Genomic DNA, 57,671 nt, shown 5'->3' with positions numbered 1-57,671 from the left:
GGGCGCCGTCGCCCACCTCGGCGAGGGCCGCGAAGAAGCGCTCGCGCTCGGCGAGGTCCTCGAGGGCGGGGACGAGGGCGACGAGCTGTCCGAGACGCCCGCCGCGGAACTGCGTCGCCATCGGGGATGCGGCGATCCCGGGCATGTAGCGCTCCAGGATGCTGCGGGCGGCGGGGTCCTCGAGGGCCTCGCCGAAGGTCGTGGCGCGATCGAACATGGTGCTCCTCCGAAGGTCAGGCGGTCGTGGTGGCGCGGCGGATGGCCGTGTCGACGGCATCCTGCAGCGCGGGCGGGGTGAACATGAGGGCCGACGTCACCGGTCGGCCGGTGCCCCATCGCGTCTCGCTGCGGACGGCCTGCGCGCGGGCGGGGTCGGCTGCCGCGACGGTGTCGATGAGGGCGGCGTAGGCGCGCGGGTCGTCGAGGACGTCGGCGAGCGAGGCGCGCACGCCGTCCAGCGGCGGGCGGACGGCGGGGGCGCCGGGCGTGAAGCGCCAGGCGTGGGCGCCCGAGCCGACCTCGCCCTGCACGCCGGGGAGGGCGACCTCCGCGGTGGTGTTGGGCGGGACGACGGCGTGCACGACGACATCCTCCCCGTCGCGCCGCCACGACACCGACGCCTCGCCGTAGGGGGTGAGGTGCCGTGCGGAGGCGTGGGACAGGCCCTGCAGCGGCCGCGGTGCGATGCGCAGGCGCCGATAGCCCGGTGCCGCAGGGGCGAGGCCCGCGACCGTCCGGTGCAGCCAGTCGGCGACCGCGCCGAGGGCGTAGTGGTTGAACGAGGTCATCTCGCCGGGGTTCACGGACCCGTCGGGCAGGAGCGAGTCCCACCGCTCCCACACGGTCGTCGCGCCCTGCGTGACGGGGTAGAGCCAGGAGGGGCACTCGGTCTGCGTCAGCAGACGCTCCGCGGCATCCAGGTGGCCGCCGCCCGTGAGCGCGTCGGCGACGAGCGGCGTGCCGACGAAGCCGGTGCCGATGCGGTACCCGCCCTCGCGGACGAGCTCGGCCAGCCGGTCCGCGAGCGCCTGCCGGACGGCCGGGTCGACGACGAGGTCGAACTCCAGGGCGAGCGCGTACGCCGTCGGCGCGTCGCTCATCATGCGGCCCGCGGGCGTGACGTACTCGGCGACGAACGCCGCCCGGCTGTGCTCGGCGAGTGCCGCGTACGCGGTGGCGTCCTCGTCGAACCCGAGGAGTCGCGCGGCGTCGGCGACCTGGCGCAGCGAGCGCGCGAAGTACGCCGTCGCGACGATGTCGGAGTCGACCTTCGCGTGACCGGGCTTGTCCGGCGGCGCGGCGGGGTCGAGCCAGTCGCCGAGCTGCATGCGGCCGGCCCACAGGCCGCTGTCGCCCGCATCGGCGTGGACGGCGTCGACCCACGCGCGCATGCTCGGGTACTGCGCGGCGAGCACCCCGGCGTCGCCGTAGCGTGCGTGCAGCACGGTGGGGACGACGGTCGCGGCGTCGCCCCAGGCGGCGGGACTGGCCCCGCCGAACGAGGCGAAGCCGCCGAGCGCGGAGGGGACGACGACCGGCACGGAGCCGCCGTCGCGGGTCTGCTCGTGGGCGAGGTCGCGCAGCCACGAGGTGAGGAAGGCGGCGCTGTCGTAGAGGAACGCGGCGGTCGGCGCGAAGACCTGGATGTCGCCGGTCCAGCCGAGCCGCTCGTCGCGCTGCGGGCAGTCCGTCGGGATGGAGAGGAAGTTGCCGCGCATGCCCCAGACGACGTTCTCGTGCAGCCGATCGATGAGCGGGTCGGAGGTCTGGAACCAGCCGGTGCGCGTCATGTCGGTGTGCAGCACGACGGCCTCGACCGCCTCCGCGTCGACGTCGAGGCCGGTGACCTCGGCGTAGCGGAAGCCGTAGAAGCTGAAGCGGGACTCGAGCACGTCGTCGCCGCCGGAGAGGTCGAAGGATGCCGTGGCCGCGGCGTTGCGGAGCGGCCGCAGGGCGAGCTCGCCCTCGTCGAGGACCTCGGCATGCCGGACGACGACGCGCGTGCCCGCGTCGCCGCGCACCCGGAGGCGCACGCGGCCGACGAGGTTCTGGCCGAAGTCGAGGATGCGGCCGCCGGACGGGGTCGCGAGGACCTCGACGACGGGCAGGGCCTGGATGCGGCGGACCGGTGGCGCGATCCGCGCCTCCGGGACCGGCACGTTCTCGTAGCCCGCCTTCGCCGCGGCGCCCACGCGGGCGGGGCGGAACACCGTCGCGGTGCGGCGGAGGTCCTGGTGCTCGCCGGCGTAGATGCCGCTGTCGACGACGGGGCCGTCGCCGGCGGCCTCCCAGTCGTCGCCCGTCGCGGCGAGGGTCTCGGTCGCGCCGTCGGCGAACACCACCCGCAGCTGCGCGAGGAACGACGGCTGCGTGCCGTACAGGCGGTCCGCGAACGCGAAGAAGCCGTACTTCTCGGTGTACCAGGCGCCGGCGATGCTCGCCGAGAGCTCGTTGTCGCCCAGGTGCAGGAGGGCGGTCACGTCGACGGTCTCGTGGACGAGCCGGTCGCGGTAGGCGGTCCAGCCGGGGGAGAGCACGTCATCCGAGACGGGGGCGCCGTTCACGGCCGGCTCGGCGACCCCGAGCGCCGTCCAGAACAGCAGCGCACGGGCGACGGGGCGGTCGAGGCGGAAGCGGGTGCGCAGGACGGCGGGCTGGGCGTCGCGCTCGGCGTCCGCAAGACCGACCGGCTGCGCGACCCACTCGCCGGCGGCGAGGAAGCCGGCGTCGAGCTCGAGGGGCTCGCTCCAGGCGGTGCGGGTGCCCGACCGGGCGGTCGCGCGCACCCGGACGGCGCGTGTCGCGCCGGCGGCCAGCGGCGCGAAGGGCCACGCGACGAGCGCGCTGTCGGGTCCGTCGAGAATGACGACGCCCGTGCCGTCGTCGAGCTCGACGCCGGCCTGGATCCAGTCCGCCTCATCGGTCTCCACGGTCCAGGTGAGCCGCGGCGCGGGAGTCGCGACGAACCGGGTGTCGTCGCGCTGCTCCGCCCGAAGGGTCGCGATGCGCGCGGTCGTCATTCGTCGTCGCCTTCCGCGGTCCACGAGGTCACCGAGACCTCGCCCGAGACGGCGTAGACGCCGATCACACGGCCGGTGAACGACTCGGCCGTCTCGGACGCGAGGAACCGTCCGTCGATCTGCGCGAGCTCGAGGCGCTCCCCGTCGACGGTCGCGCCCAGGTGGAAGACGTCGCTCGTGCGCGCGAGGCCGGCGGAGTCGCCCGGAGGACGAGAGTCGATGTGCAGGTCGAGGGTCGCCGCCGCGATCTCCCGGGTCCACTCCTGCACGAGTCCCGCGACGACGGCCCGCGCGGTGACCCGGCCGCCGCCGGCCTCGACCTCGACGTGGAAGCGCTCGTCGTAGCGCACGGCGAGACCGCCGACGCCCGTCGAGACGTCCACAGCGACCGTCACGGCGTTGGTCAAATGCTCCTGGCGTCGGCCGACGAACATCGGGTGCGGGTCGTCGAGCGTGGCGCCCGTGCCGCGCAGGACGAGTCGGCCGTCCTCGACGGCCGACACCGCGGTGGGGAGCGCCCGGACCGCGATCCACTCGCCGTCCAGCGGGGCGTCGAAGGTCACGTCGATGCGCGTGCCGGGGCGCGGGTTCAGCAGGACGGGGTCGATCTCCGGCCAGCCGTTCTCAGCCCAGCGCACCGGTGTCGCGAACGTCTCACGGCCCAGCGCGGAGAACGCGCGGGTCATCGACCGGGGGCGCACGCCCAGCAGGATGCAGATCCACTCACCGTCCGGACCCTCGACGAGGTCGCCGTGGCCGGTGTTCTGCACGGGGCGGATCGTGGACCGCGCCGAGACGAGCGGGTTCTGCGGCGCGGTCTCGAACGGCCCCTCCGGTCCGTCGCCGCGGGCGATGGAGATGCCGTGCCCGCGCTCCGTGCCGCCCTCGGCGATCATGAGATACCAGCGGCCGCCGTGCGCGTACAGGTGCGGCGCCTCCGGGAACTGGCCGCCCGTGCCGGACCACACGGATCGCGGGTCCTCGAGCGCGCGGTGCCGGTCGAGGTCGACCTTGACCTGCTGGATGCCGAGGTGGGTGCCCTGCGCGGCGCCGCCCAGGGTGAGGCCCGAATAGGTGATGTACACGGTGCCGTCCTCGCCCCACGCGATGTCCGGGTCGATGCCGTCGATCGAACCGGAGCCGTCCTGCTTCAGGATGAGGTCGCCGTCGCTCCACGGGCCTGCGGCATCGGCCGCCGTGAAGTGCAGCATGCCCCGGCCCATGGCATCCGTGATGACGAGGTGGAAGACCCCATCGCGGTGCCGGATGGTAGGTGCCCACGCGCCGCCCGCCGTCGGGACGTCCTCGACGGCGAGCTGACCCGGCCGCGTCGCGACATGGCCGATGAGCTCCCACGTCTCGAAGTCGCGCGACCGGTGGATGGGGATGCCGGGGAGATATTCGAATGTGGAGGTCGCGAGGAACCACTCGTCGCCGACCCGGACGACCGACGGGTCGGGGTGGAAGCCGTTGAGGAGCGGGTTGTAGAGCGTGGTCATGGCGGGCCTGTTCGCGTCGGGTCGTCGGATGATGTCAGGTGAGGATGCGGCCGAGTTCGGCGGCGAGCCGGACCGCGCGGGGGTCCGCGCCGCCGGGCCAGGGACCGCGCGCGACGGTCCACGCGAAGGCGATGCCCGTGTCCGGGTCGACGCAGGCGAGGGCGCCGGCGGCGCCGTCGTGGCCGAACGCGCGCGGGCCGCCGAAGGCGAGCTGCTGCGACGGCTTCTGGAAGACGATCGCGTGCGCTCGGTCGTGCTGGTGGAGCACCTCGTCGTACCCGCGGATCTGCTGCTGGCCGATCCGGGCGACGGTGTCGGCGCCGAGGAACGGCGCGCCGCCGTCGACCCCTGTGACGGCCGCCGCGAAGAGGCGGGCGAGGCCGCGGGCGCTGCCGGTGCCGCTGCCGCCCGGGTGCCCGTAGCGCCAGCTGCGCGGGGAGTTGCCGAGGTCGACGTCGCCGCCCATCGACCCGAAGACGACGGGTCCGAGCGCCGAGTAGGTGCGTACGAGCGTGTCGGAGACCGGCTGGATCATCGCCAGGACGTCGACGCGGCGGTCCTCGAGCTCCGCCGGGAGACCCAGGTGGAAGTCGATGCCGTGCGGAGCCCGGATCTCCTGCTCGTAGAACTCGTGCAGCGTCCGCCCGGTGACCCGGTAGACCAGTTCGTCGCCCAGGTTGCCGATCGTGATGGCGTGGTAGCCGAAGGCGCTGCCGGGGTGCCAGAACGGCGTGGTGTCGGCGAGGCGCGCGGCCGCGGCGTGGTGGTCGAGCAGTTCGTCCCAGGTCAGGGGGGTCTCCGCCTGCGGGAGCCCCGCCTGGTGGGAGAGGAGCTGACGGACGGTGATGCGGTCCTTGCCCTTCGCGGCGAACTCCGGCCAGTAATGCGCGACCCGTTCGTCGAGGTCGAGCTCGCCCCGCTCGACGAGGAGGCCCACCGACAGGCCGATCGTGTTCTTGGTGACCGAGTAGGGGACGATGACGGAGTCACCGGACAGGTGCGGGCCGCCCCACGCGTCCAGCACGGACCTGCCGCGGTGGTACGCGGCCACCTGGAACGACAGATCCGGATCGGCTGAGAGCTGCTCTTCGAGCCGTGCGACGACCTCCCCCAGACGTGCGTCGGCGGTGCCATGGAGCGGACCGGTCAGTGCGGCGGTCATGTCTTCCTCTCGTCGGTGAGCGTGTCGTGCGTGCGTGCGGGCGGGGTCAGCGGGGGAGCGGCGCCTCGCGCCAGGCGGTGGGGGCGAGGCCCCGGACACCGGGCAGCCGGAGGGTCAGGAGCCGGCCGTCGCCGTCGGAGCGGGTCACGCCGACGTCGCCGTCGAGCCAGGGGAAGCCCGTCGTGATGACGAGGACGTCGAGGTCGGGACCGGCGAACTCGACGCTCGTCGGGTGCGCCGCGTCCAGGGCGATGGTCCGCTCCTCGAGTCGGCTGCCGTCAGGGGCGAAGCAGTCGATCCGGCCGAGGTCGAGCTGGGTCACCCAGAGGCGCCCGTCGGCGTCGACCGTCATCCCGTCCGGCAGGCCGTCGAGGCGCAGGAACGTGTCCCGGGGACCGGCGACGCCGCCGATGTAGGACCGTCGATAGACGAGCCGGTCATGCGACTCGGCGTAGTACAGCCACTCCCCGTCCGGTGACCAGCCCAGGCCGTTGGACATGTTCAGGGTGTCGTCGAGGACGGTGATCGACCCGTCGTGCTCGAGGCGCAGCAGGTGCTGCCGTCCGTCGACGCCGCCGAACCGGCGGATGCTGCCGACGACGAATCTGCCCTGCGGATCGATCTTGCCGTCGTTGAAGCGTCGGTTGGTCGGGATGAGCGCACGGCTCTTGTCGATGCTTCCGTCCGGATGGAGGATGCCGATCCACGCCTCCAGCGACACGAGGAAGCGTCCGCCGCCGGCGGGGATCGCGGCGCCCACCTGCCCGCCGACCTGCAGCGTCGTGACGTCGCCGAGCGACCCGTCCGCGTCGAGGATCGCCGACATGACGCGTCCGTCGTCGATGTCGACCCAGCTCAGTCGCCTGGTCGAGGGGTCCCACACGGGCCCCTCGGCCAGGACGTACGGAGCGGTCTCGAGGAGTCTCATTCCGCGACGGTCCACTCCAGGGCCAGCGGCAGGTCGTCGACGGAGGCACCCGCGCGCAGGGTGTACGCGCCGGGCTCGACGACCCAGCCGTCCGCCCAGTGCGCGAGCCGGCGGCCGGGGACGGGTACGGTCGCGGTGACCGTCTCGCCGGGTTCCGCGTGCACCGTGGCGAAGCCGACGAGCCAGCGGACCGGACGGTCCACCGACGAGTCGCCGCGCTCCGCGTAGACCTGCACGACCTGCTTTCCGGCGCGGTCGCCGGTGTTCCGCACGGTCACGTCGACGGCGTCGCCGTGGCGATGCGCGGCACCCCATGACCAGGTCGTGTAGCCGAGGCCGTGGCCGAACGGGAACGCCGGCGTCGCGGCATCCTTCAGCCAGGCGCGGTAGCCGACGTGGATGCCCTCGCCGTAGGTGAGGACGCCGTCCTGCGGCGTGACATCCTGCACGGGGACGTCGGCGAGCGTGGCGGGCCACGTGGTGGGGAGGCGCCCGCCGGGCTCGGCGGCGCCGGTCAGGACGTCCGCGAGCGCGTGGCCGAACTCCTGGCCGCCGAAGTAGCCCTGCACGATGGCGGACACCTCGTCGGCCCACGGCAGCACGACCGGCGAGCCCGCGTTGACGACGACGACGACCGGGGTCCCCGTCGCGGCCACGGCGCGGACGAGGTCGTCCTGGCGGCCGGGGAGGTCGAGGTCGATGCGGTCGTATCCCTCGGACTCGACCTTCGAGTTCGTGCCCACCACGACGACGGCGACGTCGGCGGCGGCGGCCGCCTCCACGGCCCGCGCGATGAGGGCTTCCGGGTCGGTCGCCTCGGGCGCGATGCCGACCGTCGCGCTGAGGGCGCCCGCGAGTGCACCCCCGCGGGCGAGCGTGAACTCGACGCGGACGCGGATCGGGGTGTCCTGCTCGACGGAAACGCCGGCCGTGAGCGACGGCGGGTTCAGGAACGCGGCGCCGAGGTCGGTGCCCTCGATGACGGGGGTGTCGTCGAGCACGAGCCGGTCGTCGACGTACAGCCGGCCGGGGTTCGCGCCGGCGAACCCGAGCTGGATCTCACCGGTCTCGGCGGGGGTGAAGACGGTCTCGAACACGACGCGCGAGCTCGCGGCGACGGGGGCGTCGCCGCCGAACCAGACGAGCGCGGTCGAGCGACGGTCCTCGCTGAAGAGCTCCGCGCCGTCCTCGTCGAGGAAGCGCACGCGCAGCCCGGGCTCGCCCGTCTCGGGGTTCCGCAGCTGTGCGACGGGGATCTCGGCGACGCCCTCCTGCACGACGGCGCCGATCTCGTAGCGCAGGTCCGCCTCCGGCAGGGCCTCGCGCAGGCCGTCCAGCGGGGACACCGTGCGCTCGGGCAGCACGGTCGCGGAGCCGCCGCCCTGCGTGCGCGCGTCGCGGGCGTTGTGGCCGATGACGGCGATCGAGCGGATGGCCGCGACGTCGAGGGGGAGCGCGCCGGTGTTGCGCAGCAGCACGGTGCCCTCGATGCCCGCTTCGCGGGCGAACGCCTCGGCATCGACGGGCGCCGGCTCCAGGGCCGTGGACCCCTCCAGTGCGCCGACGCGCTCGGCGAGGAGGAGCAGGCGCAGCACCTTGCGGTCGAGGTCGGCCTCCTGCACGCGGCCGTCGCGGACGGCGGCCAGGAGGTCGGCCCACGCCGGTGCCGGCCCCGGCATCGCGAGGTCCTGCGCGGCGGCGACGGCATCCAGCGAGCGGACGGCCGTCCAGTCGCTCACGACGACGCCGTCGAAGCCCCACTCGGAGTTCAGTGGCGTCTCGAGCAGGTCGTTCTCAGTCATCGTGACGCCGTCGACGGCGTTGTAGGCGCTCATGACCGACCACGCGCCGGCCTCGACGGCCCGCTCGAACGGCGCGAGGTACAGCTCGCGGAGGGCGCGGTCGTCGACGTCGACGTCGACCGTGAACCGGTCGGTCTCCGAGTCGTTCGCGACGTAGTGCTTCGGCGTCGCCGCGACGCCGTTGTCCTGCATGCCGCGCACGTAGGCGGCGGCGAGCTCCGCGGTGAGCTCCGGGTCCTCGGAGAAGCACTCGAAGTGGCGGCCGCCCAGGGGGGAACGGTGCAGGTTGATGGTCGGGCCGAGCACGACGTCGACGCCCTTGCGGCGCGCCTCGGAGGCGGCGGCCGCGCCGTAGCGGTACGCGAGGTCGACATCCCACGACGCGGCGAGAGCCGACCCGGAGGGCAGGTTCAGTGACGGCTCGCGTTCGTCCCAGCGCGGTCCGCGGACGCCCGACGGACCGTCGGAGAGCGTCATGGCGCGCAGCCCGATCTCGGGCAGCGGGACCGTCGTCCAGAAGTCCGCGCCCTGTACGAGCGCGGCCTTCTGCTCGAGGGTGAGCGCGTCCAGCAGCGGACGCAGATGGGCGACGGACTCGGTCACGAGGACTCCAATGGCTGGGGATGGGGCGCGCGGTGCGCGGGGGAGGGCGGGCCGCGCCGGTGCGCGGCCCCGGTGGGGCGAGGGGTCAGGCCGCGCCCTGGGCGGCCTCGGAGTCCAGGAGGGCGCGCCGCGCGATGCGACGCTCCTCCTGCTTGTCCGGATCGGGCACGGGCGCCGCCATGAAGAGGCGCTGCGTGTAGGGGTGCTCGGGCCGCGAGGTGACGCGCTCGCCGTCGCCGTACTCGACGATCTCGCCGCGGTACATGACCGCGACCCGGTGGCTGATGTGGCGGACGACGGCGAGGTCGTGCGTCACGAACAGGTAGGCGACGCCGGTGCGCTCCTGGATCTCGATGAAGAGGTCGAGGACCCGCGCCTGCGTGGAGAGGTCGAGCGCCGAGACGGGCTCGTCGCACACGATGAGCCGGGGTCGCAGGGCCAGGGCCCGGGCGATCGCGACGCGCTGCCGCTGTCCGCCGGAGAACTCGCGCGGCAGCCGGCTGCGCGCATCCGCGGGGAGTCCCACCTGGTCGAGCAGGTCGCGGACCCGCGACTTCGCCTCGGTGGAGCTGACCCCTGCGACCGTGAGCGGCTCGGCGAGGATCTGCTCGATCGTCATCGACGGGTTCAGCGAGGAGTACGGGTCCTGGAAGACAACCTGGATCTCGGAGCTCAGCGCGCGGCGCTGACGCCGGGCGAGGTGCGAGATGTCCTTGCCGTCGTAGTGGATCGTCCCCTCGGTGACGGGCGCGAGGCCGAGCGCGGCGCGCCCGAGCGTCGTCTTGCCCGAGCCGGACTCGCCGACGAGGCCCACGGTCTCGCCCGGCAGGATGTCGAGCGAGACGCCCTTCAGCGCGCGGAACGGCTCGGCCCGGAAGCCCTTGCCGGGGTACTCGACGACGAGATCCTTGACCTCGAGCAGTGGAGCGCTCATGCTCCCGCTCCCTTCGTGGACAGTGCCGGACGGGCGGGACCCTCGTCGAGGATCGCGTCCAGCAGGGCACGGGTGTACGGGTGCTGCGCGTCGTGGAAGATCGCGCGGACGGGGCCCTGCTCGACGAACAGGCCGTTCTGCATGACGGTCACGTGGTCGCACAGGTCGGCGACGACGCCGAAGTTGTGCGTGACGAGCAGCATCGCCATGTGACGCTCGGCCTGCAGCGAGCGCAGCAGGTCGAGCACCTCGGCCTGCACCGTCACATCCAGAGCCGTGGTCGGCTCGTCGGCGATGATGAGGTCGGGGTCGGTCGAGACGGCCCCGGCGATCAGGACGCGCTGCGCCATGCCGCCGGACACCTCGAACGGGTACGCGTCGAAGGTGCGCTTCGGGTTCGGGATCCCGACGCGGTCCAGGAGCTCCAGGGAGCGCTGCGTCGCCGCCTTCTTCGACAGGCCGAGGTTCTTGCGCAGCGGCTCGACGAGCTGGCTGCCGATCGTGAACGACGAGTCGAGGTTGCTCATCGGCTCCTGCGGGATGTAGCCGATGCGCTTGCCGCGCACCCGCCCGTAGACGGACTCGTCCGAGTCGGCCAGCTCGATCCCCTCGTACATGATCGACCCGCCCGTGACGTGTCCGCCGCGCGGCAGCAGGCCGAGCACGGCGAACGCCGTCTGGGTCTTGCCCGACCCGGACTCGCCGATGAGCCCGTGCACCTCGCCGCGGCGGATGTCGAGGGAGACGCCGTGGACGACCTCGATGTGCGAGCCGTTCGGCTGGTCGTAGCCGACGTGCAGGTCGCGCACCTCGAGGACCTTCTCGCTCGCCTTGCTGCGCGCGTCGTCCTTGTGGACGATGACCGCGCTGTTCTCGAACACGGGCGGTTCGTCCGTGTCGACGAGCGGCTCTCCGCCGCTCATGGACATCGAGGTGGTGACGGCCGCGATCGAGCCGGTCGCGGTGGTGACGACCCGGCGGCGCTTGCGTCGCACCGACACGGTCCGCTCCAGCTCGTCGCGCATGACGTTGGCGAGCAGCGTGAGGGCGATGCAGGTGAGGGCGATCGCGAGCGACGGCCAGATCATCAGGACGGGCGTCTTGTAGATGTTCTTGAAGCCGTCGGTGAGCATCGAGCCCCACGTGGGGACGTTGACGTCGCCCAGGCCGAGGAACTCGAGTCCCGACTGGATCGCGATCGCGATGCCGGCGATGATCGCAGCCTGGATGATGATCGGCGCCCGCACGACCGACAGGACGTGCCGCCCGATGATGCGGGTGTCGCTGAGCCCCGAGACGCGGGCCGCGTCGACGTACAGCTCGCCGCGGACCGCCGTGACTGCGGCGTAGACGAGGCGGTAGAACGCGGGGGCGAGCAGGACGCCGAAGATGAGCATCGAGATCCAGACCGATGGTCCGAGCACGGCGCGCGCCGCGAGCAGGACGACGATGCCCGGGAGCGCCATGTTCAGCTCGGTGACCCACGTCGCGACGGTGTTGAACCAGCCCTGGTAGTAGCCGGCGATCAGACCGCTGACGACGCCGAGCACGATCGCGACGACGACCGCGAGGAGCGCCGCGATGACGCTCGTCTGTGTGGCGGTCAGCAGCCGGGAGAGCACGTCGCGCCCGCTGCCGTCGGTGCCGAGGAGGTGCTCGCCGCTGGGGCCCGCGAGCACGTTGCGGATGTCGGCGTAGTTCGGGTCCTGCGGGGCGATCAGCGGCCCCACGATCGCCAGGAGGACCACGAGCGCGAGGAAGACGAACGACCCGATCCCGAGGGGGCGCTTGACGAGGCGGCGCCACAGGGCGACGCGCACCGGCGCGACGGGGACGGCGGGAGGAACGGCGATGGCGGTCATGACAGTCGCACCTTCGGGTTGAGAGCTGCTTGGGCGAGGTCGATCAGGAGGTTGACGACGATCACGATGATCGCGAACGCGATCACGAGGCCCATCACGACGGGGATGTCGCCGAGGCTGCCGGCGCGGACCGTGAGCTGGCCCATCCCGGGGATGGCGAAGATCTGCTCGACGACCACGGCGCCGCCGAGGAGCCCGACGAACTGGACCGCGAGGACGGCGAGCGCGGGGCCGCCGGCGTTGCGGAGGACGTGCTTGTAGATGACCGATCCGGCGCCGAGGCCGCGGGAGCGGAGCGTGCGGACGTAGTCGCGGGACATCGCGTCGATGACGGAGCCGCGCACCTGGGCGGCGACCGTCGCGATCGCGCCGATGGACAGCGCCACGATCGGAAGCGTCACGGAGGAGAGCCAGCCGGTGAAGGAGGTGCCTATCGGTATGTACCCGGTGGCCTTGAACCAGCCGAGGTTGATCGCGAAGATCAGCACGAGGAAGAGCGCGATGAGGAAGCCGGGGATGGCGAACCCGATGAGCGAGACGGTCTGGATCGTGCCGTCGACCGCGCCGCCCCGCCGCGCTGCGAGGACGCCCAGGATGACGGAGAGGATGGCTGAGATCACGGTGGTGCCGATGACGAGCGAGAGCGTCACCGCGAGCCGGTTGGTGACCCCGACGGTGACCAGTTCGCCCGTGAACCAGCTGCGCCCGAGGTCGCCGGTGAAGGCGGAGGTGATCCAGTCGCCGTACTGCACGAGGAGCGGCCGGTTCAGGCCGAGCTGCTCGGTCTTCTTGGCGACGGTCTCGGCGGTCGCGTTCTCACCGAGGATGCGGCGGGCGATGTCGCCGCCGCCCATGTAGAGGAGCATGAACGCGAGGAACGAGATCACCGCGATGAGGACGACGCCGGACAGCAGGCGACGGAGGATGAATGCAAGCATGGTCGCTTCCCGATGGTGTGGGTTCCGGCCGCCCGGGCATTCGCTGCCCGGACGGCCGGAGGCGGGTCAGTTCTTCGGCGAGAAGTCGAAGATCGACGGGTAGGCGTTCGTCGGCCAGAAGTCCAGGTTCGTGTTCGCGTCGACCGCGTACGAACCCTGTACCCGGAAGAACGGTGCGAACCAGGCCTGCTCGACGAGGTAGGCGTTCAGCGCCTTCAGCGCCTCATCCGACTCCTCGGGCGTGCCGAGCTGGATCGTCTCGATGTAGCCGTCCACCGTGTCGTCCTGGTACTTGAACGGGTTGAAGGTGGCGCTCGGAGCGATCATGAAGTTGATCAGCTGCCAGTCCGGGTTCTGCTCCAGCGCCATCCACGTCGCCGCGTACTTCGGCGCGAGCATGTCGGTGATGAAGTTGCCGGTGCCCGGGTCGGTGTAGTTGACGTCGATGCCGATGTCGGCCAGCTGCTGCGCGACCAGGTCGAACGTCGTCTGGAACGCGGGCGTGGACATCATGTCGAGCGAGAAGCCGTCCGGGTAGCCCGCGTCGGCGAGGAGGTCCTTGGCGCCCTCGGGGTCGTACTCGTAGGTGCTGTCGAGGGCCTCGTCGTAGGCGACCGAGGTCGTCGGGAAGACCTGCTCGGTCACGGTGCCGTAGCCGGACTGCAGCGACTGGAGCAGCGCTTCGCGGTCGAACGCCATGTTGATCGCCTGGCGCACCTTGACGTCGCCGAGCTCGGGGGCCATGGTGCCGCCACGGTCGAACAGCAGCAGACCCTGGAAGTCCAGCTCGTTGGCTGCAATCGTCCAGCCCGCGCCCTCGACCTCGGTGATCGTGCTGTTGTCGGCGATCTTGGCGCCGTTGGCCTCGCCCGCCTTGACGGCGTTGATGATGGCGGTGGTGTCCTCCATCACGTTGATCGTGAGGTTGTCGTACTTGATCGCGTCGGCGTTCCAGTAGTCCGGGTTCGCGGTGTAGTTGTACGTCGTGCCGGTGACGGACGAGGCGGCGTCGAAGATGTACGGGCCCGAGCCGACCGGCTCCGTGGCTGCATCCGCGTCGTCGAACGACGACGGCGCCTGGATGAGGCCCGGCGCGATCGAGAGGAGGTTCACGAGGGACGGGTCGGGTGCCGGCGTCGTGATGGTCACGGTGGTGGCGTCGACGGCGGCGAACTCCTTGCCGAGCATCGTGGCGGCCTGCGGCGACGTGCCGTCGCGGAAGCGCTCCATGCTCGCCACGACCGCCTCGGCGTCCAGCGGGGTGCCGTCGGTGAACTCGACGTCGTCGCGGAGCGTGAGGGTGAGGACGGTGTTGTCCTCGTTGTACGACCAGTCGGTGGCGATCCACGGCTGCAGTTCGCCGGACGCGTCCTTCTGCAGCAGTGTGTCGAACACGGCCTGGAAGAACGGGCTGCGGTTGCCGTACTCAGCGCCCTGGCCGACGTCATAGCTGGTGGGGGCGAGGATCGAGATCAGTGTCAGACGGTCTCCTCGACCGGTGCCTTCGCCGTCGCCGTCGCCGCTGGTGTCGCCCGTCCCGCCGGCGCAGCCGGTCAGAACGAGGGCTGCGGCGATCGCGAGGGCTGCTGTGGCCTTCAAACGGAACATCCTTGGTCCCTTCTCGGGGCGATACCCCTGCGGATCGCCTCTGGCCGAGGACGCTAGCACCAATTACTAGCGAGTACTAGGTTTTCACAGGAAAATTCTAGCGATCGCTAGGTTTTCGTTATCTCCGCGTGCAGACTAGGTCGCACCGGACACCGACGTCGGCGTCCGGAGGAGGATGATGGTGAGCACGATGACGGACACCAGCACGCGCCCGCAGCGCCGACGACGCGGCGAGTACGCCAAGACGGAGGCGACGCGACAGGCGATCCTGGATGCCGCGCTCGAGGTGTTCGCGCAGTCCGGTTACCGCGCGGGCTCCCTGCGGGAGATCGCGACCAAGGTGGGGATGAGCGAGGCCGGGCTCCTGCATCACTTCCGCAACAAGGTGGCGCTTCTCGAAGCCGTTCTCGAGCGGCGCGACGATCGCGCACGGGAGACGGTCCCCATCGAGTCCGAGGACGGGGCCGCCGTCTTGCGCGGGCTCGTGCAGCTCGCGGCGCACAACGCCTCGCTGCCCGGGGTCGTGGAGCTGTACTGCACGCTCTCCGCCGAGGCCACCTCGCCCGACCATCCCGCCCACGACTACTTCATCCGCCGCTACGAGTACACGCGCGGGAACATCGCACGCGCTTTCGGTCACCTCGCCGTCGAGGGCCGGCTCAAAGCCGGCATGACACCGGAGCGCGCGGCCGTCACGATCATCGCGATGATGGACGGGCTGCAGGTGCAGTGGCTCTACGACCGGGACGTCGTGGACATGGCCGAGGAACTGCGGAACCTCTTCACCCCGTTCGTGGACATCGACTGGGATCCGGCACCCATGCCTACGGTGGAGCTCGACGCGGAGCCCGATGCCGCGCTCGACGCGGAGCCCGCGCGATGAACCGCCTCCCCTTCGGCGACGGCTGGACCGTCGGCCCCAAGCTCGGGGCCTTCGAGAGCCGCGACGACGCCACCGCCGCCGTGCCCGTGGCGATCCCGCACGACGCGCTCCGCGACCTGCCGCGCTCGCCGGACAGCCCGCAGGGCGTGCACGCGGGCTACCTCCCAGGCGGTGTCTTCGAGTACGCCAAGACCTTCGACGTGCCGGCCGACTGGCGCGAGAAGACCGTGCAGATCGAGTTCGAGGGCGTGTACCGAGACGCCACGGTGTACATCAACGGAGACTTCGCCGCCCACCAGCCGAACGGCTACGCCGCCTTCACCGTCGACGCCGACGCGTTCCTGCGCTTCGGAGAGGCCAACACGGTCACGGTCGAGGCCCGCGTCCACAAGGACAGCCGCTGGTACACCGGCGGCGGCATCTACCGGCCCGTGCACCTCGTCGTCGCCGATCCGGTCCACCTGGTCCTCGACGGCACCGTCGTCACGACTCCCGACGTCGACGCCGAGCGCGCGATCGTCGCGGTGCAGACGCGCGTCCGGAACGCGACGCGGCATACGCGCACCCTCCGCCTGGCATGGACGGTCCAGGATCCGTCCGGTGCCGCCGTCGCGCAGGGCTCGGCGCCGGTCACCGTGCTCCCGGGCGAGGAGGCCGTGGCGCGCGCGCGCCTGCAGGTCGCCGCGCCGGAGCTGTGGGGCCCGGAGGCCCCGGCCCTCCACGCGCTGACGGTCGCCCTCGACGATCAGGACGGCGGCAGGATCGACGAGGATGCCGTGCGGTTCGGCATCCGCACGCTGCAGCTCGACACCGTCCACGGCCTGCGCATCAACGGCGAGACCGTCGACCTGCGGGGCGCGTGCGTGCACCACGACAACGGGCCGCTGGGCGCGATCACGCACCCCTGGGCCGAGGACCGCAAGGTGCGCCGGCTCAAGGAGGCCGGGTTCAACGCGATCCGCAGCGCGCACAATCCCGCGAGCCGGGCGCTCCTGGATGCCTGCGATCGCCATGGCCTCCTCGTCATGGACGAGCTCACCGACGTGTGGACGAAAGCCAAGACCGGCTTCGACGCCTCGATCGGCTTCGACACGCGGTGGCCGCAGGACGTCGCCGCGCTCGTCGCGAAGGACCTCAACCACCCGAGCGTCGTGCTGTACTCCATCGGCAACGAGATCCTCGAGCTCGCGACGCCGCACGGCGCCACGTGGAGCCGCCGCCTCGCGGAGGAGTTCCGCCGCCTCGACCCGACGCGGTTCGTGACGAACGGGATCAACGGGATCATCGCGAATATCGGCCGGATGCGGGAGGTCCTCGGCGAACTGGCGGAGGCCGACCCGAACACGATGATGGCCGACATGGGCGAGCAGATGGCCCTCGCGAACGCCTCCGTGCTCGTCAGCGACTCGACCGAGGAGTCCGCCGCCGTCCTGGACGTCGTCGGCTTCAACTACGCCGATTCGCGGTACGGGCTGGACGCGGACCTGTTCCCGAACCGCATCATCGTGGGATCGGAGACGTTCCCCGACAAGATCGCGGGACTTTGGCGCGATGTGCGCCGCTTCCCGCACGTCATCGGCGACTTCACCTGGACGGGCTGGGACTACATCGGCGAGGCCGGCATCGGCCGCGTCGACTACACCGACACGCCGGGCTACGAGCCCACCGGCACGGCGGGGCCGTTCCCGTACCTCCTCGCCCAGTGCGGCGACATCGACATCACGGGCCACCGCACACCGGCCTCGCACTACCGCGAGCTCGCGTACGGCCTCCGCACCGAGCCCGCGTTCGCGGTGCACCGGCCGCAGCACCACGGCCGCCCCGTCGCCAAGACCCCGTGGTCGTGGGACGACGTCGTGGCGTCGTGGACCTGGGACGTCGCACCCGGTGCGCCCGTGACCGTCGACGTGTACGCCGCGGCCGACGAGGTGGAGCTGCGCCGCGACGGCGTCGTGCTCGGACGCGTCGCGGTGGGCGGCACGAGGCCGCTCGTCGCGCGGTTCGAGACGGAATACCACCCGGGGGAGCTCGTCGCCGTGGCTCTGGACGACGGACGCGAGGTCGGCCGCGCGCGACTCCGGACCGCCGGCGGTGCCCCGCGCCTCGTCGCGCAGGCCGAGTCCGAGCGCATCCCGACGGATGGGCTCGCCTACGTCGGTCTGCGGATCGAGGGAGACGACGGCCTCGTCGTCGGGGACGCCGACCGGCTCCTCACCGTCGAGATCGACGGCCCGGGCGAGCTCGCGGGCATCGGCTCGGCGCGCGCCCGGACGACCGAGTCGTTCGCCGGACCCGCCGTCACCACCTACGACGGGCGGGCGCTCGCCATCGTGCGTCCCGCCGGCGTCGGAGAGATCACCGTCACAGTGCACGCCGGCGGGCTCGCTTCGGCATCCGCCGTCATCGAGGTCGTCGCCGCCGACTGACCGTCGCGTTCGTCAGCGGCGCTGCTCCGCCGGGAGCATGATGGGGGTCGTCCCGGCGACCTCGTCGCTGAACTCCGCCGGAGCGATGACCGGGAGCGGCCGCGTCTCGTCGAGCTGCAGCGCGAAGCGGCGCGACTCGCTCCGGTGCAGGCGGCCGGAGACCAGCAGCCAGCCCAGACCGATCGAGAAGGCGACGAACGCGGCGCCGGCACCCACCAGGATCGCGGCCCGCGGCCCCCACTCGGCGGCGACCCACCCGACGATCGGAGCCCCGATGGGCGTCCCGCCCATGAGGATCGCCATATACAGGGCGAGCACCCGACCGCGCAGCGCGGGATCGGTCGTCGTCTGGACGTAGCCGTTCGCGGTGGTCAGCGTCGTGACGACGGCGAAGCCGGTCAGCATGAGCGTCGCGGCATACGCCCAGTACGACGGCATCGCGGAGGAGAGGAACGCGGCCGCGGAGAACATCCCCGCGCCCACGATGACGAGACGGATGCGGGCGCGGTCGCGGCGCGCGGCCAGCAGGGCGCCGGCGAGCGAACCGATCGCCAGGATCGAGCTCAGCAGCCCGTAGCCGTCGGCCTCCTGGCCGAACTCGAGCGCCATCGTCGACGCGAAGATCGGGAAGTTCATGCCGAACGCACCGAGCAGGAACACCATGACGAAGGTCACGAGGAGGTCGGGGCGGCCCTTGACGTAGCGGAACCCGTCCGCCAGTCGCGCGGCGCCGGCGCTCCGCACGCGCGGGATGAGGTCATCCGTGCGGATGAGCAGCAGCGCGACCAGCATCGCGAGGAACGTGACGCCGTTGATGAAGAAGACCCAGCCGGTGCCGACGGCGACGATCACGACGCCCGCGACGGCGGGACCGATCATGCGCGCGCCGTTGAACGATGCGGCGTTGAGGGCGACGGCGTTGGAGGCGTTCTCGCGGGACACGAGGTCGGAGACGAAGGCCTGCCGGCTCGGGTTGTCGAAGGCGGCGACGATGCCCAGGGCGAGAGCGAAGGTGTACATCAGTGGCAGCGTCATGACGCCGGCCAGGAGGAGTGCGCCGATCGCGAGTCCGAGGACGAGCAGCAGGCCCTGCGTGACGAAGAGGAGCTTGCGACGATCGAAGCGGTCGGCGACCCAGCCGGTCACGCTCACGAGCAGGAGGGGCGGTGCGAACTGCAGTCCCATCGTGACGCCCATGGCGCCGGCGTCGTTGTTCGTGAGTTCGGTCAGCACGACCCAGCTGAGGGCCGTGGCCTGCATCCACGCGCCCACGTTGGAGACGAGCGCGCCGATGAACCAGACGCGGTAGTTGAAGACCGAGAAGGAGCGGAACATCGCGCTCATCGGGTCGCCACCTCCTGCATGATCGCCGCGGCGTGGGCCAGGGTCTCGCGCTGCGCGTCGTCGAGCGTGCTGAGCGCGGACTCGAGCCACAGGTCGCGCCGGCGCACGGTCTCCTCGACGACGGATCGACCCGAATCGGTGAGGTCGATGTTGACCTTGCGGCGATCGCTGTCATCCGGGGTGCGGGTGATGTACCCGGACTCCTCGAGGCAGTTCACGGTGCGGTTCATCGAGGGGGGCGACACGCGCTCGCGGTCGGCGAGGTCGCCGAGGGTGTGCGCGCCGTGCACGGACAGGGCCGCGAGCACGGCGAACTGCCCGTCGCTCATGGAGTCGACGGCGCGATGCGCGCGGAGGCGGCGGGCGAGCCGGAAGGTCGCCATGCGGAACTCGGCGGCCTCGCGGGCGAGGTCTCCGGAGGTTTCTGAAGGGAGAGCGGAGGAGGTCATGTATTCCTTAGCATAGCTCATTAGTTGTGCTAAGTAAACGGCGAGAGCGGATGCCGCCTCCCCGCCCCTATGCTCTGTCCATGCCCGAGTTCATCGATGCACACGGCGTCGCGATCGTCTACGACGTCCACCCCGCAGAGACGCCGCGGGCCGTCGTCCAGCTCCTGCACGGCGTGGGCGAGCACGTGGGGCGCTACGCCGCCCTCATCGCGGCGCTCAACTCGGCCGGCTACACCGTCTACGCGGACGATCACCGCGGCCACGGCCGCACCGGGATGACGCAGCACGGCGGCGACGCCTCACGGCTCGGCCGCCTCGGCGTCGGCGGTCTCCGCGCCGCGGTCGCCGCCTGCCGCCAGTTCACGCACCTCATCCGCGACGAGAACCCCGGGCTGCCGCTCATCCTGCTCGGACACTCCTGGGGGTCCTTCCTCGCGCAGATCCTCTTCAACGACGAGCCCGAGGCCTACGACGCGGTCGTCCTGTCCGGTTCGGCGCTGCGCTGGCCCGGCTCGCTCAACGCGGGATCGCTCAACCGGAAGTGGCACGCGAAAGACGCACTCGGCACCGAGTGGCTCTCCAGCGACCTCGAGGTCGGGCGGTCGTTCCTGGACGACCCGCTGACGACGACGGCGCCGCTGCTGCGCCTGTTCGGTCCCATCGACGCCGCGCGACTGTTCGGGCGTCCGCGCCGCGATCTCGGCGTCAGCGTGCCGGTTCTCCTCATGGTGGGGCGCGACGACCCCGTCGGCGGCCCGCGCAGCGTGCACCGGCTGGCGGACGCGTACCGCACGCGGTCGGGCCTGTCCGATGTCACCACGCTCGTCTACCCCGACGCCCGCCACGAGATCTTCAACGAGGTGGGCCAGGCCGAGGTCCGCGCCGACCTGCTCGCCTGGCTCGACCGCCGCATCCCCGCCCGCGCCTGACGGCGGCCCGCCGCCGTAGGCTGGGGGGATGCACGGCGAGTACAAGGTCCCAGGCGGCAAGCTCGTCGTGGTCGACCTCGAGGTCAGGGACGGTCGGATCGCGGACTTCCACCTGGCCGGGGACTTCTTCCTCGAACCCGACGACGCGCTCGCCGACATCGACGCGGCCGTCACGGGCCTTCCCGTCGAGGCGGATGTCGCGACGATCGCCGCGGCCGTGCGCGCCAGCCTGCCGGACGGCGCCCAGCTGCTCGGCTTCACCCCCGAGTCGGTCGGCACCGCGGTGCGCCGCGCGCTCGTCACCGCTCCGGGCTGGCGCGACTTCGACTGGGAGATCGTCCACGAGAAGGCCGTCTCGCCGCGCATGAACCTTGCCCTCGACGAGGTCCTCACGGCGCGGGTGGGCGACGACCGCCGCCGTCCGACGCTGCGCATCTGGGAGTGGGACGAGTCCGCTGTCGTCCTCGGGTCGTTCCAGTCGTACCGCAACGAGGTCGACCCCGACGGCGCCGCCGCGCACGGGTTCGACGTCGTCCGCCGGATCTCCGGCGGCGGCGCGATGCTCATGGCCGCGGGGTCCATCGTCACGTACTCGCTCTACGTTCCGGCATCCCTCGTCGCCGGCATGACGTTCGCGGACTCGTACGCCTTCCTCGATGACTGGGTGCTGCAGGCGCTGCGCTCCCTCGGCATCGAGGCCGTCTACCAGCCGCTCAACGACATCGCCTCGCCGCAGGGCAAGATCGGCGGTGCGGCGCAGAAGCGCCTCGCGAACGGCGGGGTGCTGCACCACGCGACGCTCAGCTACGACATGGACGGCCAGGTGCTGACCGACGTCCTGCGCATCGGCCGGGAGAAGCTCAGCGACAAGGGGACCGTGTCGGCGGCCAAGCGGGTCGATCCGCTCCGCAGCCAGACCGGCCTGCCCCGCGCGGCGATCATCCAGCGCCTCGTCGAAACGTTCACGACGCTGTACGGCGCGCAGCCCGGGCATATCACCGAAGAGGAATACGCCGAGGCGGAAGCGCTCGTGGCGTCGAAGTTCGCGACCGACGCGTGGCTGCACCGCGTCCCGTGACCGGGGCGGTCGAGATCCGGCACGGCGACAACCTGGAGGTCGCGCGCGCGCTCGAGAGCGGCTCGTTCGCGCTCGTCTACCTCGACCCGCCCTTCAACACGGGGCGCTCGCAGGGGAGGGCGGTCGAGCAGGCCGTTGTGAGCGCGGCGGACGATGCGGTGGGGACGACGCTCTCGCCGGTCAAGCCCGGCTTCCGGGGCACCAGCTATGCGCGGCTGCGCGGCGACCTGCGCGCCTACGACGACCGCTTCGACGACTACTGGGACTTCCTCGAGCCGCGGCTCGCGGAGGCGTGGCGCCTGCTCAGCCCGGAGGGCACGCTCTACCTGCACCTGGACTACCGCGAGGCGCACTACGCGAAGGTGCTGCTCGACGCGCTCTTCGGACGCGCATGCTTCCTCAACGAGCTCATCTGGGCGTACGACTACGGCGCGAAGTCGCGCCGGCGCTGGCCCACCAAGCACGACACGATCCTCGTGTACGTGAAGGACCCGGAGCGCTACCACTTCGACTCGGAGTCCGTCGACCGTGAGCCGTACATGGCGCCCGGGCTCGTGACGCCGGAGAAGGCCGCGCGCGGCAAGCTCCCGACCGACGTGTGGTGGCACACGATCGTGCCGACGTCCGGCCGAGAGAAGACGGGCTACCCGACGCAGAAGCCGGAGGGCATCCTGCGCCGCATCGTCCAGGCCTCCAGCCGTCCCGGCGATCGCGTGCTCGACCTGTTCGCCGGGAGCGGCACGACCGGCGCCGTCGCGTCCGCCCTCGGCCGCGACGCCGTGCTCGTCGACGACAATCCGGCGGCCATCGCCGTCATGCGGGCGCGCATGCCGCACGCCGTGCTCGTCGCCGCGGACTGAGGCCGGCGCGACCGCGACCCCGTCTGGTGCTGCGCGGCGCAATCTGCAGGATCGGCCGTGACGCGTGTGGCGGATGAGGCGCACCGGCCACTCCGGTCACACCCGGTCCTGCAGATCGCACCGGGACGGCGGCCCTGAGTGCGGCGCGGCGCCGGGGTCAGGAGGCCAGGAACGCCAGCAGCGCGTCGTTGACCTCGTCGGCGTGGGTCCACAGCATGCCGTGCGGGGCGCCGTCGATCTCGACGTACGTCGCGTCCGGCAGCAGCTCGCAGAAGCGGCGACCGGTGTGGTCGATCGGCAGGATGTTGTCGGCCGTGCCGTGCACGATGAGCGCCGGGACCGTGACGTGGGGAATGTCGGCGCGGAAGTCGGTCGGCCAGGTCAGCGGCGCCGCCGCGATGGCGGCGTTGCCGGCGGCGTTCGCGACGGCGATGCTCGCGTCGAGCGCCTCCTGCGAGATCCGGCTGCCGAGGTTCTCGTCGAGGTTGTAGAAGTCGCGGAAGAACCCGGTGAGGAAGGCGTACCGGTCGGTACGGACCGCGGAGGCGATGCCGTCGAAGAACGCCTGGTCGCCGGCGCCGCCCGGGTTGTCCTCGGTGATGAGGAGGAACGGCTCGAGGGACCCGAGGAACGCCGCCTTCGCGACGCGGCCGGCGCCGTAGCGCGCGAGGTACCGCGCGACCTCGCCGGTGCCCATCGAGAATCCGACGAGGATGGCGTCCGAGACGTCGAGGTCTTCCAAGAGAGCGTGCAGGTCGGCCGCGAACGTGTCGTAGTCGTACCCGGCGCCCGTCTTCGTCGAGGCGCCGAAGCCGCGTCGGTCGTATGCGATCACGCGGTAGCCGGCGTCGAGCAGTGCCGCCTGCTGCTTCCCCCACGACTCCCCGTTCAGGGGGAACCCGTGGATCAGCACGACGGGCTGCCCGGAACCCTGATCGGTGTAGTGGATGTCGACGTCGGCCGAGTTCTCGGTCGCCACGGTGATATGCGCCACGATGTCTCCTTCCGCACCGCGACGCCCGTCGCCGCGACACGTGCACGACGTTACGGCGACCGGGCGGCCGGATGCCAGGGGGTCACCGACTCGTCACCCGCCCGTCATCCGGCGACCACGCCGCCGCCCTGCGTCAGCCGTCGCGCCGGGCCCCGTCCGAGGGATGCACCGTGAAGATGTGCGGCGCGGCGAATCCGGCCTCCGCGAACGCCTGCTCGACCGCGGCGGTGACCGCCGGGACGAGGTCGTGGTCGACGAGCGCGATCGCCGCGCCACCGAAGCCGCCGCCGGTCATGCGCGCGCCGACGGCGCCGGTCGCGCGAGCCGTGTCCACGGCGAGGTCGAGCTCGGGCACGGAGATCTCGAAATCGTCGCACATCGAGACGTGCGAGGCATCCAGCAGCGCGCCGATGGCGCGCGGTCCTTCGGCGCGGAGCGTCCGCACGGCGTCGAGCACGCGCTGGTCCTCCGTGACCACGTGCCGGACGCGGCGGAACGTGACGTCGTCCATGAGCCCCTCCGCGCGCGCGAGGTCGGACACGTCGAGGTCACGCAGCGCGGCGACGCCCATGATCTCCGCGCCGCGCTCGCAGGCGGCGCGGCGCTCGCCGTACCCGCCGGTGGAATGCGCATGCTTCACGCCGGTGTCCATCACGAGCAGTTCCAGGCCCGCCGCGGCGAACCCGAGGTCGACGACGTCGGCCTCGAGCGAGCGGCAGTCCAGGAAGATGCCGGCATCCGCCCGCCCGAGCATGGATGCCATCTGGTCCATGATCCCGGTGGGGGCGCCGACCGCGTCGTTCTCCGCCGTCCGTCCGGCCCGGGCGAGCGCGACCCGGTCGAGGCCAAGCTCCCACACCTCGCCGAGGGCTGCGGCCGTCGCGCTCTCGATCGCCGCAGAGGAGGACAGGCCCGCGCCGACCGGCACATCGGAGGCGATCGCGAGGTCGACACCGGTGACGCCCGTGGCCCCGGTCTGACGCAGGAGCGCCCACGCGACGCCCAGCGGATACCGCGCCCACTCGACGATCTCGTCCCGCCGCGCGGGGAACACGGCGTCGAGCTCGCCCAGGGCGATCTCGACGGCATCCGCGTCGAAGGTGGAGGTCACGCGGATGCGGTCATCGGTGCGCCGCCCGAGGGCGACGAACGTGCGGTGGTCGATCGCGAACGGGAAGACGAACCCGTCGTTGTAGTCGGTGTGCTCGCCGATGAGGTTGACGCGGCCCGGCGCGGACCACAGCCCGGCCGGCTCGACGCCGGTGAGCTCCATGAAGAGGCCGTGGGCCTCGCCGGCGGCGGTCACAGGGACACCCCCTCGATCGCGTCGCGGAGCCGGTCGGCGGCGGCCTCCGGCGGGACATCGCCGATCCAGGCGCCCATCGCGGCTTCGGAGCCGGCGAGGAACTTGAGCTTGTCCGCCGCGCGGCGGGGGCTCGTCAGCTGCAGGTTCAGGCGCACGGTGTCGCGACCGACGTTGACGGGCGCCTGGTGCCAGGCGGCGATGTAGGGCGTCGGGCTGTCGTAGACGGCATCCACCCCGCGGAGGAGCCGCAGGTAGAGCGGCGCCAGCTCGTCGCGCTCGCCGGTCGACAGGGCGGCGAAATCGGGCACGTGGCGGTGCGGCAGCAGGTGGATCTCGAGGGGCCAGCGCGCCGCGAACGGCACGAACGCCGTCCAGTGCTCGCCCTGCAGGAGCACGCGCGGCCCGGCCTGCTCGAACTCGAGGAGGCGCTGGAAGAGGTCCGGCGCCGTCCGGTCGATCGAGTCGAGGAGGCGGGTCGTCCGAGGGGTGATGTACGGGTAGGAGTAGATCTGGCCGTGCGGGTGGTGCAGCGTGACGCCGATGGCCTCGCCGCGGTTCTCGAACGGGAAGACCTGCTCGACGCCCGGCAGGGCGGACAGGGCGGCCGTGCGGTCGGCCCAGGCCTCGATGACGGTGCGGGCGCGGGTGACGGTCTGCGTGCCGAAGGAACCTGCGCGCTCGGGGGAGAAGCAGACGACCTCGCAGCGGCCGACGCTGGTGCGGGTGCGGCCGAGACCGAGGTGTTCGAGATCCGCGATGCCGCGCGGCGGGTCGGACGCCTCGGGCGCGTCGCCGACGGCGGCGGCGAGGGCCGGCCCGAACGAGGGCGACCTGTTCTCGAAGACGGCGACGTCGTAGAGCGACGGGATCTCGGACGGATTCGTCGCCGATTGCGGCGCGAGCGGGTCGAGCTCGGCCGGGGGGAGGAACGCGCGGTTCTGGCGCGCGGCGGCGACGGAGACCCAGTCGCCCGTGAGGACGTCCTGGCGCATCGTCGCGGTCGCGGGGCGCGGGTCGAGATCGCGCTCGTCCACACCGCGGTCGGGACCGAGCGTCGTGTCGGGGTCGTCGTAGTAGATGAGCTCGCGGCCGTCGGCGAGGCGCGTCGTGCGCTTGACGACGCCGGCGCCCAGCTCCGTTGCGGAGACCGGAGGAGTGTCAGTGGGGATGTTCACGTCAACACGGTAACGCACTGCTATGTTATCGTCAACATCAGCCGGGCGATCGGGTCGGCGCGAGGTGAGGAGTGGTCGTGGAGCGACGCGTGTCGATGGCGGATGTCGCCACGGTTGCGGGCGTCTCGGGCCAGACCGTCTCGCGCGTCGTCAACGGCAGCCCGCGCGTCGATCCCGCGACGCGCCGCCGCGTCGAGGACGCCATGGCCGAGCTCGACTATCGCCCGCACCGGGCCGCCCGCGCGCTGCGCACGGGCCGCACCGACACGATCGGACTCGTGGTGTCGACCCTCGCGACGGTCGGCAACTCGCGGATGCTGCAGGCGATCGCCGCGGCCGCCGCGGACCGCGGGTTCGCGCTCACGGTCGTGACGGCCTCGGGTCGGGATGCCGTCGCCCAGGGCTTCGCCCGTCTCCACGAGCAGGGCGTCGACGGGGCGATCGTGCTCAACGAGGCGACGGCGCTCGCGCGCGGCGTGGAGGTGCCGAGCTCCCTGGCCCTCGTCGTCGTCGACTCGCCCCCGGATGACCGCTACGTCGTCGTGCAGACCGATCACGCCGCGGGCGCCCGCGCCGCGACGGCGCACCTGCTCGGGCTCGGGCATCGGACGGTCCACCACCTCGCGGGCCCCGCCGGCTCCTACGCCGCGACCGAACGCGAGCGCGGCTGGCGGGAGGCCCTGAGGGCGGCCGGCATCGCGGCCGCGGAGCCGCTGCGCGGCGACTGGTCGTCGGCATCCGGTCATGCCGCCGCCGTCGACGTGCCGGCCGACGCGACCGCACTCTTCGCCGCCAACGATCAGATGGCACTCGGAGCACTGCGCGCGCTCGCCGAGGCAGGCCGTGACGTGCCCCGCGAGATCAGTGTGGTCGGCTTCGACGACGTCGCCGACGCCGCGCAATACCGTCCGCCGCTGACGACCGTGCGCCAGGACTTCGACGCGCTCGGCGCCGCCGCCGTCGACGCGCTCGTCGCGGCGATCGGGGGCGGCCGCAGCCCTGCGGCGATGCTCACGCCCACGCTCGTGGAGCGCGCGAGCGTGGCGGCGCCGCCGGCCTGAGAAGGCTCAGACCCGCGGAGTCGCCCGGCGGCGGAGATCGTGTCCCGGAGGGCCGCTCGATGCCGTGATCAGGCGGAGCCCATGAGGATCTCCGCCGTTGGGACCTGGAGGCTGCCGCCCTTCGAGCTCGTCCGCGCCGAATGGCGGGTGCGCCGCCCCCGTACCCGCCATATGACGCTGTCGGACAAGGCCCGGGGAATTCGTCCGCGTCGAATGGCGGGTGCCCGGCGCCGACACCCGCCCGATGCCGCGACTCACTGCGGTGGTGTCGCGTGCCGGGGGAGAGCGCCCGGGTCAGGCGTCGGCGCTGCGTCGCGCGTCCCAGCCCGAGCGGACCATCTCGTCGACGGTGTACCGGTTCTGCCAGTCCAGGTCGCGGGCCGCCAGCTCGCCCGTCGCGACGATGCGGTCCGGGTCGCCGGCGCGGCGGGCTGCGATCGCCGGGGTGAAGTCGATCCCGGTGACGCGGGCCATCGCATCCATGATCTCGCGGACGGACAGGCCGTTGCGCGAGCCGAGGTTGTAGGCGGGCTCGACCGGCTCGCCGGCCACGAGGCGCTGCGCCGCGACGACGTGGGCCGCCGCGATGTCCGCGACGTGGACGTAATCCCGGACGTTCGTGCCGTCCGGGGTGGCGTAGTCGTCGCCGTTGATCTGCGGTGTCTCGCCGCGGAGGAGCTTCTCGAAGACGATCGGGAAGAGGTTGTGCGGGCTCGTGTCGTAGATGCTCGGGTCGCCGGAGCCCACCACGTTGAAGTACCGCAGCGACGTGTGGCGCAGCGGCCGCTCGTCCTCCGCCGTCGCGACGGCCTGGTCGCGCAGCAGCCATTCGCCGATGAGCTTCGACTCGCCGTAGGGCGATGCCGGGCGCTTGGGGAGGTCCTCGGTCACGAGCGGCACGTCCGGCGTGCCGTACACGGCGGCGCTGGAGGAGAAGACGATGTTCGGCACCCCGGCATCCGCCATCGCGGCGAGCACCGCGCGCGTGCCCTCGACGTTCTGCTCGTAGGTGTGCAGCGGTCGCTTGACGGAGACCCCGGCGTACTTGAATCCGGCGACGTGGATGACGCCCTCGACGGCGTGCGCGCGGAGCGTCTCCGCGACGAAGGCCACGTCGAGGATCGTCCCCCGCGCGAAAGGCACGCCCTCCGGGACGAACGCGGCGTGGCCGCTGGAGAGATCGTCGATCACGACGGGGTCGATGCCCGCCGCGGCGAGGGCGCGGACCACATGCGCTCCGATGTATCCGGCACCACCGGTGACCAGCCAGCTCATTGCTCTCCCATCGAGTGTGTTGACGTCAACATGCTCATCAACATGCTAGCGCACCCGACGGTCGGTCCGCTCGCCGATCTCCGCCGTCACGCTCGCTGGGCGCGACGTGCCGGTCGGCGCGGGCATCTGCGCCCGGCGAACCGCGGCACGCCGACCTAGGGCGCGGCGAGGCGCCGTGCGAAGCGCGCAAGGGTGACGGATGCCGCCGGCTCGAGCGGCCGGTTGAGGTGGCCGTGCTGGGTCCCGCGCTCCGTGACCACCTCGATGTCGCAGCCCGCGGCGCGGAGCGTCGCGGCGTACACCTCCCCGGAGACCCGCAGCTCGTCGGCGTCGCCGTTGACCATGAGCGTCGGCGGATGCCCCGCGAGGTGCTCCCGTCTCGCCGTCCCGGGCACCGCCGGCACCGGCGCGGCGTCGACGGGTCCGCCGAGGAACCGCTCGTACATCTCGCGGACGACCTCCGGCCCGAAGCGGTCGGACTCGGGTTCGGCGTCCAGCGCCGCCCGCAGCTCCGCATCGGGAGGAGGCTGCACGGCGAGGAGCGTCGGATAGGCGAGCAGCACGACGTCGGGCAGCACCGCGCCGCCCTCGGAGAGCATCCGCAGCACGGCACCCGCGGCGAGGTTGCCGCCCGCGCTCGCCCCGCCGATGGCCGTCCGCGTGATCCCGAGCTCGGCGCGCTGCGCGAGCATCCACTCCCACGCGGCGAGGACGTCGTCGGAGGGCGCCGGATACCGGCACGCCTCGCCGACCAGCCGATAGTCGACGCTCACGACCGTCGTGCCGGCCGCGGCGAGCGTCCGCGCGACGTGGTCGGCCTCCGGCATGTCGAGATCACCGGCCGCGAAGCCGCCGCCGTGCATCCAGAGCAGGCCGCTGCCGTTTCCGGCCGTGGCACGGTACACCCGCACGAGCCCGTCGGCGGCGGCGTACGGAGCGCTCACGCCGGCACCTCGGTCCATGCGCCGCGCAGGCGCACCGTCACGGCGTCCAACGCCACGATCGGCGCGGTCGCCGCCGAGAGGCGCGCCGCGGCGGCCGCGGGGAGAGCGATCGTCGAGTCCGGTGACAGCGGCAGCACGTGCAGCGTCAGCGCCGACGGCGCGCCGATGCCGGCGTCGGCCAGCGAGACGCTCCATCGCGTCCCGTCCCAGAACCGGTCGTCGACGGGGATGCCACCCACGGCACCCCATCGCGGAGGACGGCGCGGTCGGTGATCGCGAGTCCGCGTGCGGCCTCGCCGGCCGCCGGCAGAGACGTGGCGGCGGGCGGTCCGGCCCATCCGCGGTGGTGCACCGTCAGCATCAGAGCGCTCCGATGATCGCGTTGTCGAGGGCGTCCGCGTCGACGTCGGCGTGCAGTGCCCGGTTGGTCAGCAGCACCCAGCTCACTCCGGCCGTGGGGTGCACCCAGAACTCGGTTCCCGCCCACCCGCCGTGCCCGTACGCGTCGCGGTCGATGAGCCCGGGGGCGCGGGAGCGCAGGTTCCAGGTGAAGCCCCAGTCCTGGCCGCGCTCGGCCGGGTAGGGATCGAGGCGGGGGATCGCGCCGGTGAGGGGACGGAGCATCATCGCGAGGGTGGCGGGGGAGAGGATGCCGCCGCGCTCGCCGTCGCCGATCCGCAGCAGCGCCGAGCCGAGCCGCAGCAGGTCGTCGGCGCGTCCGGCGAGGCCGGCACCGGGGTGGCGCAGCGCCGCGAACCGCTCCATGTCGACCCCGGCGGCGGCCGCATCGGCGACGGGATGCGCGTCGGCGAGGTCGAGGCTGAGCCCGTGGGCGCCGATCTCGGCGGCCCAGGCGGTCACCTCGGCATCCCACGCACGTCCCGTGGCGTGCTCGACGAGCGCCGCGATGCCCTCGAACGCGAGGGTCGAGTAGCGGGAGGCGGTGCCGGCGGCGAAGTCGCGCCCGCGCGAGAGGAGCTCGGTCCGCAGCGGCACCGGGGTGTCCAGCGCCGGCTCGGAGATGCCGGAGGTGTGGCTCGCGAGGTGCCGGAGCCGCACGATGTCGTCGCGTCCCGCGCCGAACGCGGGCAGCGCGGCGGCGAGCGGGGTCTCCGGGGTGAGCAGGCCGCGGGCGATCGCGCGGGCCGCGGCGATGCCGAGCAGGGGCTTCGTGATCGAGAACAGCGGGTACCGGTCCTCGCGCGACGCCGGGCCGAACGCCTCGAGTGCGACGGTGCCGTCCGCGGTGGCGACGCCGAGGACGGCCGTCGGCAGGCGGTCTTCCGCGACGTGTCGTCGGATCAGGTCGAAGGCGGAGGAGAAGGCCATGACCTCAGGATGCCAGGGGCACCGTGAGGATGCCGTTCCGGCGATGCGGCAGACGGGCGAGCGCCGCATCGCGCAGGACATCGGGCAGCAGGCGCTCGGGCGCGTCCTGATAGGCGACGGGCCGCAGGAACCGGCGGATCGCGGTCGCGCCGACCGACGTGTGCAGCGACGTCGTCGCCGGCCACGGCCCGCCGTGCTGCTGCGACCAGGTCACGGCGACGCCGGTCGGCCACCCGGCGAACAGGACGCGCCCTGCGCGGGCCTGCAGCAGTTCGAGCGTGGCGGTGACGTCGTCGCCGTCCTCGGCGTGCAGCGTCGCGGTGAGGCTGCCGGGCACGGCCCCGAGCGCCGCGTGCAGGTCGTCGTCGGTGTCGTAGCGGACGAGCAGGGTCACCGGGCCGAACACCTCCTCCAGCAGCACGTCCGCGCGGGCGATGACCGCCGCCGCGTCCGTCGCGACGACGAGCGGGCGGGCCCCGTCGGCCGTCTCGGCGCCGTGCGCGATGACCTCCACACCGGGGTCGGCCGCGAGCCGGCCCACGCCCTCCGGGAAGGCCGCCGTGATGCGATCGGTGAGCAGCGGTCCGCCCGCGATCCCCGTCGTGGCTGCGGCGAGGGCCTCCTCGAAACCCGCTCCGCGCGGCACGAACACGACACCGGGCTTCGTGCAGAACTGGCCGGCGCCCAGCGTGAACGATCCCGCCAGGCCCTGCGCGAGCGCGGCGCCCCGCGCCGCGACCGCGCCGCGGGTGAGGACGACGGGGTTCACGCTGCCGAGTTCGCCGTAGAACGGGATCGGGTCGGGGCGGCCTGTCGCCAGGTCGAAGAGGGCGCGTCCGCCGCTCAGCGAGCCCGTGAATCCCGCCGCCTGGACGGCGGGATGCTGCACGAGGGCGTTCCCGGCCTCACGGCCTTCGACGAGCGCGATCGAACCGGCGGGCGCGCCTGCCGCTTCGAGCGCGGCGGCGGCGATCTCGGCCGTGCGTCGGGACAGCTCGGGGTGCCCGGAGTGCGCCTTGACGACGACGGGGTTCCCGGCCGCGAGGGCGGAGGCGGTGTCGCCGCCGCAGACGGAGAACGCGAACGGGAAGTTCGACGCGGAGAAGACGGCGACGGGACCGACCCCGATCAGCAGCCGCCGCAGCTCGGGACGCGGCGGTGCGGCCGCGGGGTCGGCGTCGTCGATCGTGAGCTCGAGGTACGCGCCCTCCTCGACGACGGTCGCGAAGAGGCGCAGCTGCCCCGACGTGCGGCCGACCTCGCCCCGCAGTCGCGTCTCGCCGAGACGTGTCTCGCGGTCGGCGAGCGGCACGAGTTCGTCGGCGTGCGCGTCGAGGGCGTCGGCGAGGGCGCGCAGCCAGCCGGCCCGCGTGGCCTGGCCGGATGTGCGCCACACGGGCGCGGCGGAGACCGCGGCGGCGACGATCTGCTCGAGGTCGGCGGTGCTGGTGCTCATCGCGGGTCCTTTCGGGGCGTTGTTCGAGGGCTCGGGGTTCACAGGAAGCGGAGACCGAGTCCGACGTGCGGCTCCTCGGTGAGGCGGCCCGCCGCGACGCGCACGGGCGACGGCCCATCGAGTGCACCGAGGTCGCCGAAGCCGGCATCCTCGACGTCTTCGACGAGGACGTCCTGCGGGAGGGTCAGGGCGATCTGGCCGGACAACTCGGGCAGCAGATGGGGATGCACGGCGGCGCCGGCGTCGGCGGCGATCGCCGCGATGCGCAGGAACGGCGTGATGCCGCCGACCCGCACGATGTTGGGCTGGATGATGTGCGCCGCGCCGGCGCGGAGGAACTCCGCGAAGCGGTACGCCGTGTGCACGTTCTCGCCCAGCGCGAGGGGGATGTCGGTGCGGCGGGCGAGCGCCGCGTGACCGTCGAGGTCGTCGGCGCGCAGCGGCTCCTCGATCCACGCCGGCGCGAAACGGCCGAGCTGCTCGAGGCTCTCGGTGGCCCGCGCGAGATCCCAGCGCTGATTGGCGTCGATCATGAGGTCGCGGTCCGGGCCCAGCACCTCCCGCACGGCCGCGAGCCGGTCGACGTCCTCCGCGAGGTCGGGCTTCCCGACCTTCACCTTCACGGCATGGAATCCGGCCTCCACCCACCGGCGCACCTGGGCGACGAGGTCTTCGAGCGGGTAGTGCAGGTTCACCCCGCTGCCGTACGCGCGCACGGCGTCGCGGCGGCGGCCGAGCAGGTGCGAGACCGACACGTCATCGGCGCGGGCCGCGGCATCCCACAGTGCGAGGTCGAGCCCGGCCAGCGCGATGGTCGTGAGCCCGCCGCCGCCGGCTTCGTGCAGGTGCTCCCAGGCCGGTCGCCACAGCGCCGAGGGGACGGCCGCCTGCCCGACCGCGAACGACGCGATGTCGTGCTGCAGCAGCGCGAGCGCAGCCTCGGCGCCGATCTGCGGCGTCCAGGAGAAACCCCACCCCTCGACCCCGTCGTGGCGCACGACGTGGGTCGCGATCACTCCGACGCTCCGGACGTCGGCCCCCCACGGCCGCCGGAGCGGCACGCGGACCAGGCGCGCGTCGAGGGACGCGATCTCGCTCACACGAGCGCCCGTCCGGCGTCGAGGATCTCCGCGAGGCGGCGCTCCTGCTCGGGCGTCGGGTCGACGAGCGGGGGCCGGACGCCGCCGACCGGCAGCCCGCCGATCCGGAGCCCCGCCTTGATGAGGGAGACCCCGAACCCGGGCGTCTCGTCGCGGAGGGCGACGAGCGGCGCGTAGAACGCGTCGAGCAGGGCGAGCCGCCGCGCCTCGTCGCCGCCGACGTAGGCGCGGTAGTACGCGTTCGCGACCTCCGGGATCATCGCGAAAGCGGCCGATGAGTACAGCGGGATGCCGATGCCCCGGTACGCCGCCTGGGTCAGCTCGGCGGTGAGCAGCCCGTTGAAGAAGAGGACGTCGTCGCGACCGGTCTCCGCGACCGCCCGAACGATGAGCTGCGCGGCACCGACGTCGCCGACGCCGTCCTTGAAGCCGACCACCTTCGGGTTCTCCGCGAGGCGGCGCATGGAGGCGGCCGTGAACTGCGCGTTGCCGCGGTGATAGACGATGACGGGCAGGTCGGATGCGGCGGCCACCGCCTCGACGTACGCGATGAGGCCCGCCTGCGGACCGCCCACGAGGTACGGCGGAAGCACGAGCAGGGCGTCGGCGCCGGCATCCGCCGCCGCGCGGGCGACCTCCTGCGCGTGGCCGAGCGGACCCCCCGTTCCGGCGACGACGGGGACGGCGCCGGCGACGGTCTCGGCCGTCGCACGCACGACGAGGCCCGCTTCGGCTGCCGTCAGCGCGTGGAACTCGCCCGTGCCGCACGCCGGGAAGATCCCGCCGGGGGAGTGCGCGAGCCCGGTCGCGACGTGTCGGCGGAGCAGGTCGACGTCGACCTGGCCGTTCGCGTCGAAGGGCGTCACAGGGAAGAAGAGGATGCCGTCGAAGTCCATGCCGGCGCGTCCTTTCGGTCGGGGTCGATCGCGGGCAGCTCGCCGCGCCAGGAGTAGGCGGGCGCCCAGCCGAGCAGGCGCCGCGCCTTCGCGTTGGAGAACGCCGACGTCGTGCCGGTGAGCGCGGCGGCGACCTCGTCGGTGCCGGGGAAGAAGCGCGGAACGAGGTCGGCGAGCGGCTCGCGGGCCAGCGCGTCGTCGGCGGCGACGAAGAACGTCTCCGCGTTGGGGATGTCGGGGAGGGCCGCCAGCAGGCGGTCGCAGAAGTCCGCGACGTCGCGCGCGTCGACGTAGTTGAACACCGCCGGCGCGGACAGGGCGGGGTCGTCGAGGCGCTCGCGGACGGTGTGGCCCTGCTGCGTCGGGGCGCCCGCCCACTCCTCGGGGGCGATGACGTAGCAGGGGCGGAAGGCGGCGAAGCGGATCGCGTCGCCGGTCTGCCGCGCGTACATGCGGAGGGTCTGCTCGATGAGCTGCTTCGACAGGCCGTACGCGTTCCACGGTCGGGGGGCGGTGTCCTCGTCGAGCGGGAAGCGCTCGGGCACCCACCCGGTGGGTGCGCCGTAGCCGAGCACGGTGGGGCTCGACGCGGCGATGATCTTCGGGATGCCGGCAGCCACGCCGCCACCGAGAACCGAGATCGCGAGCGCCGCGTTCGTCTGCAGGATGACGTGCTCGGGGGCGCTGAAGGGCACCGCGATGGCCGCGAGGTGGATGAGCGCGTCCGCGTCGGCCGCGTGCAGGGCGCGGGCCGTCGCATCCGCATCGGTGAGGTCGATGGCGACCTGCGTGACGGCGGCGAGGGCGGCATCTTCGGAGACGGCACGGTCGAGCGAGACGACCTCGTGTCCGGCTGTCGCGAGGCCGGCGGCGAGGGAGCGGCCCAGGCGCCCCGCGCCCCCGGTCACGACGATCTTCGTCACGCGCGCTCCCGGGACAGGAGGTGGATGCCGAGGTCCGCGACGTCGACGGGGAGACCTGTCGCGAGCGACCGGTTGCCGGCGATGCCGACGGCGATCGAGCGCACGCCGTCGGTCCAGTCGGCGGGCCGGGCCAGCGGGTCTTCACCCGGGCCGACGAAGACGTCGCGCAGCAACAGCTCGTCGCCGCCGCCGTGCCCGCCGCCGGTGCCCTCGAGGGCGACCTCGACGGCCTCCTCCCAGTGCCGCTGGACGAGCAGGCGCTCGCCCTGCGGGCGCAGGGAGCCGCCGCCGCCCGCATCCGCGGCACTGGGGTCGAGCACGGGGTGCAGCCCCTCGTCGACGAGGACGGCGCCGCGCTCGATGACCTCGAGCTCGGCGCGACCGAGCGTCCCGTTGACGGCGACCCGGTATCCCTCCCAGGGGGCGTGGGCGTTGAGGGAGTAGGTCAGCGTGGCGCCGGAGGCGTAGTCGACGACGAGCGCGAGGTTGTCCTCGATCGTGATGCCCTCGCCGAACACGTCGCGGTCGCGGAGGTATCCGTCGTGGCCCTCGGCGTCGAGGTAGAGCGCCTTCAGGAGCGGATCCTCGCGCAGGTCGAGCTCGAACGGATCGTGCGGACCCTCGTGGGTGCCGCGCGCGGCGCGCTCGCCGAGCCCGCGGACGGCGGCGTTCTCGGCGCCGTAGAAGCGGAGCCCGCCGGAAGCGTAGACGCGCCGGGGCGTCGAGCGGATCCACCAGTTGACGAGGTCGAAGTGGTGGCTGGACTTGTGGACGAGGAGGCCGCCGGAGTGCTCCTTCTCGCGGTGCCAGCGGCGGAAGTAGTCGGCGCCGTGCTTCGTGTCCAGCATCCAGGAGAAGTCGATGGAGGTGACCTCGCCGATGAGGCCGTCCTGGATGACCTGGCGCAGCGCGCTGTTCCGGGGCGCGTAGCGGTAGTTGAAGGTGAGGACGACGCGGCGACCGGTGCGGGCGACGGCATCCTCGATCGCGGCGGCGCTCTCGGCGTCGATCGTGAGCGGCTTCTCGACGACGACGTCGGCGCCTGCCTCCAGCGCGCGGACGATCAGCGGTGCATGCATGTCGTCGCGGGCGCAGACGATGACCCGCTCGATGCGCTCGGCCGCCACCATCTCCTCGAGACGGTCCGGATGCCACGTCGTCGGGGCCGCGTGTCCGGCCGACGTCACGCGGTCCACGGCCAGCGCGACGCGGACGGGGTTCGGCTCGCAGACGGCGACGAGTTCGGCGCGGTCGGCATACGTCCCGCTGATCGCATCGACGTACATCTGCGAGCGGGCGCCGGCGCCGACGAGCGCGTAGCGGGTGCGGGTCATGGCTGCTCCGGATCTCAGGAAACGTTTTCTCAGGCTAGCACGCGAGTGGGCGTCACGTCTCGACGAACCACCCCCGGTGCGACGCCGAGGGGTACGACGTGGCCCGGGACGTGGATTCGCCCGCGGCAGAGTGCGGGTGTCGCGGCGTCGCACCCGCACGTCGGCGCGGATGAACGGCGGCGTCGATTCTCATCCGCGCCGAACGGTGGGTCCTGGGGCGCTGCACCCGCACTTCGGCGCGGATCACGGGGCGACCCCGCGCGCGCCATCCGCGATGAGGGGTCAGCGCGACGCGGGGCCAGGAGGACGAGAGGTCAGCGCGGCGAGGGTCAGCGCGACGCGGGGTCAGCGCGACGCGGGGTCAGGACGAAGAGGGCTCAGGATGCCGGGGGCGCGGCGGTGCTCGCCCGCAGGACGACCTCGGGGGTCAGCACCGACGACGCCGGGGCGGGGTCGCCGGCGAGCAGGGCGCTCATGGCATCCCACGCCCGTCGGCCGAGCTCGGCGGCGGGGACGGCGGCCGTGGTCAGCGGCGGCGTCGTGTAGCGCGCGAACGGGATGTCGTCGAAGCCGACGACCGACAGGTCCTCGGGCACGCGCACGCCGCGCTCGGCGACGGCGGAGAGGAGGCCCATGGCGACGAGGTCGTTGAACGCGAGGACGGCGGTCGCGCCGGACGCGAGCACCGCGTCGGCGGCCGCGGCGCCGCTGTCGAAATCGACGCCCGACGGCTCCTCGAGGATCTCCAGGTCGGGGTGCGCGACCCGCGCCTCGTCCAGGGCCTCCCGCCGGGCGGCGCCCGATGCGCTGCCCGTCACGCCGGAGAGGAACACCAGGCGCCGGTGCCCGAGCCCGTGCAGGTGCGCGACGAGCTCGGCCATCGCGGAGCGGTAGTCCGCGGCGACGGTGGGCGCCGCCTCCTGCGGCGGCCGGTTGACGACCACGACGGGGGACAGGGTCGGCAGGAGCGCGGCGAGTTCGCTCGACGGCAGGCGCGGCGCGCACAGGATGACGCCGTCGGTGCGCCGCCGGGTCGTCGTGGCGAGCGCACGCTCGGTGTCGACCTGCTCCGCCGAGTCGGCGATCAGCACGTGGTATCCGTCGTCCGCGGCCGCCCGGCTGAGCCCCCGCAGGATCGCCTGGAAGGTCGGGTTCGAGAGGTCGGGGATCACGACGGCGATCGTCTGCGTGCGCCCGAGCACGAGGCTGCGGGCCAGCGGGTTCGCGCTGTAGCCGAGCTCCTCGGCGACCGCGCGCACCCGGTCGGCCAGGGCGGCATCGACCGACGGGTTGCCGTTCATGACACGCGACACCGTGGACAGCGAGACGCCGGCGGCGCGGGCGACGTCGGTGATGGTGGCGCGCGAGGATTTCGCCATGCCTGCCTCCCCGTGTCGTCTCCGGCCATACTAACGAGAAAGCGTTTTACGAAGGAGTCCGGATGCCGCTGTCCGCCGCCGATCGTCTTGTCAAGCAGTCGCGCCTCGCGGCGGTGCGCGCCTCCGCCCACGCCGACGCGCTCCTCCTGACCTCGCACGAGGCCCTCGCCTGGTACCTGGACGGCCCCCGCACGCACGTCTCGCTCGCCGGCCCGCCCGTGCTCGCCGTCGTCGCGGCGGACGACGGGGACACCCTCTTCGTCGCCGCGAACGAGGCGGATCGGCTCATCGCAGAAGAGCTCCTCCCCGCCGACGCCGATCGCGTGGTGCGCGTCCCGTGGCAGACGCCGCCGGCCGCGGCCGCCGCGATCGCCCGCGCCGCCATCCCCGAGGCCGACGTCGCCCCGGCCCTGCGCGCGGCGCGGGCGAGCCTGCTCCCGGCGGAGGCCGACCGCTACCGGGCGCTCGGCCGCGACACCGCCGCCGCCCTCACCGACGCCGCCACGATGCTCCGTCCCGAGAACACCGAGCGCGACGCCGCGGCCGCCCTCGCCGAACTGCTCGTCGGGCGCGGGATCGACCCGCTCGTCGTGCTCGTCGCCGGCAGGGCGCGTCTGGCGCACCGGCATCCGCTCCCCACCGACGGTCCGCTCGGGGAGCGCGCGATGCTCGTCGTCTGCGGGCGCCGGCACGGGCTCATCGCCAACGCGACGCGCTGGGTCGGCGCACCGGGAGCGGACGACGGCCGGATCCTCGAGGTGGAGGCGGCCTTCCTCGCCGCGACGCGCCCCGGGATGCGTCTGGACGAGGCGTTCGCGGGCGGGTGCGCGGGGTATGCCGCTGCGGGCTTCGACGAGGACGAGTGGCGGCGCCACCACCAGGGCGGACCGACGGGCTACGCCGGCCGCGATCCGCGCGCCACGGCGGACACGGACGACCTGATCGTCGAGCGGCACGCCTTCGCGTGGAACCCCAGCGCCCCCGGCGCCAAGGTCGAGGACACCATGCTGGTCGGCGCAGCGGGGATCGAGGTCCTCACGTCGGATCCGCGGTGGCCGACCGTCACGCATGCCGGGCTGGCGCGACCGACGGCGCGGCCGTTCGACTGAGCGGCAGGCGAGCAGCATCCGTTTCGTCGGCGCTTCGCACCGCGCGTCCTCCGAAGACCCTGGCGTCGCGGCGCGGACGCGGGCTACGATCGACACGTGGCCCGGATAGCGCTTTCCAGCAATGCAGACCTCATCGACGGCGCGCATCCCACGCGCACCGTCCTCCGCCTGCTCGCGCGGCGCCCCGGCCGCATGGCCCTCGCGATCCTCGCCTTCGCGATGAAGGAGATCCCGCTCTGGTTCCTGCCGGTCATCACGGCGTCGATCATCGACATCGTCGCGACCGACGGCCCCGTGTCCGCGGTGCTGTGGTGGTTCGCGCTCGCGGCGCTGCTGCTCCTGCAGAACTATCCGAACCACATCCTCTACACGCGCAGCTTCATGACGGTCGTGCGCGACACCGGCGCGGATCTGCGGAACGCCCTCGCCGCCCGGCTGCAAAGCTTGTCCATCGGGTACCACACGAGGGTCAGCTCGTCGATCGTGCAGACCAAGGTCGTCCGCGACGTCGAGAACGTCGAGCTCATGCTCCAGCAGGTCACGCATCCACTGCTGTCGGCGATCATGGTGATGGCCGGCGCCATCTCGATGACGGCGATCGCGGTGCCCCAGTTCCTCCCGGTCTACGCGCTCGCGGTGCCCATCGCCATCGGCATCCGCTACGGCATGCGCAACCGGTCGAAGGCCCGCAATGAGGTCTTCCGTCGCGAGGTCGAGACGCTGTCGGCGCGCGTCGGCGAGATGGCCTCGCTCATCCCGGTCACCCGCGCGCACGGCCTCGAGGGCACCGCCGTCACCCGCGTCACCCACGGGGCGGAGGGTGTCCGCCGCGCGGGCCTGCACCTCGACATGCTCAACGGCCACGTCGCGTCGATCTCCTGGGTCGCGATGCAGCTGCTCGGCGTCGGCTGCCTCGTGCTCGCCGCGGTGTTCGCGCTCACCGGCATCCTGCCCATCACGCCGGGCGAAGTCGTGCTGCTGTCGACGTACTTCACGCTCCTCACGGGCGGGCTGACGCAGCTCCTCATGCTCATCCCGGTCGGCGCGCGCGGGCTCGAATCGGTGCGCTCGATCGCCGAGGTCATCCAGGAGCCCGACCTCGAGCAGAACGAGGGCAAGCGCACGGTGGATGCCGTCGAGGGCGGCATCGCCCTCCAGCGCGCGACCCACCGGTACCCCGGCGCCGACGACGATGCGCTGCACGAGATCGACCTCGACATCCCAGCCGGTGCGACGGTCGCCTTCGTCGGGTCGTCGGGGTCCGGCAAGTCGACCCTGCTGAACCTCGTGCTGGGATTCGTCCGTCCCGCGAGCGGGCGGATCCTGCTCGACGGCGCCGACATGCAGGAGCTCGACCTGCGCACGGTGCGCCGGTTCGTCTCCGTCGTCCCGCAGGAATCCGTCCTGTTCGAGGGCTCCATCCGCGACAACATCGCGTACGGGATGCCGGAGGCCTCGGACGACCGGATCGCCCGCGCCCTGCGCGATGCCAACGCGTGGGACTTCGTGCAGGCGCAGCCGCACGGCTGGGACACCGTCGTCGGCGAGCGGGGCGCGCGGCTCTCCGGCGGCCAACGGCAGCGGCTCGCCATCGCGCGGGCACTCGTCCGCGATCCGCGCATCCTGCTGCTCGACGAGGCCACGAGCGCACTCGACCCGGAGTCGGAGGAGCTCGTCAAGGAGGCGCTGGATCGCCTCATGACCGGCCGGACGACGCTCGTCGTGGCGCACCGGCTCTCGACCGTGCGCCGCGCGGACCGCATCGTGGTGCTCGAGCACGGCTGCATCGTCGAGCAGGGCGCGCACGACGTGCTCGTCGACGCCGGGGGCCGCTACGCGCGGCTGCACCTCACGCAGGCCGGGCTGGTCTAGCGCGCGGACCCGCACGCCCGTCCTCGCCGCGCCCTCGTCCCGTGTCGGATTCGCACGCGCGGTCGAAAGCGGCACGCGCGGTCGAACTTTCCGCAGCGCGTGCTGTTTTCGGCCGCGCGAACGCCTGGGTGCGTGTGCGCGCGATCTGGATAGCGCTTTCCCGCGAGATCTCCTAAGGTGGATGCCACGTCACGCCGACCGCGGAGGTCCCATGCACTTCGACGCCGAAGAGTCCGGCCGCCTGCGCCTGCGCGAGGGCGACGGGGTGCTCGCCGAGTACGTCTACGAGCCGCACGATGCCCCCCTCGAGTCCCCCCGCCCGTACGCGCTCCTGCGCACGCGGTCCGGCGCCGACGTCACGGCCTACCGCCCCGATGACCATGTCTGGCACAAGGGGCTCTCCCTCGCACTCCCGGTCGTCGGGCCGCACAACTTCTGGGGCGGCCCCACCTACGTGCACGGCGAGGGCTACGTGCAGCTGCCGAACAACGGCGCGCAGGTGCACCGCGCATTCGTCGTCTCCGACACCCCCGTCGCGGATGCCGTCGCCGGCCTCGCCCGCGTCGACGAGGACCTCGACTGGATCGCCGAGGACGGTGCGCGGGTGCTCATCGAGCGCCGCACGCTCACCGCCCGGCCGATCGACGCCGACACCTGGGCGCTCACGTGGCGGAGCGCCCTGCGGAACGTCTCCGACGGGCCGCTCGGCTTCGGCTCGCCCACGTCCAAGGGGCGCGAGAACGCCGGCTACGCGGGCATCTTCTGGCGCGGCCCGGTCTCGCACACCGGCGGCGACATCGTCGCACCGTCCGGACGGGCCGGCGACGACACCCGCGGCGAGCCCGGGCCGTGGCTCGCGTTCATCGCGCCGGATCGCTCGGCCGGCGTCCTCATGCTCGACGCCGGCGCGGAGGAGAGCCCCTGGTTCGCGCGCAGCGCGGAGTACGCCGGCCTCAACCCGGCCCCGTTCTTCTTCCAGGAGACCGTCCTGCCGCCCGGAGAGACCCTGGTCCTCGCGGCCGCGCTCGTCATCGGCACGGCCGAGGTGGCCGCCCTCGCCGCCACCGTCGGCGCGACGCTCGTCGACGAGCTGCGCGCCGCTCACACCCCCGACACCCCCGAGGATCCCGCATGACCACCCGCACCCTGCGCTGCGCCATCGTCGGCACCGGCGCCGTCGCCCACTTCCACGCGCGCGCCGTCGGCGCCCATCCGCATGCCGAACTGGTCGCCGTGACGAATCTGACCCGCGGCAAGGCCGACGACTTCGCGCGCCAGTGGGGCGACCCCGCGGTCTATGACACCCTCGACGAGCTCCTGGATGCCGAGCATCCCGATGTCGTCCTCATCTGCACGCCGCCGGGCGTGCACCGGGAGCAGACCGTCGCCGCCTTCGCCGCCGGCGCCCATGTCGTCGTGGAGAAGCCCCCGGCACCATCGCTCGACGAGCTCGACGAGATGCGCGCGGCCGCGGCAGCCGCCGACCGCCGGCTCGCGGTCGTCTTCCAGCAGCGCACCGGCACCGCCGCGGCGCATGTGCGCTCGCTGCTGCAGAGCGGCGCCCTGGGGCGGCCGCTCATCGCCGTCTGCCAGACGCTCTGGTACCGCGACGCGGAGTACTTCGCGGTGCCCTGGCGCGGCCAGTGGGAGACCGAGGGCGGCGGGACGACCCTCGGCCACGGCATCCACCAACTCGACCTGCTCGCCTTCCTCCTCGGCGACTGGGCGAGCGTGCAGGGGAGGCTCTGGCGGCTGGACCGCGAGACGCAGACGGAGGACGCCTCGACGGCGACCGTCACGTTCGCGAACGGCGTCGTCGCCCAGGTGGTGACCAGCGCCGTCTCGCCGCGCCAGACGAGCTCGATCCGCCTCGACACGCAGAAGGCGACGATCTCGGTCGAGCACCTCTACGGCCACGGGCACGAGAACTGGAAGATCACCCCCGCGCCCGGGTACGAGGCCGAGGCGGACGCGTGGGATCTGCCGCCCGTCGAGGAGCGCAGCGACCACGGTCCCCTGCTGCGCGACGTGTTCGATGCGCTCCTGTCCGGCACCGAGCTGCCGCCCACGGCGGACGAGCCGGCCCGCTCCTTCGAGATCGTCGCGGCGATCTACGCGTCGGCGGCGGCCGACGGCGCCGTCGTCACGCCGGCCGACCTCGCCGCGCACCCGACGCACCGGGCCGGCTTTGCGAGCCCCGTCGCCGACATGCGCGACGGCCGGTCGTGACGCCGCGCACGCGGCAGAGGGCGTGACGTCGATGAGGGAGCTCTACCGCGACCCCGTCTACGACGGCGCGACGGATCCCCTCGTGGTCATCGCGGGCCGTGAGTGGTGGATGTTCTACACGCAGCGCCGCGCGACGCACCCGGATCCGGGCCCTGCCGTCGCCTGGGTGCACGGCAGCCGCATCGGCGTCGCCCGGTCCGCCGACGGCACCGAGTGGACGTACGCCGGCACCCTCGAGCCGACGCGCGACGGCCTCCAGCTGGCACCGGAAGGCCCGCCCGTCGTCGTCGACCGCACGCACTGGGCGCCCGAGGTCATCCACGACGGGCAGTCGTGGCGGATGTACCTCACGGAGATCGACGGCATCCCCGATCGCTGGCCGGGGTTTCCGCGCACGATCGTCGAGTACGTCTCGGACGACCTGGCGTCGTGGCGCCGCGTCGGACCCCTCGCGCTCTCGAGCGACCGGGTCATCGACGCGGCGGTCGCGCGCACGGGAGACGGACTGTGGCGCCTCTGGTACAAGGACGAGGCGGCCGACTCGGCGACGATGACGGCATCCTCGACCGACCTCGCGGAATGGACGCGCGACGGGGTCGCCATCGGCGTTCGTCCGCACGAGGGCCCGTCGGTGTTCGCACTCGCCGGCTGGTGGTGGATGATCGTCGACGAATGGCGGGGGATGGGTGTGTTCCGCTCCACCGACGGAGTCGGCTGGGCCCGCCAGGGCGGGGTGGATGCCGTCATCCTCGGCCCGGGTGACCTGCCCGGCGGCGATATCGGCAACCACGGCGCGGCCGTGCGCGACGGTGAGGACGTCTGGTTCTACTTCTTCGCCCGCCCGCGAGGCACCTCCGACGAGGAGCGCCGCAGCGCGATCTACCGGGTGGGTCTGCGTGTGGATGACGGGGTCCTCTCCACGCGCTAGGCGCGACCGCGCTCCGTGCCGAGATGACGCCTGGCAGACTGATACCGGTAACACCCGTGTCGGGAAAACTCGCGGAAAGCGTTTGCCCCGATGTCTTGCATAACGTTTCAACGCGTAGTACGGTAACCGGCAAGCGCTTTCCCGATGGGACGGCACCCACACCGCACATACGGACACGGGCGTCCACGCAGCACCAGAACACGGACGTTCGACAGAGAGGACAACGATGTTCAGCAAGAAGCGGTCACTCGCCGCGGTCGCCCTCGCGACCGGCGCCGCACTGGCCCTCGCCGGCTGCGCCGGCGGAGCGGACCCCGCAGCCACCTACGACCCCGATGAGAAGGTCACCCTCGACCTCGCGTTCTGGGGCAACGACATCCGCGCCGGCTTGTACAACGAGGCCATCGCCGCGTTCAACGAGGAGTACCCGAACATCAAGGTCAACGCGACCTTCCTCGGGTTTCCCGAGTTCTGGGAGAAGCGGCAGACCGAAGCCGCCGGCGGCGGCCTTCCCGACGTCATGCAGTTCGACTACTCGTACCTGCGTCAGTACTCGGAGAACAACCTGCTGCTCGACCTCGAGCCGTACCTCGGCAGCATCATCGACACCGAGCCGCTCAGCGAGCAGATCCTGCAGATCGGCGTCGTCGGCGACACGACCTACGGCATCGCGACCTCGACGAACGCGTGGGGCCTGTTCACGAACCCGGCCCTGCTCGAGACTGCCGGCGTGGACGAGTTCGCGGGCGGCTCCTGGGAGGACTACGCCGACTGGATGGCCGAGGTCACCGAGGCCTCCGGCGGCGCCTTCTGGGGCGGCGGCGACTTCACCGGCCGCATCCAGAACTTCGAGCTGCAGCTGCGCTCCGAGGGGTCGTACCTCTTCAGCGAAGACGGTGAGCCGGGCTTCGACGAGGAGCGCCTCACCGCGTTCTGGGAGTCGGGCTCCGAGCTCCGCGACGGCGTCGTCGTCCCGCAGCAGCGTGTCGAGGAAGTCCTCCCGAAGGGGGCGTTCGACTCGGCTCTCGCGGCAAGCGAGCTCACGTGGGACAACTTCGGCGCCGGCTACCTCGCCGGCCTCGGCGAGGGCTACACGGAGCTGGGCCTGCTCGCCCCGCCCGTCACGAAGGAGGGCGCGAAGGACCTGTACCTGAAGCCCTCCATGCTGCACACGATCTCGGCGAAGACCGAGCACCCCGAGGCCGCAGCCACGCTCGTGGACTTCCTCGTGAACTCGCCCGAGTCCGGGGCGATCTTCGGCACCAACCGCGGCCTGCCGGCTTCGGAGACGGCGCTCGAGGGCGCCGAGCTCGACCCGCTGAGCGAGCAGGTCCGGGCGCACGAAGCGGCCATCGCCGACCGTCTCGGCGACGCGCCGCCGGTTCCGATCGTCGGCTACGGCACGCTGGAGGAGAAGTTCCGCGTGCTCGGCACCGAGCTGAACTTCGGCACCAAGACGGTCGATGAGGCCGTCGCGGAGTTCTTCAGCCAGATGGACATCGTCCTCAACGGATGACGCCCCTGCGGGGCCCGGATGCACGTCCGGGCCCCGCACCCCACCCTTCCCCACCACCTCAGGAGCACCGTGAGCACGACAGCGACCAGGGTCATCGTCACGAAGCAGCCCTCATCCCAGCGCCGACTGGTCCGCAAGCCCCACCCGGAGCACCTCTCCCGGCCCGGCCAGCGGTCGAGGGCGCGTCGCGAGACCGTCGCCGGCTACGCGTTCCTCATCCCGTGGCTCATCGGATTCTTCGGCCTCACGCTGGTGCCGATGGTCTACTCCCTCTACCTCTCGTTCACGCGCTACGACATCTTCTCCGCGCCGAAGTGGATCGGATTCGACAACTACGTCCGCCTCTTCACGAACGACCCCAGCTTCATCCAGTCGGCGCAGATCACGCTGATCTACGTGCTGGTCGGCACCCCCATCACCCTCGTCGCCGCGCTGCTCGTGGCGATGCTCCTCAACTACCGTGATCGCGGTGCCGCGTTCTTCCGGTCCGCCTTCTACGCCCCGTCGCTCATCGGCGCATCCGTCTCGGTCGCGATCGTCTGGCGGGCGATGTTCTCCACGAACGGCCCGGTCGACAACGGGCTGAGCCTGTTCGGCATCGAGCTCGGTGGCTGGATCGGTGAGCCCTCGCTCATCCTCCCGATGATGATCCTGCTCGCCGTCTGGCAGTTCGGCGGCACGATGGTGATCTTCCTGGCCGGCCTCAAGCAGATCCCGAAGGAGCTGTACGAAGCGGCCGAGATGGACGGAGCCGGGCCGTGGAGCCGTTTCCGCGCCGTCACGATCCCCATGCTCTCGCCGGTCATCTTCTTCAACCTGCTGCTCGGGCTCATCGGGGCGTTCCAGGTCTTCGGCTCGGCGTACATCATCTCCAACGGCACCGGCGGTCCCGCAGGCATGACGAACTTCATCACCGTCTACCTCTACAAGACCGGCTTCAGCGACGGCCGGATGGGGTACGCCGCGGCCATCGCCTGGGTCCTCCTCATCGCCGTCGCGATCATCGCCGCCATCCTCTTCCGCACCCAGCGCAACTGGGTCCACTACTCAGGAGACAACCGATGACCACTTCATCCTTCTCCGAGAACGCGCTCATCCAGGTCGAGAACCAGGTCGACCCCGACCCGAAGACGCGGCCCGCCCGGCGACGCGTCAAGCGCAAGACGTGGCAGACGGTCGTCTGGTTCATCGCCCTGCTGGCCGTCACCGTCGTCGTCCTGTACCCGCTCGTCTGGCTGTTCGTGTCCACGTTCAAGCCGAACTCCGAGTTCGGTCAGAACATGGGACTCCTGCCGAACAACCCCACGATCGAGAACTACGTCAAGGTGTCCGAGGGCATCGCCGGCGTGCCGATGGCGACGTTCTTCCTGAACTCGTTCATCATCGCGGCGGCGTCCGTCATCGGCACCGTGATCTCCAGCGCTCTGGCCGCCTACGCGTTCGCCCGCCTGCAGTTCAAGGGTCTCGGCATCCTGTTCGCCGCGATGATCGGCACGCTGCTGCTGCCGTTCCACGTCGTGATCATCCCGCAGTACATCCTGTTCAACAATCTGGGCCTCGTCGACACGTTCGTGCCGCTGATCCTGCCGAAGTTCCTGGCCACCGAGGCGTTCTTCGTCTTCCTCATGGTCCAGTTCATCCGGCAGATGCCGCGCGACATGGACGAGGCGGCGAAGATCGACGGCGCCGGACACCTGCGCATCTTCTGGGCGATCATCCTGCCGCTGATCAAGCCGGCGCTCATCACATGCGCGATCTTCTCGTTCATCTGGTCGTGGAACGACTTCCTCGGTCCGCTGCTGTACCTCACGAGCCCGGAGAACTACCCGCTGCCGATCGCGCTGCGCCTCTACAACGACCAGACGTCGGTGAGCGACTACGGCGCGACCGTCACGGCATCCTTCATCGCGCTGGTCCCGATCCTGCTGTTCTTCATCGTCTTCCAGCGCTTCCTGGTCGACGGCGTCGCGACGCAGGGCTTGAAGGGCTGACCCTCATGTCGACCATGACGACCTCCCGCCGGGCGCAGAGCGCCGCCGTCCGCGCCGACCGCTCGGGCAGCGGCCCGACGCTCGCCGAGCGCCCCCCGGCCCGGTTCCCCGGCGCCTCGGCCGCGTTCGCCCTGTTCGGCGAGGTGCTGCAGGTCGGACTGCTCATCACCCTCGTGAGCCTCCCCGTCGTGACCCTCCCCGCCGCCCTGGCCGCCGGCATCCGTCACCTGCGGCGCTTCGTGGCCGCCGAAGCATCGCCGATCAGCGCCTTCTGGGCCGACGTGCGCCGCGCGCTGGTGCCCGGCTCGCTCGTGGGCCTCGTCGCGACCGTGCTCGCGCTCGTCCTCCTGCTCGACATCGATCTCGCCCGCTCCGGCCTCCTGCCCGGCGGCGCGGTCGTCGAGGTCGTGGGCTGGATCGGCCTGGCCGTCGTCTCGGTCGTCGTGCTCGCCGCCGCGGGCGCGTGGACGCCGGAGCGGGGCTGGCGCGCCGCGCTGCGCGCCGTCCCCGGCCACCTCCGTGCGGACATCGCGGGCGCCGGCTACCTCGTCGCCGCCGCCGGCTTCGTCGTCATCCTGACGTGGATGCTGCCGCCCCTCGTCATCGGCGGGCTCGGCTGCGCCGCGCTCGCCGTCATCTCCGTCCCCACCCGCCGCCGTCGCCGCTGACGGCGCTCCACCACAACAAGAAGGAATCGAATGCCCGCTCTGCGCCCCTGGGCCGCGGTCTCCGCCGCTGCCGCCGCCCTCCTCGTCCTCTCCGGCTGCGCGGGGGCGGGTCCTCAGGCCGCCCCGTTCGACCCGGATGAGGACGTCACGATCGACTTCGCCTTCTGGGGCAACGACGACCGCGCGACGCGGTACGACGCGCTCATCGACGCCTTCAACGAAGAGCACCCGAACATCACGGTCAACGTCACCTTCAGCGACTTCCCGAGCTTCTGGGAGAAGCGCCAGACGGAGGTCGCCGGCGGCGGTCTGCCCGACGTCTTCCAGTTCTCCGACAGCTACCTGCGCCAGTACGCCCAGCCGGGTCACCTCCTCGACCTCGCCGAGGTCTCCGACTACATCGACACCACGACCTTCGAGGACTCGCTCCTCGGCACGGGCGCGCTCGACGGAACGCAGTACTCGCTGCCGACCGGCTACAGCCTCTGGGCGAACTTCGTCAACGACGATCTCGTGCAGGCGTCGGGCGTCGAGGCCCCGGAGGGCGGGACGACCTTCGCGGAGTTCGACCAGTGGATCGACGACGTGACCGCCGCTGGCGGCGGCGACGTCTACGGCGGCACCGACTACACCCAGCGCATCCAGGTCTTCGAGCTCGCGCTCCGGGCCGAAGGGGGCAACCTCTTCACCGAGGACGGCGAGCTCGGCTTCACCGAGGATGACCTGCGGGAGTTCTGGGAGTCCGGGCAGACGCTCCGCGACGGCGCGGCCGTCCCGCAGAAGCGCCTCGAAGAGCTGTCCCCGAAGTCCGGGTTCGGTGCGGCGCTGACGGCCAGCGAGATGAGCTGGAGCAACTTCCTCGGCGGGTACCTCGCCGACTCGGGCGCCTCGTCGATCTCCATCGTCGCGCCCCCGACCGCGGTCGAAGGCTCGAAGGACCTTTACCGTCAGGCAGGTCTGCAGGTCGCGATCTCGGCGAAGACGAAGCACCCCGAAGCCGCCGCGCTCTTCCTCGACTTCGTCGTCAACAGCGCTGCCGCCGGTGAGATCTTCGGCACGACCCTGGGCTTCCCGGCCTCGTCCGCCAAGCTGGCCGGCGCGACCCTCGAGGGTGCGGACAAGCAGGTCGCGGACTACATCGAGGCCTCCGCCGACCGCATCGGCGCGGCACCGCCCGTCCCGATCGTCGGCTATGGGACGCTCGAGCAGACGTTCTGGGACCTCGGCAAATCCCTCGGCCTCGGTGTGATCACCGTCGACGACGCCGTGACCCAGTTCTTCTCCGAAGCCGACGTCGTACTCGGCTGAGCCCTCCCGAAAGGACCCCGCGTGACTTCCGTCCATGGCTTCGTCGATCCGCGATTCGAGATCTCCCGCATCGATCGGCGCATCTTCGGCGGGTTCGTCGAGCACCTCGGCCGCCACATCTACGACGGCATCCACGAGCCCGGTCACCCCTCCGCGGATGAGCACGGGTTCCGGGCGGACGTCGTGGACCTCGTCACCGAGCTCGGCGTCTCGACCATCCGCTACCCGGGCGGCAACTTCGTCTCGGGCTACCGGTGGGAGGACGGGATCGGCGCCCCCGAGGAGCGTCCGCGGCGTCTGGACCTCGCGTGGCACTCGACCGAGACCAACGAGGTCGGGCTGCACGAGTTCCAGTCGTGGCTCGACCTCGTCGGCAGCGATCTCATGCTGGCCGTGAACCTCGGCACGCGCGGGACGCAGGAGGCGCTCGATCTGCTCGAGTACGCCAACACGTCCGCCGACACCGCGTGGACCCGTCGTCGCACGGCGAACGGCCGCGATGAGCCGTTCGCCGTGCGGATGTGGTGTCTCGGCAACGAGATGGACGGTCCGTGGCAGGTGGGCCACCGAAACGCGGAGGACTACGGCAAGCTCGCCTCGCGCACCGCGAAGGCGATGCGGATGCTCGATCCCGGACTCGAGCTGGTCGTGTGCGGGTCGTCGGGCAGCGGTATGCCCACGTTCGGGTCGTGGGAGCGGACGGTGCTCGAGCACACGTTCGACGACGTCGACTTCATCTCGTGCCACTCCTACTACCAGGAGCACGGCGGCAATGCGCAGGAGTTCCTGGCCTCGGGTGTCGACATGGCGCGGTTCATCGAGTCCGTCGTCGCGATCGCCGACGCCGTGGCCGCGACGCGCAAGAGCGACAAGCGCATCATGATCTCGTTCGACGAGTGGAACGTCTGGTACCTGCACCGCGAAGACGGCAGCGAGAGCGGTGACGAACTGAGCGGTGACGACTGGCCGGTCGCCCCGCGCCTGTTGGAGGACCGGTACCACGCCCTCGACGGCGTCGTCTTCGGCGATCTGCTGATCACCCTGCTGCAGCACTCCGACCGGGTGCGGTCGGCGTCGCTCGCGCAGCTCGTCAACGTCATCGCGCCGATCATGACGGAGCCGGGTGGGCCGGCCTGGCGCCAGACCACGTTCTTCCCGTTCTCGATCACGTCGCGTCTGGCGGGGGAGCGGGCCGTGCGGGTCCCGGTGGATGCCGGCACCGTCACGAGCGAGCGGTTCGGCGAGGTCGCCCGGGTCAACGCCGTCGCGACGGTGGATGACGAGGGCGCGACGGTCTTCGTCGTGAACCGGTCGACGACGGACGCCGTCGACCTGCGGCTCGACGTCTCGGCGCTCGCCGCCGGCGACGTCGCGGTCGTCGAGTCGCACCTGCTCCACGACGACGATCTCTACGCGGCGAACTCGCTGCAGGAGCCCGAGCGGGTCGGCGTTCGTCCGCTGGACGACGCGCGCGTGTCCGACGGCATCCTCTCGCTGCGACTGCCCGCCGTCTCGTGGGCGGCCATCCGGCTCGCCTGAACCTCACCGGGAGCGCTTGCGGAAAGCGCATTCCGGTGTCAAGATGAGGATACGGAAAGCGCTTACCGGATGAGCCGGCGGGCGATGAGAGAAGGAACGACAGTGTCAGAGACGACCACCCTCGCCCCCGCGGCGACGTCCGCCCGGCCCCAGGTGCGCGAGATCGGCATCATCATGAACGGCGTCTCGGGCCGGATGGGCTACCGCCAGCACCTCGTCCGCTCGATCCTCGCCATCCGCGAGCAGGGCGGCATCGAACTGCCCGACGGGTCGAAGGTCACCGTCAAGCCGCTCCTCGTGGGACGCAGCGAGGCCAAGCTCGCCGAGCTCGCCGAGCGCCACGGCATCGAGGACTACACGACCGATCTGGATGCCGCCCTCGCCGACCCGCGGTGGGAGATCTACGCCGACTTCCTCGTGACGAAGGCCCGCGCCACGGCGCTGCGGAAGGCCATCGCGGCCGGCAAGACCATCTACACCGAGAAGCCCACCGCCGAGTCGGTCGACGAGGCCCTGGAGCTTGCGAAGCTCGCCGCCGCGGCGGGCGTGAAGACCGGCGTCGTGCACGACAAGCTCTACCTCCCGGGTCTGCAGAAGCTCAAGCGCCTCATCGACTCCGGCTTCTTCGGCCGCATCCTCTCGGTGCGCGGCGAGTTCGGCTACTGGGTCTTCGAGGGCGACTGGCAGCCCGCGCAGCGACCGAGCTGGAACTACCGGACCGAGGACGGCGGCGGGATCATCGTCGACATGTTCCCGCACTGGAACTACGTCCTGGAGAACCTCTTCGGCGACGTGAAGTCCGTCTACGCCCAGGCCGCGGTGCACGTCGCGGACCGTTGGGACGAGAAGGGCGAGCACTACACCGCGACCGCCGAGGATGCCGCGTACGGCGTCTTCGAGCTCGAGGGCGACATCGTCGCGCAGATCAACTCCTCCTGGACCGTCCGCGTCAACCGCGACGAACTCGTGGAGTTCCACGTCGACGGCACGCACGGCTCGGCCGTCGTCGGGCTGTTCGGCGCGAAGATCCAGCACCGCAACGCCACCCCGAAGCCGGTGTGGAACCCCGACCTCGCCGACGACCACGACTACGCCGAGGACTGGGCAGAGGTGCCAACCAACGAGGTCTTCCAGAACGGATTCCGCCAGCAGTGGAAGGAGTTCCTCACGTCCTACGTGCTCGGCACGGACTACCCGTTCGATCTGCTCGCCGGCGCGCGCGGCGTCCTCCTCGCCGAGGCCGGGCTGCAGTCCAGCCGTGAAGGCCGCAAGGTCGCGCTGCGCGCACTGACCCTGGACTGATCGGCATGACCGACCTGACCCTCCTCGGCGCCGACGGCGCCGTGCACCGCGCGCCTCTCGTCGAGTCGTCCGGCTACACGAAGCCCAGCGGTCCGCTGCGCAGTCGCGTCGCCTACGCGGCGGCGCATGTCGTCCCGGTGACGTGGGGCGAGAACACGCCCGGCTCGCCGGCGCAGATCGACTGGGACGCGACCCTCGACTTCCGCCGCTCGGTCTACTCGTGGGGGCTCGGTGTCGCCGACGCCATGGACACGGCCCAGCGCAACATGGGACTCGACGCCGCAGCGACCCGCGAGCTCATCGCGAGGTCGGCGCAGGTCGCGCGCGAGGAGGGCGGCTCGGTCGTCGTCGGGGTCAACACCGACCACATCGACGACGAGCACATCACGCTCGCGCAGGTCGTCGACGCCTACAAGGAGCAGCTGCACTTCACGGAGGAGCAGGGCGCCGGCCCCGTCGTCATGGCGAGCCGGCACCTCGCCCGCGTCGCGGCCTCGGCGGAGGACTACCGGCGCGTCTACCGTGAGGTCCTCGGCGCCGCGACCACGCCCGTCGTCCTGCACTGGCTGGGTACCGCGTTCGATCCGCAGCTGGCGGGATACTTCGGCTCGCCCGACTGGCGCGACGCCTCCCGCGTCCTGCTCGAGGTCATCGAGGAGAACGCGGACAAGGTCGCCGGCGTCAAGATGAGCCTCCTCGACGCCGAGTCGGAGGTGTCGGTGCGCGAGCGCCTTCCGGGCGGCGTCCGCATGTTCACGGGCGACGACTTCAACTACGTCGGGCTGATCGGCGGGGGCGATGTGCCCGGCGCCGTGCAGCCCGCACGCGACCCCGCCGCGACGCGCCAGCACTCCGACGCCCTGCTGGGCGCGTTCGCGGCGCTCACGCCGGTCGCCTCCGCCGCCATCCAGGCGCTGGATGCCGGAGACCCCGACCGCTACCTCGAGATCCTCGCGCCCACCGAGGAGCTCAGCCGCCAGGTCTTCGCCGCGCCCACGTTCTACTACAAGACCGGCGTCGCCTTCCTGTCCTGGCTGAACGGGCATCAGGCCGCGTTCCAGATGGTCGGCGGCCTGCACTCGGCGCGGAGTCTCCCGCACCTGTCCCGCATCGTCGAGCTCGCCAACACCGCCAAGGCGCTCGAGCAGCCCGAGCTCGCCGCCGAGCGCTGGCACGCCCTCCTGCGGCTGAACGGAGTCTCCGCGTGAGCGCCCCCGCATCCATGTCCCGCCTCGTGCGGGTTCCCGGCGGCGCAACCCGCATCGACCGTGACACGACGGGAACGATGTCCCGCCCCGTGCGGGTCGTCGGCATCCGCACCCGCACGAGTCGTGACACCCGACGGGCGGCGCAGCGATGACGACCCCCGACCCGCGCCTGTCGATCAACCAGGGCACCCTCAAGCGCGCCGACCTCGCCACGGCGCTGCGCGCGACCACCGAGGCCGGTGTGCAGGCGATCGGCCTGTGGCGGGAACCCGTCCAGGAGGTCGGTCTCGCCACCGCGGCGCGGATGCTGACCGACTCCGGCCTGCGCGTGTCCACGCACTGCCGCTCCGGCTTCTTCACGATGCCCGACGGCCCCGCCCGTCGCGCGTCGATCGACGACAACCGCGTCGCGATCGAGGAGACGGCGACGCTCGCCGCCGCCGGCGCCGCCGGCTCCACCGCGGTGCTCGTGATCGTCGCGGGCGGTCTGCCGGAGGGGTCGCGCGACCTGATCGGCGCCCGCGAGCGGGTGCGCGACGCCATCGGCGAACTCGCCCCGGATGCCGCCGCCGCCGGTGTCACGCTGTCGATCGAGCCGCTGCATCCCATGTACGCCTCCGACCGCTGCGTCGTCTCGACCCTCGGGCAGGCCCTCGACATCGCCGCCGACTTCGATCCGTCCGTCGTCGGCGTCACCGTCGACACGTTCCACATCTGGTGGGACCCCGACGTGCTCGCATCCATCGAGCGGGCGGGCCGGGAGGGCCGCATCGCGACGTACCAGGTGTGCGACTGGAAGACGCCGCTGCCGGCGGACGTGCTGCTCAGTCGCCACTATCCCGGTGACGGCGTCATCGACTTCGGTCCCATGACGCGCGCCGTCAGGGCATCGGGCTACGACCGCGACATCGAGGTCGAGATCTTCAACGAGGACATCTGGGCCACGGCGCCGCTGGAGGCCGTGCGCCGCACCGCCGCCGGCTTCGGCGTCGCGGTCTCGCCGTACCTGACCGAATAGGATCACGATCGTGACCGACGCCCCCGCCCGCCTGCGCGCGACCTCCACGACGCTCGACGATGTCGCGCGCGAAGCCGGGGTGTCGCTGGCGACCGCATCCCGCGTGCTGAACGGGTCGAACCGCAAGGTCGCCGACTCGTACCGCACGCGTGTCGAGGCCGCGGCGGAGCGGCTCGGTTACAGCGCCAATCTGTCCGCGCAGGCCACGGCCCGGGGCACGTCGGCGACCATCGCGCTCCTCGTGGCGGACATCGCCGACCCGTACTTCGGAGAGCTCGCCTCCGGCGTCGCGCGCGGCGCCGAGGAGGCCGGCCTCGTCGTGACGATCTCGATCACCGAACGCGATCCGGAGCGGGAGGTGCGGCTGGTCCGCGCGCTCCGCGGGCAGCGTCCGCGCGGCGTCATCCTCGCCGCCTCCCGGACGTCGCGGGAGATGGCGCCCGAGCTCGCGCGCGAACTCGAGCTCGTCACCGCGGCCGGAGGCCGGGTCGTCGCGCTCGGCGCCGGCATCCCCGACGTCCGCAACGTCGTCATCGACAACCGGGGCGGTGCCGAGGCGCTGGGTGCGGCGCTGGCCGCGCGCGGCTACCGAGCCGCCGTCGTGCTCGCCGCCGCCGACGGCGTCGTCACGAGCGACGTGCGCCTCGACGGATTCACGGCCGGCTTCACGGCCGGCGGCGGATCCGCGCCGCGCGTGTACCGAGGCGCGTTCACCCGCGAGTCCGGCGGAGACCTCATGCGCCAGGCCCTCGCGGACGGCGTCGAACCGGGCACCGTCGTGTTCGGGATCAGCGATGTCGTCGCGATCGGCGCGCTGTCGGCCACCCGCACGGCGGGCCGCGAGGTCGGCACCGACATCGCACTGTGCGGCTTCGACGACATCCCCACCGGGCGCGACGTGACGCCCGCCCTCACGACGGTGCGTGTTCCGCTCGAGGAGGTCGGCTACGCCGCCTTCCACGCGGCCGTCGACGACGAGTGGGCTCAGGATGCGGATGCCCTCCGCCTCGAGGTGCTGCTCCGCGACAGCACGCCGCCGCGGGCGTGACCCGGTGTGCGTGACCCGGGTGCGCCCATGACCCGAGTGGTCGTCGCCCTCGACAGCTTCAAGGGATCCGTCACCGCGGCTGACGCGGCCGCGGCCCTCGCCGCGGGGTGGCGGGCCGCCGTCGCCGGCGTGGAGATCGCCCTCCGGCCGATGGCCGACGGTGGCGAGGGCACCGTCGCGGCGTTCGCGGCGGCCGTCGCCGGCGCCGAACGCGTCCCCGTCACCGTGCGCGGGCCGGCCGGGCGGATGGTCGACGCCTCCTGGCTGCGCCTGCCCGACGGCACGGGGGTCGTCGAGCTCGCGTCCACGAGCGGGATCGAGCTGCTCGGCGACGAGCGCCGGCCCTGGGATGCCGACACTCTCGGCTTCGGGCAGGCCGCCGTCGCCGCGCTCGACGCCGGGGTGCCGCGACTCGTGCTCGGTATCGGCTCCAGCGCGTCGACCGACGGCGGCGCCGGCTTCCTGACGGCGCTGGGCGCACGGCTGCTCGATGAATCCGGGGCGTCGGTCGCACCCGGTGCCCGGGGGCTCGCAGAGGTCGCATCCGTGGACATGTCGGACCTGCGGCCGCTGCCGGCCGGCGGCGTCGTCGTGCTGAGCGACGTGACGAACCCGCTGCTCGGCGCGGACGGAGCCGCCGCGGTCTTCGGGCCGCAGAAGGGTCTGGATGCCGACGGTGTCGCCCGCGCCGAGTCCGGCCTCGCGCGCCTCGCGGCCCTCGTGGACGTCGACCCTGCGACGCCGGGCGCGGGCGCCGCGGGGGGCACGGGCTTCGCGCTGCGGCTCTGGGGCGCCGAGCTGCGTCCCGGTGCCGCCGAGGTCGCCGACCTCATCGGACTGCGGGATGCCGTCCACGACGCCGACGTGGTCGTCACGGGGGAAGGGGCGTACGACGGCCAGTCCGCGGCGGGCAAGGTCCCGTCGTTCGTCGCCCGCCTCGCGGCCGAGGCCGGCATCCCCGTCGCGCTCGTCGCAGGACGCATCGCACCGGACGCCGACACCGCCGCGTTCGCGGCATCTGTGTCCCTCACCGACCTGGCCGGCAGCGCGGAGGCGTCGCTGGCCGATCCGGCGCGCTGGCTGCACGCCGCCGGGGCCGCGCTCGCCGCGCGGTTCTGACCGCGGGCCGGTCGGTTCGGGTCGCCTCGCGGGGCGAATCGGCGCTTCCCGACCTCGATCCCGCCTGACCCAGATCCCGGCAGGGCGCCCTGACCGCGTCGGTCAGCCGCCGAGCGCGGCGGACACGACGGCGCGCGCCTCCTCCTGGACGGCGGCCAGGTGCTCCGGACCCTTGAGGCTCTCGGCGTACAGCTTGTAGACGTCTTCCGTGCCCGAGGGGCGGGCCGCGAACCAGGCGTGGGCGGTCTGCACCTTGAGGCCGCCGATGGCGGCGCCGTTGCCCGGCGCGTGCGAGAGCTTCGCCGTGATCTCCTCGCCCGCGAGCTCCGTGGCGGTGACGGCCTCCGGCGCGAGCTTGCCGAGCGTCGCCTTCTGCGCCGGCGTCGCCGGGGCATCCACGCGCTGGTACGCCGACGCGCCGAACTCGGCCTCGAGCTCCGCATACCGCTGCGACGGCGTCTTGCCGGTCACCGCCAGGATCTCCGCCGCGAGCAGGCACAGCAGGATGCCGTCCTTGTCGGTCGTCCAGACGGTGCCGTCCTTGCGCAGGAACGATGCGCCCGCCGACTCCTCGCCGCCGAACGCGACCGAGCCGTCGAGCAGGCCCGGAACGAACCACTTGAACCCGACCGGCACCTCGAGCAGCGTCCGGCCGAGCGACTCGGCCACGCGGTCGATGATCATCGACGACACGAGCGTCTTGCCGATCGCGGCATCCGTCGGCCATCCGCTGCGGTGGCGGTACAGGTAGTCGATCGCGACCGCGAGGTAGTGGTTGGGGTTCATCAGCCCGGCGTCGGGGGTCACGATGCCGTGGCGGTCGGCATCCGCATCGTTGCCGGTGAGGATGTCGTACTCGTCGCGCCGCGCGACGAGGGATGCCATCGCCGACGGCGACGACGGATCCATCCGGATCTTCTCGTCCCAGTCGAGCGTCATGAAGCGCCAGGTCGGGTCGACCTCGGGGTTCACGACCGTCAGGTCGAGCCCGTAGACCTCGCCGATGAGCGCCCAGTACTCCACGGATGCGCCGCCGAGCGGGTCGGCGCCGATGCGGACGCCGGCCCGGGCGATGGCATCCACGTCGATGATGCTGCCGAGGTCGCGGACGTATCCGTCGCGGAAGTCGTACGACCCGAGGGTGGAGAGGTCGATGTCGGCGAAGCGCGTGCGCGCGACGCCCTGCAGCCCCGCCGCGATGAGCTCGTTCGCGCGGTCGGCGATCCAGCCGGTCGCGTCGGTGTCGGCGGGTCCGCCGTGCGGCGGGTTGTACTTGAAGCCGCCGTCGCGGGGCGGGTTGTGCGACGGGGTCACGACGA

General features: G+C 72.3%; 49 protein-coding genes (2 of these 49 only partly in view). 23 read left to right on the top strand and 26 right to left on the bottom strand.

From position 1 onward, the window contains the following. From QZL85_RS07460 to QZL85_RS07415, 10 genes are all read right to left on the bottom strand, one after another. Positions 1–217: the 5' end (the start) of a DUF5605 domain-containing protein gene (locus tag QZL85_RS07460; protein WP_295575529.1), read on the bottom strand. 1,541 nt of this gene lie to the left of the window's left edge; 217 of the gene's 1,758 nt are visible here — the first part of the coding sequence; the start codon lies at positions 215–217; the stop codon falls past the left edge of the window. Positions 218–233: 16 nt separating this feature from the next. After that, positions 234–3,020 carry an alpha-L-rhamnosidase gene (locus QZL85_RS07455; protein WP_295575527.1) on the bottom strand — a complete coding sequence of 929 codons (2,787 nt, stop codon included), beginning with the start codon at positions 3,018–3,020 and terminating at the stop codon, positions 234–236. Beyond that, entirely contained in the window at positions 3,017–4,519 is a 1,503-nt protein-coding gene (locus QZL85_RS07450) for a glycoside hydrolase family 43 protein (RefSeq protein ID WP_295575525.1), read from the bottom strand. Before QZL85_RS07450 ends, QZL85_RS07455 begins: the two co-directional genes overlap by 4 nt. A gap of 34 nt (positions 4,520–4,553) precedes the next feature. Further along, positions 4,554–5,681 carry a serine hydrolase gene (locus QZL85_RS07445; protein ID WP_295575522.1) on the bottom strand — a complete coding sequence of 376 codons (1,128 nt, stop codon included), beginning with the start codon at positions 5,679–5,681 and terminating at the stop codon, positions 4,554–4,556. 46 nt (positions 5,682–5,727) lie between these two features. Next, a complete protein-coding gene (locus tag QZL85_RS07440; protein WP_295575520.1) occupies positions 5,728–6,609 on the bottom strand; it encodes an SMP-30/gluconolactonase/LRE family protein in 882 nt (293 codons plus the stop codon). After that, positions 6,606–8,888, bottom strand: coding sequence for a glycoside hydrolase family 3 protein (locus QZL85_RS07435; protein WP_295575676.1), 2,283 nt, complete (start codon positions 8,886–8,888; stop codon positions 6,606–6,608). The genes QZL85_RS07440 and QZL85_RS07435 overlap by 4 nt, the downstream gene beginning before the upstream one ends. Before the next feature lie 211 nt (positions 8,889–9,099). Further along, positions 9,100–9,948, bottom strand: coding sequence for an ATP-binding cassette domain-containing protein (locus QZL85_RS07430; RefSeq protein ID WP_295575518.1), 849 nt, complete (start codon positions 9,946–9,948; stop codon positions 9,100–9,102). Then, positions 9,945–11,810 (bottom strand): dipeptide/oligopeptide/nickel ABC transporter permease/ATP-binding protein, encoded by a 1,866-nt coding sequence (locus QZL85_RS07425; protein ID WP_295575516.1) that lies wholly within the window; start codon positions 11,808–11,810, stop codon positions 9,945–9,947. Before QZL85_RS07425 ends, QZL85_RS07430 begins: the two co-directional genes overlap by 4 nt. After that, on the bottom strand, positions 11,807–12,748 hold the full coding sequence (locus QZL85_RS07420; RefSeq protein ID WP_295575513.1) for an ABC transporter permease: 942 nt from the start codon (positions 12,746–12,748) through the stop codon (positions 11,807–11,809). Before QZL85_RS07420 ends, QZL85_RS07425 begins: the two co-directional genes overlap by 4 nt. Before the next feature lie 66 nt (positions 12,749–12,814). Then, the gene (locus QZL85_RS07415) at positions 12,815–14,356 is read right to left on the bottom strand and encodes an ABC transporter substrate-binding protein (protein WP_295575510.1); all 1,542 of its coding nucleotides are present in this window, start codon (positions 14,354–14,356) and stop codon (positions 12,815–12,817) included. 190 nt (positions 14,357–14,546) lie between these two features. On the opposite strand from QZL85_RS07415, the gene QZL85_RS07410 reads away from it, so the two are divergent. Further along, on the top strand, positions 14,547–15,239 hold the full coding sequence (locus tag QZL85_RS07410) for a TetR/AcrR family transcriptional regulator (RefSeq protein WP_295575507.1): 693 nt from the start codon (positions 14,547–14,549) through the stop codon (positions 15,237–15,239). Beyond that, complete coding sequence (locus QZL85_RS07405) at positions 15,236–17,665, top strand: glycoside hydrolase family 2 TIM barrel-domain containing protein (RefSeq protein WP_295575504.1); 2,430 nt, start codon at positions 15,236–15,238, stop codon at positions 17,663–17,665. Before QZL85_RS07410 ends, QZL85_RS07405 begins: the two co-directional genes overlap by 4 nt. A gap of 12 nt (positions 17,666–17,677) precedes the next feature. Here the strand turns inward: QZL85_RS07405 and QZL85_RS07400 are convergent, their stop codons facing one another. Continuing rightward, positions 17,678–19,009, bottom strand: a complete 1,332-nt coding sequence (locus QZL85_RS07400) for an MFS transporter (RefSeq protein ID WP_295575501.1) — start codon at positions 19,007–19,009, stop codon at positions 17,678–17,680. Next, entirely contained in the window at positions 19,006–19,458 is a 453-nt protein-coding gene (locus QZL85_RS07395) for a MarR family winged helix-turn-helix transcriptional regulator (RefSeq protein ID WP_295575499.1), read from the bottom strand. Before QZL85_RS07395 ends, QZL85_RS07400 begins: the two co-directional genes overlap by 4 nt. Positions 19,459–19,538: 80 nt before the next feature. Between QZL85_RS07395 and QZL85_RS07390 the strand changes: the two genes are divergently transcribed. From QZL85_RS07390 to QZL85_RS07380, 3 genes are read left to right on the top strand one after another with little or no spacing between them, the layout of a single operon-like run. After that, positions 19,539–20,387 (top strand): alpha/beta fold hydrolase, encoded by an 849-nt coding sequence (locus tag QZL85_RS07390; protein WP_295575496.1) that lies wholly within the window; start codon positions 19,539–19,541, stop codon positions 20,385–20,387. Positions 20,388–20,415: 28 nt separating this feature from the next. Further along, entirely contained in the window at positions 20,416–21,465 is a 1,050-nt protein-coding gene (locus tag QZL85_RS07385) for a biotin/lipoate A/B protein ligase family protein (protein WP_295575494.1), read from the top strand. Continuing rightward, entirely contained in the window at positions 21,444–22,325 is an 882-nt protein-coding gene (locus tag QZL85_RS07380) for a site-specific DNA-methyltransferase (protein WP_295575492.1), read from the top strand. The genes QZL85_RS07385 and QZL85_RS07380 overlap by 22 nt, the downstream gene beginning before the upstream one ends. Before the next feature lie 157 nt (positions 22,326–22,482). Here the strand turns inward: QZL85_RS07380 and QZL85_RS07375 are convergent, their stop codons facing one another. The 3 genes from QZL85_RS07375 to galT form a co-directional block, all read right to left on the bottom strand. After that, a complete protein-coding gene (locus QZL85_RS07375) occupies positions 22,483–23,319 on the bottom strand; it encodes an alpha/beta fold hydrolase (protein WP_295575489.1) in 837 nt (278 codons plus the stop codon). Between the two features lie 133 nt (positions 23,320–23,452). Further along, positions 23,453–24,592, bottom strand: a complete 1,140-nt coding sequence (galK, locus tag QZL85_RS07370) for a galactokinase (protein ID WP_295575674.1) — start codon at positions 24,590–24,592, stop codon at positions 23,453–23,455. 29 nt (positions 24,593–24,621) lie between these two features. Continuing rightward, positions 24,622–25,800: a galactose-1-phosphate uridylyltransferase gene (galT, locus tag QZL85_RS07365; protein WP_295575486.1), complete on the bottom strand. Its 1,179-nt coding sequence runs from the start codon at positions 25,798–25,800 to the stop codon at positions 24,622–24,624. 95 nt (positions 25,801–25,895) lie between these two features. Here galT and QZL85_RS07360 point away from each other — a divergent pair, with 95 nt between their 5' ends. After that, a complete protein-coding gene (locus QZL85_RS07360; RefSeq protein WP_295575672.1) occupies positions 25,896–26,861 on the top strand; it encodes a LacI family DNA-binding transcriptional regulator in 966 nt (321 codons plus the stop codon). A 294-nt stretch (positions 26,862–27,155) separates the two neighbouring features. Here the strand turns inward: QZL85_RS07360 and galE are convergent, their stop codons facing one another. The 10 genes from galE to QZL85_RS07310 all read right to left on the bottom strand — a co-directional run bounded on the left by galE (position 27,156) and on the right by QZL85_RS07310 (position 37,497). After that, complete coding sequence (gene galE, locus QZL85_RS07355) at positions 27,156–28,136, bottom strand: UDP-glucose 4-epimerase GalE (RefSeq protein WP_295575483.1); 981 nt, start codon at positions 28,134–28,136, stop codon at positions 27,156–27,158. A 155-nt stretch (positions 28,137–28,291) separates the two neighbouring features. After that, positions 28,292–29,080 carry an alpha/beta hydrolase gene (locus tag QZL85_RS07350; RefSeq protein WP_295575480.1) on the bottom strand — a complete coding sequence of 263 codons (789 nt, stop codon included), beginning with the start codon at positions 29,078–29,080 and terminating at the stop codon, positions 28,292–28,294. Beyond that, positions 29,077–29,319: a hypothetical protein gene (locus QZL85_RS07345; protein ID WP_295575477.1), complete on the bottom strand. Its 243-nt coding sequence runs from the start codon at positions 29,317–29,319 to the stop codon at positions 29,077–29,079. The genes QZL85_RS07350 and QZL85_RS07345 overlap by 4 nt, the downstream gene beginning before the upstream one ends. A gap of 121 nt (positions 29,320–29,440) precedes the next feature. After that, on the bottom strand, positions 29,441–30,409 hold the full coding sequence (locus tag QZL85_RS07340) for a serine hydrolase (protein WP_295575474.1): 969 nt from the start codon (positions 30,407–30,409) through the stop codon (positions 29,441–29,443). Between the two features lie 4 nt (positions 30,410–30,413). Next, positions 30,414–31,907: an aldehyde dehydrogenase (NADP(+)) gene (locus QZL85_RS07335; RefSeq protein ID WP_295575471.1), complete on the bottom strand. Its 1,494-nt coding sequence runs from the start codon at positions 31,905–31,907 to the stop codon at positions 30,414–30,416. Then, positions 31,904–32,965 carry a mandelate racemase/muconate lactonizing enzyme family protein gene (locus QZL85_RS07330; protein WP_295575468.1) on the bottom strand — a complete coding sequence of 354 codons (1,062 nt, stop codon included), beginning with the start codon at positions 32,963–32,965 and terminating at the stop codon, positions 31,904–31,906. The genes QZL85_RS07335 and QZL85_RS07330 overlap by 4 nt, the downstream gene beginning before the upstream one ends. Further along, entirely contained in the window at positions 32,962–33,861 is a 900-nt protein-coding gene (locus tag QZL85_RS07325; RefSeq protein WP_295575465.1) for a 5-dehydro-4-deoxyglucarate dehydratase, read from the bottom strand. The genes QZL85_RS07330 and QZL85_RS07325 overlap by 4 nt, the downstream gene beginning before the upstream one ends. After that, the gene (locus QZL85_RS07320; protein WP_295575462.1) at positions 33,828–34,784 is read right to left on the bottom strand and encodes an NAD(P)-dependent oxidoreductase; all 957 of its coding nucleotides are present in this window, start codon (positions 34,782–34,784) and stop codon (positions 33,828–33,830) included. The genes QZL85_RS07325 and QZL85_RS07320 overlap by 34 nt, the downstream gene beginning before the upstream one ends. Next, positions 34,781–36,118 (bottom strand): Gfo/Idh/MocA family protein, encoded by a 1,338-nt coding sequence (locus QZL85_RS07315; protein WP_295575459.1) that lies wholly within the window; start codon positions 36,116–36,118, stop codon positions 34,781–34,783. Before QZL85_RS07315 ends, QZL85_RS07320 begins: the two co-directional genes overlap by 4 nt. Positions 36,119–36,495: 377 nt before the next feature. Next, positions 36,496–37,497: a LacI family DNA-binding transcriptional regulator gene (locus QZL85_RS07310; protein WP_295575456.1), complete on the bottom strand. Its 1,002-nt coding sequence runs from the start codon at positions 37,495–37,497 to the stop codon at positions 36,496–36,498. A 62-nt stretch (positions 37,498–37,559) separates the two neighbouring features. On the opposite strand from QZL85_RS07310, the gene QZL85_RS07305 reads away from it, so the two are divergent. The 17 genes from QZL85_RS07305 to QZL85_RS07225 all read left to right on the top strand — a co-directional run bounded on the left by QZL85_RS07305 (position 37,560) and on the right by QZL85_RS07225 (position 56,352). Next, complete coding sequence (locus QZL85_RS07305) at positions 37,560–38,606, top strand: Xaa-Pro peptidase family protein (RefSeq protein WP_295575454.1); 1,047 nt, start codon at positions 37,560–37,562, stop codon at positions 38,604–38,606. Between the two features lie 96 nt (positions 38,607–38,702). Next, positions 38,703–40,478, top strand: a complete 1,776-nt coding sequence (locus QZL85_RS07300) for an ABC transporter ATP-binding protein (protein WP_295575451.1) — start codon at positions 38,703–38,705, stop codon at positions 40,476–40,478. 211 nt (positions 40,479–40,689) lie between these two features. Then, complete coding sequence (locus QZL85_RS07295; RefSeq protein ID WP_295575448.1) at positions 40,690–41,613, top strand: PmoA family protein; 924 nt, start codon at positions 40,690–40,692, stop codon at positions 41,611–41,613. Then, complete coding sequence (locus QZL85_RS07290) at positions 41,610–42,707, top strand: Gfo/Idh/MocA family protein (RefSeq protein WP_295575445.1); 1,098 nt, start codon at positions 41,610–41,612, stop codon at positions 42,705–42,707. The genes QZL85_RS07295 and QZL85_RS07290 overlap by 4 nt, the downstream gene beginning before the upstream one ends. A gap of 31 nt (positions 42,708–42,738) precedes the next feature. Further along, on the top strand, positions 42,739–43,635 hold the full coding sequence (locus QZL85_RS07285) for a hypothetical protein (RefSeq protein WP_295575669.1): 897 nt from the start codon (positions 42,739–42,741) through the stop codon (positions 43,633–43,635). A gap of 226 nt (positions 43,636–43,861) precedes the next feature. Then, the gene (locus QZL85_RS07280) at positions 43,862–45,151 is read left to right on the top strand and encodes an ABC transporter substrate-binding protein (protein WP_295575443.1); all 1,290 of its coding nucleotides are present in this window, start codon (positions 43,862–43,864) and stop codon (positions 45,149–45,151) included. Positions 45,152–45,220: 69 nt separating this feature from the next. Next, on the top strand, positions 45,221–46,216 hold the full coding sequence (locus QZL85_RS07275; RefSeq protein WP_295575440.1) for a carbohydrate ABC transporter permease: 996 nt from the start codon (positions 45,221–45,223) through the stop codon (positions 46,214–46,216). Beyond that, on the top strand, positions 46,213–47,142 hold the full coding sequence (locus QZL85_RS07270) for a carbohydrate ABC transporter permease (protein ID WP_295575438.1): 930 nt from the start codon (positions 46,213–46,215) through the stop codon (positions 47,140–47,142). The genes QZL85_RS07275 and QZL85_RS07270 overlap by 4 nt, the downstream gene beginning before the upstream one ends. Before the next feature lie 14 nt (positions 47,143–47,156). After that, entirely contained in the window at positions 47,157–47,810 is a 654-nt protein-coding gene (locus tag QZL85_RS07265) for a DUF624 domain-containing protein (RefSeq protein WP_295575435.1), read from the top strand. A gap of 30 nt (positions 47,811–47,840) precedes the next feature. Then, complete coding sequence (locus tag QZL85_RS07260) at positions 47,841–49,118, top strand: ABC transporter substrate-binding protein (protein ID WP_295575432.1); 1,278 nt, start codon at positions 47,841–47,843, stop codon at positions 49,116–49,118. 21 nt (positions 49,119–49,139) lie between these two features. Next, positions 49,140–50,657: an alpha-N-arabinofuranosidase gene (locus QZL85_RS07255; protein ID WP_295575428.1), complete on the top strand. Its 1,518-nt coding sequence runs from the start codon at positions 49,140–49,142 to the stop codon at positions 50,655–50,657. Positions 50,658–50,831: 174 nt separating this feature from the next. Continuing rightward, the gene (locus QZL85_RS07250) at positions 50,832–51,959 is read left to right on the top strand and encodes a Gfo/Idh/MocA family protein (protein ID WP_295575667.1); all 1,128 of its coding nucleotides are present in this window, start codon (positions 50,832–50,834) and stop codon (positions 51,957–51,959) included. Between the two features lie 5 nt (positions 51,960–51,964). Next, complete coding sequence (locus tag QZL85_RS07245) at positions 51,965–53,167, top strand: dihydrodipicolinate synthase family protein (protein ID WP_295575425.1); 1,203 nt, start codon at positions 51,965–51,967, stop codon at positions 53,165–53,167. Further along, the gene (locus tag QZL85_RS07240) at positions 53,164–53,319 is read left to right on the top strand and encodes a hypothetical protein (protein ID WP_295575423.1); all 156 of its coding nucleotides are present in this window, start codon (positions 53,164–53,166) and stop codon (positions 53,317–53,319) included. Before QZL85_RS07245 ends, QZL85_RS07240 begins: the two co-directional genes overlap by 4 nt. Then, the gene (locus QZL85_RS07235) at positions 53,316–54,185 is read left to right on the top strand and encodes a sugar phosphate isomerase/epimerase (RefSeq protein WP_295575420.1); all 870 of its coding nucleotides are present in this window, start codon (positions 53,316–53,318) and stop codon (positions 54,183–54,185) included. The genes QZL85_RS07240 and QZL85_RS07235 overlap by 4 nt, the downstream gene beginning before the upstream one ends. 10 nt (positions 54,186–54,195) lie before the next feature. Continuing rightward, positions 54,196–55,233 carry a LacI family DNA-binding transcriptional regulator gene (locus QZL85_RS07230; protein WP_295575417.1) on the top strand — a complete coding sequence of 346 codons (1,038 nt, stop codon included), beginning with the start codon at positions 54,196–54,198 and terminating at the stop codon, positions 55,231–55,233. A gap of 27 nt (positions 55,234–55,260) precedes the next feature. Then, positions 55,261–56,352: a glycerate kinase gene (locus QZL85_RS07225; protein WP_295575416.1), complete on the top strand. Its 1,092-nt coding sequence runs from the start codon at positions 55,261–55,263 to the stop codon at positions 56,350–56,352. Positions 56,353–56,454: 102 nt separating this feature from the next. On the opposite strand, the gene pgm is transcribed toward QZL85_RS07225, so the two are convergent. Further along, a protein-coding gene (gene pgm / locus QZL85_RS07220) for a phosphoglucomutase (alpha-D-glucose-1,6-bisphosphate-dependent) (protein ID WP_295575415.1) crosses the window boundary here: on the bottom strand, positions 56,455–57,671 show its 3' portion. 424 nt of this gene lie beyond the right edge of the window; only the last 1,217 of its 1,641 coding nucleotides appear in the window; the start codon falls outside the window, past its right edge; it ends in the stop codon at positions 56,455–56,457.

The sequence above is a fragment of the uncultured Microbacterium sp. genome (assembly GCF_900078385.1).
Lineage (GTDB): Bacteria > Actinomycetota > Actinomycetes > Actinomycetales > Microbacteriaceae > Microbacterium.
The sequence above is the reverse complement of the archived record's forward strand: the minus strand, read 5'-3'. Positions and strand labels throughout refer to the sequence as shown.

What these genes read in the sequence shown, in the direction of transcription:
- QZL85_RS07385 (WP_295575494.1), top strand. Translation starts at nt 20,416, where the DNA reads ATGCACGGCGAGTACAAGGTCCCAGGCGGCAAGCTCGTCGTGGTCGAC.
- QZL85_RS07410 (WP_295575507.1), top strand. Translation starts at nt 14,547, where the DNA reads ATGACGGACACCAGCACGCGCCCGCAGCGCCGACGACGCGGCGAGTAC.
- QZL85_RS07420 (WP_295575513.1), bottom strand. Translation starts at nt 12,748, where the DNA reads ATGCTTGCATTCATCCTCCGTCGCCTGCTGTCCGGCGTCGTCCTCATC.
- QZL85_RS07295 (WP_295575448.1), top strand. Translation starts at nt 40,690, where the DNA reads ATGCACTTCGACGCCGAAGAGTCCGGCCGCCTGCGCCTGCGCGAGGGC.
- QZL85_RS07435 (WP_295575676.1), bottom strand. Translation starts at nt 8,888, where the DNA reads ATGACGCTCTCCGACGGTCCGTCGGGCGTCCGCGGACCGCGCTGGGAC.
- QZL85_RS07310 (WP_295575456.1), bottom strand. Translation starts at nt 37,497, where the DNA reads ATGGCGAAATCCTCGCGCGCCACCATCACCGACGTCGCCCGCGCCGCC.
- QZL85_RS07290 (WP_295575445.1), top strand. Translation starts at nt 41,610, where the DNA reads ATGACCACCCGCACCCTGCGCTGCGCCATCGTCGGCACCGGCGCCGTC.
- QZL85_RS07305 (WP_295575454.1), top strand. Translation starts at nt 37,560, where the DNA reads ATGCCGCTGTCCGCCGCCGATCGTCTTGTCAAGCAGTCGCGCCTCGCG.
- QZL85_RS07395 (WP_295575499.1), bottom strand. Translation starts at nt 19,458, where the DNA reads ATGACCTCCTCCGCTCTCCCTTCAGAAACCTCCGGAGACCTCGCCCGC.
- QZL85_RS07325 (WP_295575465.1), bottom strand. Translation starts at nt 33,861, where the DNA reads ATGGACTTCGACGGCATCCTCTTCTTCCCTGTGACGCCCTTCGACGCG.
- QZL85_RS07340 (WP_295575474.1), bottom strand. Translation starts at nt 30,409, where the DNA reads ATGGCCTTCTCCTCCGCCTTCGACCTGATCCGACGACACGTCGCGGAA.
- QZL85_RS07425 (WP_295575516.1), bottom strand. Translation starts at nt 11,810, where the DNA reads ATGACCGCCATCGCCGTTCCTCCCGCCGTCCCCGTCGCGCCGGTGCGC.
- QZL85_RS07405 (WP_295575504.1), top strand. Translation starts at nt 15,236, where the DNA reads ATGAACCGCCTCCCCTTCGGCGACGGCTGGACCGTCGGCCCCAAGCTC.
- QZL85_RS07450 (WP_295575525.1), bottom strand. Translation starts at nt 4,519, where the DNA reads ATGACCACGCTCTACAACCCGCTCCTCAACGGCTTCCACCCCGACCCG.
- QZL85_RS07250 (WP_295575667.1), top strand. Translation starts at nt 50,832, where the DNA reads ATGAACGGCGTCTCGGGCCGGATGGGCTACCGCCAGCACCTCGTCCGC.
- QZL85_RS07280 (WP_295575443.1), top strand. Translation starts at nt 43,862, where the DNA reads ATGTTCAGCAAGAAGCGGTCACTCGCCGCGGTCGCCCTCGCGACCGGC.
- QZL85_RS07390 (WP_295575496.1), top strand. Translation starts at nt 19,539, where the DNA reads ATGCCCGAGTTCATCGATGCACACGGCGTCGCGATCGTCTACGACGTC.
- QZL85_RS07265 (WP_295575435.1), top strand. Translation starts at nt 47,157, where the DNA reads ATGACGACCTCCCGCCGGGCGCAGAGCGCCGCCGTCCGCGCCGACCGC.
- galK (WP_295575674.1), bottom strand. Translation starts at nt 24,592, where the DNA reads ATGGAGCTCACCGGCGTCGAGCCGGCCGGGCTGTGGTCCGCGCCGGGC.
- QZL85_RS07440 (WP_295575520.1), bottom strand. Translation starts at nt 6,609, where the DNA reads ATGAGACTCCTCGAGACCGCTCCGTACGTCCTGGCCGAGGGGCCCGTG.
- QZL85_RS07285 (WP_295575669.1), top strand. Translation starts at nt 42,739, where the DNA reads ATGAGGGAGCTCTACCGCGACCCCGTCTACGACGGCGCGACGGATCCC.
- QZL85_RS07400 (WP_295575501.1), bottom strand. Translation starts at nt 19,009, where the DNA reads ATGAGCGCGATGTTCCGCTCCTTCTCGGTCTTCAACTACCGCGTCTGG.
- QZL85_RS07445 (WP_295575522.1), bottom strand. Translation starts at nt 5,681, where the DNA reads ATGACCGCCGCACTGACCGGTCCGCTCCATGGCACCGCCGACGCACGT.
- QZL85_RS07225 (WP_295575416.1), top strand. Translation starts at nt 55,261, where the DNA reads ATGACCCGAGTGGTCGTCGCCCTCGACAGCTTCAAGGGATCCGTCACC.
- QZL85_RS07360 (WP_295575672.1), top strand. Translation starts at nt 25,896, where the DNA reads ATGGCGGATGTCGCCACGGTTGCGGGCGTCTCGGGCCAGACCGTCTCG.
- QZL85_RS07455 (WP_295575527.1), bottom strand. Translation starts at nt 3,020, where the DNA reads ATGACGACCGCGCGCATCGCGACCCTTCGGGCGGAGCAGCGCGACGAC.
- QZL85_RS07260 (WP_295575432.1), top strand. Translation starts at nt 47,841, where the DNA reads ATGCCCGCTCTGCGCCCCTGGGCCGCGGTCTCCGCCGCTGCCGCCGCC.
- galE (WP_295575483.1), bottom strand. Translation starts at nt 28,136, where the DNA reads ATGAGCTGGCTGGTCACCGGTGGTGCCGGATACATCGGAGCGCATGTG.
- QZL85_RS07245 (WP_295575425.1), top strand. Translation starts at nt 51,965, where the DNA reads ATGACCGACCTGACCCTCCTCGGCGCCGACGGCGCCGTGCACCGCGCG.
- QZL85_RS07315 (WP_295575459.1), bottom strand. Translation starts at nt 36,118, where the DNA reads ATGACCCGCACCCGCTACGCGCTCGTCGGCGCCGGCGCCCGCTCGCAG.
- QZL85_RS07415 (WP_295575510.1), bottom strand. Translation starts at nt 14,356, where the DNA reads ATGTTCCGTTTGAAGGCCACAGCAGCCCTCGCGATCGCCGCAGCCCTC.
- QZL85_RS07430 (WP_295575518.1), bottom strand. Translation starts at nt 9,948, where the DNA reads ATGAGCGCTCCACTGCTCGAGGTCAAGGATCTCGTCGTCGAGTACCCC.
- QZL85_RS07235 (WP_295575420.1), top strand. Translation starts at nt 53,316, where the DNA reads ATGACGACCCCCGACCCGCGCCTGTCGATCAACCAGGGCACCCTCAAG.
- QZL85_RS07270 (WP_295575438.1), top strand. Translation starts at nt 46,213, where the DNA reads ATGACCACTTCATCCTTCTCCGAGAACGCGCTCATCCAGGTCGAGAAC.